This window comes from Arthrobacter mobilis, assembly GCF_012395835.1.
GTDB lineage: Bacteria > Actinomycetota > Actinomycetes > Actinomycetales > Micrococcaceae > Crystallibacter > Crystallibacter mobilis.
This window is the reverse complement of the sequence record NZ_JAAZSQ010000019.1, coordinates 1-56384: the sequence shown is the minus strand read 5'-3', so window position 1 is coordinate 56384 and position 56384 is coordinate 1. Positions and strand designations below refer to the sequence as shown.

The window sequence follows — 56384 nt, the reverse complement described above, 5'->3', positions numbered from 1 at the left end:
ACCAGGGCCGCGACCCGTTCCGAGGCCGCGGCCAGCACCGGCGCGCACAGCAGCCCGGGGGCGATGCTGAGCAGGCTCAGCGTCCAGGGATCCGACGAGAGTCCCAGCGGAATGGTCAGTACGCCCATCACGGCCAGCAGCACCAGCGGGGAAACGGAGCGGTGCAAGGCCCCGTAGAGCAGGCCGCCGACCAGCGACGCTCCGCACCAGAAGAGGAAGACCAGTCCCAGCTGCTCCACGTTGCCGCCCTGCCGCAGCGCGGCCACAATGCCGACGTCGGTTCCGGTCAGCAGCAGTCCGGCGCCGGCCGCGGCCGCGAGCACCGCGGCCACCCCGGCGGTCAGCCAGGCGAAGGAGGCGCGCAGCCGGCCCGCCGCAGGGGTGGCCGGGGCGATGGCCGGGGCGGCGCCGTCACCGGTATCGGCAGGTGTGCGGGTCGGCGGGTTGAGCCAGATCAGCAGCAGGCCCGCGGCAGCCGAGGACACCCCGATCAGGACCAGGCCGAGCGCCGTCGACAGCTGGGTGGCCAGCAGGACCCCGGCGGCGGGTCCGGCCATGAAGGTCAGTTCCGTGCCGATCGAATCCAGGGCGTACGCCGTGCGGAGCTGGGCCGGCGCCACCAGCACACCCAGGCACTGCCGCACTACGGAAAACACCGGCAGCGCCAGGATGCCGCCGGCCAGCGCGGCCACCAGCAGCCAGGAGTAGGGCAGGAAGGGGGCTGCTGACCAGATGGCCGCCTCGCCAACTACCGACGGCAGCAGCGCCCGGCGCAGTCCCGCACTGTCCACCCGGCGCCCGCGCCACGGCGCCCCGGTGGCGAAGCCCACCGTCATCACCGCCGCCACCGTCCCGGCGGCGGCATAGCCCAGCCCGAGCGTCTCCACGATGTGCAGCGTCAGCAGCACCCCGGCCGCTGCGTGCGGGAAGCGGGCTGCCACGGCCACCAGCAGCAGCCGGCGGACCGGGGCCTGGCGCAGCAGGGGCAGGTATACAGCGAAGTTCACGGTCCACCACTATCCGGGTTGGTCTTGGGTTAGCGGGTGAACCTCACTTCCAGTGAGTCCACGCGCTCGGCGAATTGCCGGTCGGCGCCCAGCCTGTGCTGGATCCCTGCGGCAATCGACTGCAGGTCCGCGGGCTGCAGGCCGTCCCCGGCCTGCAGCACCAGCGCCAGCTCCGGACCGGATCCGCCCCCGGCAACGATAGTACCCCCAGCGGTCCGGCTGGCCACGCCGCTGCCCGGCGCCAGCTGCGCCCGGAGCACCCGCGGCTCCTGCGCCACGGCGGCGGCCACGGCGCCGGTCAGGGACTCGTCTTGGTACGAGGGCAGCCATTCCTGCTGCTTGGCCAGGGCCCAGACGGCCGGCCGGCGGACCACGAAAGTCAGTTCCGCCCCGGGGTCCAGGACCAGCAGTTCGGCCTGCTCGGCCACCGCCGACAGCGCCGCCCGCGGCGCGTAGACGGCCACCGGCCGGGCCTGCGGGTGCCAGCTGGCCAGGGCCTGGGTCGTCGTAAACACCGGCATGGCCCGCCTGCCATCAGGCGCCTGCAAGGTGACCAGCGCCATATCGGCCTGCTTGTCCGCGGCTACACCGTGGGCCCCGGCCGCCTCCTCGCCCAGTTGGGCGACGACCGGGACGAAGACCCGCGCGGTGGCCAGGGCTGCCACCACTGCGGCCTCGGTCCCGGTGCCGTTGAGCAGCGCCGCGCGGGCGGCGGTGACGCCGGCATCGGCCGAACCGTCGTCGCGGTCGAAGTTGTGCAGCGGATTGCCCGGGCCGCTCAGGTCCCGGCCGGCCCAGGAGACTCCTGCCGAATCAGCGGCGCCGCCGGCGGCGGCCAGCGCCGCGGCAATGTGGCCAGGTAGTTCACGCTTCGCCATCGCGCCTGCGCTCCTAGCGCCGTCCCGCCACGTCGAGGGCCTGCGGCAGGGTGAACTTGCCGGCGTACAGTGCCTTGCCGACGATCGCGCCCTCGACCCCGTGCGGGACCAGGCTGCGCAGCGCGGCCAGGTCGTCCAGGCTGGAGATGCCGCCCGAGGCCACCACCGGCTTGGCGGTGCGGGCGGCCACGTCCTTGAGCAGCTGCAGGTTCGGGCCCTGCAGCGTGCCGTCCTTGGTCACGTCGGTGACAACGTAGCGCGCGCAGCCGGCGTCCTCCAGGCGGGCCAGCACCTCCCAGAGGTCGCCGCCTTCCTTGGTCCAGCCGCGGGCGGCCAGCGTGGTGCCGCGGACGTCGAGCCCGACGGCGATGGCGTCACCGTACTTGGCGATGGCGCGGGCGGTCCACTCGGGGTTTTCCAGCGCCGCCGTGCCCAGGTTCACGCGCGCCGCACCGAGCTCCAGGGCGCGGTCCAGCGAGGCGTCGTCGCGGATACCGCCCGAGAGCTCGACCTTGATCTTCAGTTCCTCGACCACGCGCTGGAGCAGGGCACTGTTCGAACCTCGGCCGAAGGCCGCGTCCAGGTCCACCAGGTGGACCCATTCGGCGCCGTCGTTCTGCCAGGCCAGGGCCGCCTCGAGCGGGTCGCCGTAGCTGGTCTCGCTGCCGGCCTCGCCCTGGACCAGGCGCACTGCCTGCCCGTCCGCAACATCCACTGCGGGCAGCAATTCCAGGATCCCGGCTGTATTCGTCGTCGCTGTATTCGTTGTCATGGTCATCCGCTTTCTCGGCGGGCCCGGTCAGGCCCGGATCAGGTTGTCAGGGGGTCGGGTAGCCGGTAGCCCGGCCGGTTACTTTGCCGGTTCCAGGGTCAGCAGCCAGGCGGCGAGCAGGGACATTGCCGCCAGCACCCAGAAAGCGGCCACCAGGGCCTTGGGCAGCCGCTGCCTGCGGAAGGAGATGGCCCCGCCGGCGAGCAGGCCCGCCAGCGCCATCAGGACAATGCTCCACACGCGCGGCTACCGCAGGGTTCCGAGCCAGTTGCGCAGCAGCTCGGCGCCGGCGTCGCCGGACTTCTCCGGGTGGAACTGGGTGGCACTGAGCGGGCCGTTTTCGACGGCGGCGACAAACGGCGCCCCGTGCTCGGACCACGTGACCATCGGTGGCTTCATGGCCGGCTGCGTCACGGGGAAGTCCCAGTGCTGCACGCCGTAGGAGTGGACGAAATAGAAGCGCTCGTCCCCGATGCCGGCAAACAGACTGGTGCCCTCCGGGGCCTGGACCGTGTTCCAGCCCATGTGCGGCACGACATCGGCCGGCAGCAGTTCCACGGTGCCCGGCCACTCGCCGATGCCTGCGGTACGCACGCCGTGTTCGACGCCCTGCTCGAACATCACCTGCAGCCCCACACAGATGCCCAGTACGGGCCGCCCGCCGGCCACCCGGCGGCCGATCCAGCGCACGGCGTCGACCGCCTTCAGCCCCTCCATGACGGTGGCGAAGGCGCCGACCCCGGGAACGACGAGCCCCTCGGCATTGAGCACGTCCTCGCTGGCGTGGCTGAGGGTGACCTCGGCCCCGACGTGTTCGAGCGCACGGACGGCCGAGCGTACGTTCCCGGAACCGTAGTCCAGGACCGTGACTTTGGGAGCCCGGCTCACAGCGCGCCCTTGGTGGAGGGAATGCCCTCGACGCGCGGGTCCGGTTCGATGGCCGCGCGCAGGGCGCGCGCGAAGGCCTTGAACTGGGCCTCGACGATGTGGTGCGGATCCCGGCCGCCGAGCACGCGCATGTGCAGGCAGATCTGCGCGTGCAAGGTGATGGCTTCGAACACGTGCCGGGTCAGGGAGCCGGTGAAGTGCCCGCCGATCAGGTGGTACTCCTGGCCGGCCGGCTCGCCGTCGTGGACGAGGTAGGGCCGGCCGGAAATGTCGACGACGGCGTGGGCGAGGGCCTCGTCCAGCGGCACCGTGGCCTCACCGAAACGGCGGATGCCCGCCTTGCTGCCCAGAGCGGACTTGAGCACCTCGCCGAAGGTGATGGCCACGTCCTCCACCGTGTGGTGGACGTCGATGTGGGTGTCCCCGCTGGCCTTGACCGTCAGGTCGATCAGCGAGTGCTTGGCCAGGGCGGTGAGCATGTGGTCGTAGAACGGGACGGTGGTGCTGATCTCGGAGCGCCCCGTGCCATCCAGGTTGAGCTCGACCAGTACCGACGATTCACTGGTCGTGCGCTCGAGGCGCGCGGTCCGTCCGATGGCTGTATCCACGGTCATTGAAGTCCCTTAACGAAAAAGATGTCCGAAAATCTGTCCGATAATGCGGCTGGCGAAAGCTGCTGGCCGGCCCTGGCGGCGCCGGCCCCTCCTACCAGTTTAGAAGACGAAAGGCTCAGACCAGTTCCCGGAGGCGCTCCAGGAAGGCTGTGGTCTCGGCCTCAGTGCCGGCCGTCACCCGCAGATGGCCCGGGATGCCAACGTCCCGGATGAGCACCCCGGCCTCCAGCAGCCCCTGCCAGACGGCGCGCGGGTCCTTGAGTCCGCCGAAGAAGACGAAGTTCGAATCCGACGGCGCCGGGGACAGCCCCAGCGCGGACAGTTCCTCCACGATCCGGTCCCGCTGGTCCTTGATGTCCTCCACGTTGGCCAGCAGGTCCCCGGCGTGCTCGAGGGCGGCCAGGGCGGTTGCCTGGGTGATGGCGGAGAGGTGGTACGGCAGCCGGACCAGCCGCAGTGCGTCGGTGACTTCCGGCGCGGCGGCCAGGTAGCCGACCCGCGCGCCGGCCAGGGCGAAGGCCTTGCTCATCGTGCGCGAGACGATCAGCCGCTCCCGTCCCGGCAGCAGGGACAGCGCACTCGGCGTCCCGGTATGGGCAAACTCCGCGTAGGCCTCGTCCACGATGACGACCGCATTGCTGGCGGCCCCGGCGTCATAGACGGCCTCGACCACGTCCAGGCCCAGGGCCGTGCCGGTGGGGTTGTTGGGCGAGCAGAGGAAGACGATATTGGCACTGCTGCGCTTCACCGCATCGGCAGCCGCCGCGGCGGTGAGCGTGAAGTCCGGCCCGCGCGTGCCGGCCACGTACTCCGTGCCGGTGCCGCTGGCCAGCAGCGGGTACATCGAATAGGTGGGCGGGAAGGACAGCGCCCGGCGCCCGGGGCCGCCGAAGGCCTGCAGGATCTGCTGGAGCACCTCGTTGGATCCGTTGGCCGCCCAGATGTTCGAGGCCTCGAGGCCGTGGCCCAGGTAGCGGGCGAGCGCCTCCCGCAGTTGGGTGAATTCCCGGTCCGGGTAGCGGTTGAGCCCGGCGGCCGCCTCGTCCACCGCCGCGACGATCGCGGCCCGCACTTTCTCCGGCAGGCCATGGGTGTTCTCGTTGACATTGAGAAGGATGGGGACGTGGAGCTGCGGCGCGCCGTAGGGCTGCAGCCCCCTCAGGTTGTCCCGCAGCGGCAGTCGGTTCAGGCGTTCAAGCTGGTCACTCACTGCGACAGTTTAAGCTCCCGCCGCCACCGGGCAGGAATCGGCCGGCCGGCGGCGGCCGATGTTACGGATCCGGCAGGATCAGCGGGAGGAGGGCACGAAGACCTGCTGGCCCGGCTGGACCACGGTGCCCTCGAGGTTGTTCAGCTCGGCGATTTCGGCAATCACTTCGTGCGGATGCCGCTCCGGGGCCACGAGGGTGGCGATGTCCCACAAGGTCTGTCCCGCGCCGACGGTAATCCGCACCGTTTCCGGCACGGGCAGTTCCGGTGCCGCGTTGGCCGGCGAGGTGAGCGCGCCGGCGGGCAGCAGCACGGCCGCGGCACCGAGCATCAGCGGAAGGCCGGCCAGGACGAGCCGCCCGCGGCGGGTGAGCCGGAGCGGGGCCGCAGGCGGCTTCGGCAGGGCAAGTGGTACGGACATCTGGCCACCTTTCGCGAGTCTTCGAACGTGCCGATACCAATCCGCGGCAAAGAGGGTACATCTTCGAAGATATGTTCTATCGGGAGCGCTTCTTTTCTAGCACTCACGGACGAACATTGTCGAGACTTAGTCGAACAAATGTTTGAAATCGGCCCGCGGCCCGTCTAGCGTTAATGACGGGAGCGGCCGCGCTGAATTGCTGCATCGGTAGTGCACCAGCCGCCCCTGACACTTTTGACGACACGGCTTTTATGACCAGAGGATCCGGGGCCCGGCGATGACTGAGAAGAGCACCAACAGCACAGGCGCGGCCCGCGGCCGCGGCACCAAGGGGGCCTCCGGCACGCGGACAGCCAAGACGACACCGAAAGGCCTGACCCCGCGGCAGAAAAAAATCCTGGAGACCATCCAGCGTTCGGTCAGCGACCATGGCTACCCCCCGTCCATGCGGGAGATCGGCGACACTGTCGGGCTGGCCAGCCTCTCCAGCGTCACCCACCAGCTTGCCCAGCTGGAGAAGCTGGGCTACATCCGCCGCGACCCGAAGCGGCCCCGGGCCATGGAGGTGCTCACCCACCTGACCTTGGAGCCCGGTCCCGTGGACATTCCGGGAGTAGAGGAGCCGGAACGGCTGCGCAGCGTCAGCGGCGTGGCCGTGGCCGAACTGGCCAGTTCCTCCGACACCGCGATGGTGCCGCTGGTCGGCCGGATTGCCGCCGGCGGACCGATCCTGGCCGACCAGGTGGTCGAGGACGTCATGGCCCTGCCGCGCCAGCTGGTCGGGCACGGTGAACTGTTCATGCTCAAGGTCTCCGGCGACTCAATGGTCGACGCGGCCATCTGCGACGGCGACTGGGTAGTGGTCCGCCAGCAGTCCAGCGCCGTCAACGGGGACATTGTCGCCGCGCTGCTGGACGACGAGGCAACCGTCAAGACCTTCCGCCAGCGCGACGGGCACACCTGGCTGCTGCCGCAGAACACGCAGTACGAGCCGATCCTCGGGGACCACGCCGTGATTATGGGCAAGGTGGTCTCGGTCCTGCGTTCGCTCTGAACCAAGAGAAGAGCCAGGGGTCCCCGGCCCAAGCCTGCGGGGGACGGGGCAGACTCTGGTCTCAGGCCGGCGCCGCTGCCGCCAGCCGCTGCAGGATGGACAGCGCGGTCGCCCGGTCGCGGGTGGACCAGAACGGCGGCAGCGTGCCGCGCAGGAACCCGCCGTAGCGCGCATTGGCCAGGCGCGAATCCAGCACCGCAACCATGCCCCGGTCCCCGGCGGCGCGGATCAGCCGCCCGGCCCCCTGGGCCAGCCGGACCGCCGCGTGCGTGGCCGAAACCGACATAAAGCCATTGCCGCCCGCCTGGGCCACGGCCCGTGTGCGGGCGGCCATCAGCGGATCGTCCGGCCGCGGGAACGGGATGCGGTCGATCACCACCAGCCGGCAGGCCTCGCCGGGGACGTCGACGCCCTGCCACAGCGTCATCGTGCCGAACAGGCAGGTGGCCTGGTCCGCGGCGAACCGTCCCACCAGTTCGGCCATCGAAGACTCCCCCTGGCACAGGATCTCCAGCGGCAGCCGGCGGCGCATTTCGGCCGCGGCCTCCTCCGCTGCCCGGCGCGAAGAAAAGAGCCCCAGGGCTCCCCCGCCGGAGGCCTTGAGCAACGCTTCGAGCTCGTCCAGCTGTTCGGCGCTGGTGCCCCGTTCCGGCTTGGGCAGGTGCGCGGCCACATAGAGCACGCCCTGCCGGGGATAGTCGAACGGGCTGCCGACGTCGGCGCTGCTCCATGCCGGCGCGCCCTCGCCCAGCAGGCCCAGCGAACCGGCCACGGCGTCGAAGGCGCCGCCGATGGCCAGGGTCGCGGAGGTCAGGATCACCGTGTGTCCGTCGAAGAGGCCTTCGCGCAGCCGTGACGCCACCGACAGCGGCGCCACGTTCAGGGTTGCCGGTGCCGCCTCGTCCGCCGGGGTGTAATCCCCCGGCGCGGCGAAGCTGTTGGTCCGCGTGGTCCAGACGACCTCGCGCGCGTCCGCCGCCGCGAGCAGCCGCTCGCACAGTTCCAGTACGGCCGCCAGCCGGGAGCGGGCGATCTGCCGCCCGCCGTCGGCCTGGCCGGCGCCCGCGTTCGCATCGGATTTGGAGTCGGACAGAGCCGTCCGGCTGGCCTCCCGCAGCTGGGCCAGGGCCAGCGTCAGTTCCTCGCCCGGCCCGGCCGGCAGCAGGCCGCTGGGCACGGCCTCGAGGGCGGCCTCAAGGTTCCTGGCGGCACTGTTCAGTGCCTCGACGCTGATCCCGGTATGCTTGCGTGCCGCCGAGGCAGCGGTCCGGGCCATGGCCGCCGAGAGCTGCCCGCTGACGGCACCGGTGACCCGGTCCTGCAGTTCGTGCGCCTCGTCGATCACCACGACGTCGTACTCCGGCAGGACCGCCAGCCCCTCGAAGGCATTGATGGCCAGCAGGGCATGGTTGGTGACGACCACGTCCGCCTCGGCGGCGTGCGCGCGGGCCTGCTCGCTGAAGCATTCCTGGGCCATCGGGCACTTCTGGGCGCCCAGGCAGTCCATCGACGTGACCGAGACCTGCCGCCAGGCGCGGTCGCTGACCCCGGGCACCAGTTCGTCCCGGTCCCCGGTGGAAGTTTCCTCCGCCCATTCGCGCAGCCTGAGCACCTCGCGGGCCAGCGCCGTCGTCCCGGCCGCTGCCGTGCGGCCACCGGCCGGCGCCGGATGCGGGACGGCATCCTCGCCCAGGCTGAACAATGCCTGCGGCTCGTCCTCGTCCGGAAAGCCGCCGTCCAGCTTGTGGAGGCACACGTAGTTGCTGCGGCCCTTGAGCAGGGCCACATCCACCGGCCGGGGCAGGCGGGGCCCGATCGCCTGCAGCAGCCGCGGCAGGTCCCGGTTCACAATCTGCGCCTGCAGCGCCAGGGTGGCCGTGGCAACGACGGCGGGCTTGCTGCTGTCAAGGGCGTGCTCGATCAGCGGGACCAGGTAGGCCAGGGACTTGCCCGTGCCGGTGCCGGCCTGCACCAGCAGGTGGCGCCCCTTGTCGATGGCCTCGGCAACGCGGCCGGCCATCTCGTGCTGCCCCTGGCGGTGCTGCCCACCCATGGCCGAGACGGCCGTGTCCAGCAGCTGCAGGGCCTGCCCGGCCTGCTGCCGATCCACGGGCTGCTCACCCATGGAAGGTGAAGGGTTCCAGCTCGGCGGCCAGTCCCTCGCGGACCATGACCGCCAGCCGGGTCCCGTTCTCCAGATGCTCCATGGTGAGGATTTCGGCATCCGGCTCGTGGAGCCTGCTCACCACGTCGCCGCGGTCGTACGGCACCAGCAGCTCCATCCTGACCCTGGGCCGCGGAATGCCGTCGCTGATGGCCTGCAGCAGCTGGTCGATGCCCTGCCCGGTCCGGGCCGAAACCACCACATGGTGCTTTTCGCGCAGCCGCAGCCGCTCGAGCGTGAACGGGTCGGCTACATCCGCCTTGTTCAGCACGATGATCTCCGGGATCCGGCGGGCGTCCACCTCGGCCAGCACCTTCCGGACAGCGGCGATCTGCCCCTCGGGATCCGGATGCGAGGCGTCGACCACGTGCAGGATCAGGTCCGCGTCCGCCGCTTCCTCCAGGGTGGAGCGGAATGCCTCGACCAGCTGCGTAGGCAGCGAACGGACGAACCCGACCGTGTCGGTGAGCGTATAGCCCAGTCCGTCCGCAGTGGTCGCATGCCGGACGGTGGGATCCAGGGTGGCAAAGAGCGCATTCTCGACCAGGACCCCGGCATTGGTCAGCCGGTTCAGCAGCGAGGATTTGCCCGCATTCGTGTAGCCGACGATCGCCACCGAGGGCACGGCATTGCGCTTGCGGTTGGCCCGCTTGGTCTCGCGGGCCGGCTGCATGGCCTTGATTTCGCGGCGCAGCTTGGCCATCCGGGCTCGGATCCGCCGGCGGTCCAGTTCGATCTTGGTCTCACCGGGACCGCGGGAGCCGATGCCGCCGCCGGCCGCGCCGACCCGGCCGCCCGCCTGCCGGGACATGGACTCGCCCCAGCCGCGCAGCCGCGGCAGCAGGTACTCGAGCTGGGCCAGTTCCACCTGGGCCTTGCCTTCGCGGCTCTTGGCGTGCTGGGCGAAGATGTCCAGGATCAGGGCGGTACGGTCGATGACCTTCACCTTGACAATGTCTTCCAGGCCGCGGCGCTGGGAGGGCGCCAGCTCGCTGTCCACGATCACGGTGTCCGCGCCGGTGGCCATGACGATGTCGCGCAGTTCCTGCGCCTTGCCGGAGCCCAGGAACGTGCCGGGGTCCGGCTTCAGCCGGCGCTGGACGACGCCGTCGAGCACCTCCGAGCCGGCCGTTTCGGCCAGTGCGGCCAGTTCGTGCAGCGAATTATCCGCGTCTTCGGCGGTTCCCTCGCTCCAGACGCCGGCCAGCACCACCCGTTCGAGCCGCAGCTGCCGGTACTCGACCTCGGTGACGTCCTCCAGTTCGGTGGACAGCCCGGCGACGCGCCGCAGCGCGCGCCGCTCCTCGAGGTCCTGCTGGTCGCCGTCGAACTCCGAATGCTCCGCATCCATATCCGACAGGGCCTGGGCCCGGCCGCTCAGGCCGGATCCTGTCTTGGTGCGTGCGGCCTGGTCCTTGGACAGGATCCGGTCAATGACCGCCTGGATCTCCTCCTGGCTCATTTCCGGATCCCCGGCCGGCTGTCCCTTGCTGTCAGTCGTCATGCTCTCCTTTGAAAAGTCTGTCCATCCATCGTAGTCCCCTGCGGCGCATCCGTCTGCTTTCCGGTGCCGGAGGGTCCAGTTACACTTTCATCCGGCCGCGCATTACTGTGGCGGATTATGGCCTCCGATCATTACTTCAGCGCCCGGCCCGGCAAGCCCGAGTCCCGCAGGCCGCTCACGGTCGTCCTGGACGGCGCAACCCGCCAGCTGAGCACCTCCGGCGGCATCTTCAGCCCCGACGGCATCGACAAGGGCACCGCCGTCCTGCTGGCCGAGGTGCCGCCGCCCCCGCCGGCCGGACAGTTCCTGGACATCGGCTGCGGCTGGGGCCCGCTGGCGCTGACCCTGGGCCTGAAGTCCCCCGGCGCCACGGTCACGGCCGTGGACGTCAACGAACGCGCCATCGCACTGACCAACGACAACGCCCGGGCCCTGGGCCTGCAGAACGTGCACGCCTGCCTGCCCGGGGAGGTGGACCCGCAGCTGCGCTTCGATCTGATCTGGTCCAATCCGCCGATCCGGATCGGCAAAAACGAACTGCACTCGCTGCTGCTGCTGTGGCTGCCCCGGCTGGCACCGGGCGGCACCGCCTGGCTGGTAGTGCAGAAGAACCTCGGCGCCGATTCGCTCCAGCGCTGGCTGGCGGCCGAACTGCCCGCCGGCTTCCAGGTGGCCAGGGACAGCACGTCCAAGGCCTTCCGCGTGCTGCGGGTCCGCCGCAGCCGGGAATAAGCGCCGCGCGAGCTAGACGAGGGTTCCGCGGGCGACCAAAACCGCCGGGCCGCTCAATTCGACATGCTCGGCCCCGTCCCGGGCCAGGAACCTGACGCGCACCACACCGCCGGGCACCGACACCTGCCAGTCATCCGGCGCACCGGCGCCGGCCCAGTAGCGGATCGCCGCGGCCGCGGCGCAGGCTCCGGTGCCGCACGACTGGGTTTCACCCACGCCGCGCTCATGCACGCGCATGGTGATGCTGCCTGCCCCGTCCGCCACCAGCGGCTCCGCCGGAACGACGAACTCCACGTTCGTGCCATGCTCGGGCAGCGGCTGGACCTCGGGAGCCTCGTACAGCCTGGTCGCTGCCAGTTCCTCCAGTTCGGCCAGCGCCACCACGGTATGGGGGTTGCCCATGCTGATGCTCAGCGCCGGGCGCGGCACCTCGAGTCCGTCGGCGTGCACCACCGAGTCCATGGATTTGGCGGCGGCATGGTCGGGAAAGATGAAGCTCCACGGACCCATGTCCACGGCATAGCCGTTGGCCGACCGGGTCACCACCTTGATGCCTGCCCGGGTGCCGATGGTCACTGAACCGCCGCCGGCCAGCTCCACCAAGCCCTGATCCAGGAGGAAGTGGACGAACACCCGCACGCCGTTGCCGCACATTTCGGACACCGAACCGTCCCCGTTGCGGTAGTCCATGAACCACTCGGCCGCCGGTTCGGTCTCCAGCAGGGCGCGGCCTTCGGGCAGGCGCTCCGAGCGGATGGCCCGGATCAGCCCGTCCGCGCCAATCCCCCGGTGCCGGTCGCACAGCGCCGCCACGGCGGCCGGGGTGATCTCGTGCGCCCCGTCGGGGTCGGCCACCAGGATGAAGTCGTTGCCGGTGCCGTGGCCCTTGGCGAAGGGCAGGCCGGCCAGCGCCGACAATGCGCCGGAGGCGCCGGCGGCGTCGGTGGAAATAGACAAACTCACCCCTCCAGCTTAGCGATGTGTTCGAGGACCTTCGGCACCAGCTGCGGATCCTGCCAGCCGAACCAGGCGATCCGCCCGTCCGCCCGGAACCAGGTCAGCTGCCGGCGGGCGAACTTGCGGGTGGCGGCAATGGTATCCGCGACTGCCTCGTCGATGCCCCACTCTCCGTCCAGCACCTTCAGGAACTGGGCATAGCCGAGGGCCCGCGACGCGGTCCTGCCGCCGCGCAACCCGCGGGCCTCCAGGGCCCGGACCTCCTCGAGCAGCCCGGCCCCGGCCATCCGGTGCACGCGGCGGGCCAGCCGCTCCTTCAGCTCCTCGCGGTCCACCTCCAGACCGATCTGCACCGCCGGCTGGAGGTAGCGGCGTTCGGGCATGAAGGAACTGAAGGCCCTTCCGGTCAGCTCGTGGACTTCCAGCGCCCGCACGATGCGCCGGGCATCGCCCAGCCGCTGGGCCGACACCGGATCCACCCGCCGAAGCCGTTCACGCAGCGCCGCCATGCCCTCGTCCGCGAGCTCGGCCTCGAGCCGCCGGCGCAGCCCCGGGTCAGTCCCCGGGAACTCGATCACATCCAGCGCCGCGCGCACGTACAGCCCCGATCCCCCGGCCAGGATGGCGCGCCGGCCGCGCGCGTGGATCGCGGCCACGGCGGCACGGGCCTGCTGCTGGAAATCCGAGACGCTGGCCTCCTCATGCACCTCCAGGATGTCCAGCAGGTGGTGCGGTACGCCCCGGCGCTCCTCGAGGGTCATCTTCGCGGTGCCGATGTCCATGCCGCGGTAGAACTGCAGGGCATCGGCGTTAATGACCTCGCCTTCCAGCCGTTCGGCCAGGGCGACGGCCAGGTCGGACTTGCCGGACCCGGTGGGCCCGACGACGGCGATCACCGGCGGGATGCTTCCTGCAGCCCCCGCGGGGGTGGAACCGGCCACAGCGCGGCCCGCCCTCAGCTGGAGCGGACCGGCAGCGAGGGCATGCCCAGTGACACGCCCCTGCCTTGGGCGGCCCCCGGCGAGGGAACGCCGCAGGACTCCGCCTGCGCGCGGTCCCAGGCGTCCCCGGCCCGGGAGCGGCGCACCGAGTAGTCGGCCGGACCAGCCGCATCGGCGATGAGATGGAACGGTGCGGCCTCGGTGACGGTCACGGTGACCAGGTCCCCCGGACGGGGCACCTCGGCGCCATCGGGAACGGAAAAATGCACCAGCCGCTGGTCCCGGGCCCGGCCGGACAGCCGGTGGGTCTCGCTGGCCTTGCGCCCCTGCGCGGCGGTGACCATCACCTCTACCTGGCGGCCGACCTGCCGGGCGTTCTCCTCGGCGGCAATGCGGTCCTGCAAGGCGATCAGGCGCTCGTAGCGCTCCTGCACCACCGCCTTGGGCAGCTGGTCCGGCAGTTCGGCGGCCGGCGTGCCCGGCCGCTTGGAGTACTGGAAGGTGAAGGCGCTGGCAAAGCGGGACTGCTCAACGACGTCGAGGGTGGCCTGGAAATCCTCCTCGGTCTCCCCCGGGAAGCCAACGATGATGTCGGTGGAAATGGCCGCGTGCGGGATGCGTTCGCGGACCTTCTCCAGGATGCCGAGGAATTTCCTGGACCGGTAGGACCGGCGCATGTCCTTGAGCACCTTGTCGGAGCCGGACTGCAGCGGCATGTGCAGCTGCGGCATGACGTTGGGCGTCTCGGCCATGGCGTCGATCACATCGTCGGTGAACGCCGCCGGGTGCGGACTGGTGAACCGCACGCGCTCGAGGCCCTGGATCTGCCCGCAGGCCCGCAGCAGCTTGGCGAAGGCCCCCCGGTCGCCGAATTCGACGCCGTAGGAGTTCACATTCTGTCCCAGCAGGGTGACCTCGATGGCGCCGTCGTCCACCAGCGCCTGGATCTCGGCCAGGATCTCCCCGGGCCGGCGGTCGCGTTCCTTGCCGCGCAGCGACGGAACGATGCAGAAGGTGCAGGTGTTGTTGCAGCCGACGGAGATCGATACCCAGCCCGAGTACACCGCGTCGCGCTTGGTGGGCAGGGTGGAGGGGAAGACCTCCAGCGACTCGAGGATTTCCAGCTGGGCCTCGTTGTTATGCCGGGCGCGCTCCAGCAGCGCCGGCAGCGAACCGACATTGTGGGTGCCGAACACCACGTCCACCCACGGTGCCTTCTGCAGGATCGTCTCGCGGTCCTTCTGCGCCAGGCAGCCGCCGACGGCGATCTGCATCCCCGGATTGCGTTCCTTCACCGGCGCCAGCTGCCCGAGGTTGCCGTACAGCTTGTTGTCCGCGTTCTCGCGGACCGCACAGGTATTGAAGACAACGACGTCGGCCTGCCCGGACTCATCCTTGACCAGCCCGGCGGCCTCAAGCAGGCCGGCCAGCCGTTCGGAATCATGGACGTTCATCTGGCAGCCGAAGGTACGCACCTGGTAGGTGCGCACACGGGCGTCGCTGGTGCTGGAACCGGGGGCGGGGATGGTCAAACTCACCTATTAAGGGTAATGCTCGCGCGTGCGCGGCTGATAATCCCGTCCCCGGGCACCAGTTCCTAGTACCAGTTGTTGGCGTAGTGGAACTGCAGGGCGGAGCAGGGCGAACCGTAGCGGCCGTCAATGTAGTCCAGGCCCCAGTCGATCTGGGTTTCGTAATTTGTCCGCCAGTCCGGTCCCGCCGTGGCCATTTTGTCGCCGGGCAGCGACTGCACGATCCCGTAGGCCCCGCTGCTGGGGTTGGTGGCGCTGGTCAGCCAGTCCGACTCCCGCTTCCACAGCCTGTCCAGGCAGGGCATCTGGGAGGCATCCCAGCCGTAGCTGCGCAGTTCCCGGGAGGCATAAGCCTTGGCCGCCGCCGGATTGTTGACGGGTTTGCCTGCTGCTGCGGCCTTCTGCTGGGCGGCCTTCTGCGCTGCCTCGGCCTGGGCAGCCTTCTCCTGCGCCGCCTTCCGCGCGGCCTCGGCTTCGGCCGCCTTCCGTGCGGCGTCAGCCTGGACCTGTCCGGCCCGCGCGTCCTGCTGCGCGGCCTGGGGCGCGCTGTCCTGCGTTGCCTTGGTCTGGGCTGGCCTGTCCTGCGCATCCTGCTGCGGGGCGGCTCCCGAAGCCGCCTCCGCGGCAGCTGCGGGCTGCTGGCCGGCCGGCTGTGCCGCTGCCTGGCCGGCGCCGTGTCCGCCTGCGCCGTGTCCGGCGGCGGCCTGCCCCGGCTCCTGCGGCTTCGCCGGTCCGTCCGCCCGGACCGCACCGTCCATGTCGGAGCCGCCGGCATCTGCGGCTGCAGCGCCCGGGATTGCGGACGACTGGGCCAGCGCCACGAGGCCGGTCAGCGCCGATGCCGGCGCTGCCTCGGCCGTGCCGGTTTCCTGGACGGGCAAGGCCGCCGTGGTCGCAGCCAGGGCGGCGAGGGCGGTCAGCCCCAGGGCGAGGCCGGTACGCAGCCGGCGGTGCTGTTCGAGGCGGCGCCGGGCGCGCTTCTGCTCGCGCCGTTCGTGCTCCGGTGTGGACAGGGAATCGGGTGCGGCGGGGGTCTTGGGGGCAGTCAGCTGGTCTCGTGCGGTCACGGAAGCAGGACCGTACGGACCGTTTCTGGGAAAAGTCTCAAAAAGATAAAGAAATCGGCCGTTTAAGTGACGAACATCTCAGTTTGATTACGGCGTGTCGGTTTCCCCCGCAGCGTGCCCGAGTTCTTCGCTCACGACCTTGAAGGCCAGTGCTGGCGGGTAGCCCTTGCGGGCCAGCATCGACGCGAGCCGCCGGACCGCCTTCTCCCGTTCGCCCCGGTCCGCCGGCACGCGGCCGGCGCCCAGCTTCCGGCGGACCAGCTCGCGCGCGGCAGCAACCTCATCCTCGTCGGAGAGCTGCTCCAGGGCCGCCTCGGACTCCTCCGGCCCGACGCCCTTCTCCGCCAGTTCGCGCCGCAGGGCACTCCGGGCGAGCGAACGTGTCCGCGCCCGGCTGCTGACCCACATCCTGGCGAACTCGGCGTCGTCGATCAGCTCGACTTCTTCGAAACGGTCCAGCACCGCGGCCGCCACTTCGCCGGGAACACCGCGCTCGGCCAGCTTCAGTTCCAGCTGCCGGCGGCTTTTCGGCGCCACCGTCAGCTGGCGCAGCACGATGGCGCGCGCCACCTCGTACGGATCTGCTTCCGGGGTCAGGTCCGCCGGTGTTCCCGGCGTTGGTCCGGCGGACCTGCCGCGTTCGGGCCGCACCGGCTAGATGCCGTCCACGGCCTTGAGTTTGGGCTCGCCGCCCTCGCCGGCCTCCGGCCGGACACCCACGCCCAGCTTCTCCTTAATCCGCCGCTCGAGCTCATCGGCGAGGTCCGGATTGTCCTTCAGGAAGTTGCGGGCGTTCTCCTTGCCCTGGCCCAGCTGGTCCCCGTCGTAGGTAAACCACGCACCGGACTTCTTCACCAGGCCGTGCTCCACGCCCATGTCGATCAGTCCGCCCTCGCGGGAGATACCCTGCCCGTAGAGGATGTCGAACTCGGCCTGCTTGAAGGGCGGGGCCATCTTGTTCTTGACGATCTTGGCACGGGTGCGGTTGCCCACCGGGTTCGTCCCCTCCTTGAGGGTCTCGATGCGCCGCACGTCGATGCGGACCGAGGCGTAGAACTTCAGCGCCTTGCCGCCGGTGGTGGTTTCCGGGCTGCCGAAGAAGACGCCGATCTTCTCACGCAGCTGGTTGATGAAGATCGCCGTGGTCTTGGTCTGGTTCAGCCGGCCGGTGATCTTCCGCAGCGCTTGGCTCATCAGGCGCGCCTGGAGGCCCACATGGCTATCGCCCATTTCGCCTTCGATTTCCGCCCGGGGCACCAGGGCGGCAACGGAGTCCACGACCACGATGTCCAGCGAGCCGGAGCCCACCAGCATGTCCATGATCTCCAGCGCCTGCTCGCCGGTGTCCGGCTGGGACACCAGCAGGGCGTCGGTGTCCACGCCCAGCTTCTTGGCGTAGTCCGGATCCAGCGCGTGTTCGGCGTCGATGAACGCAGCAATGCCGCCGTTGCGCTGGGCGTTGGCCACCGCATGCAGGGCGACGGTGGTCTTGCCGGAGGATTCCGGGCCATAGATCTCCACGACGCGGCCACGCGGCAGCCCGCCGATGCCCAGCGCCACATCCAGCGCGATGGAGCCGGTGGGGATGGTTTCGATCGGCGCGCGGCTGTCGTCACCCAGACGCATGACGGAGCCCTTGCCGAACTGCTTGTCGATCTGCGCGAGTGCGGCTTCGAGAGCCTTTTCGCGGTCTGCCGGTGCGGCCATTGTTCACCTCGGTTTCATAGTGGCCTTGCGGGCCTGACTTCTTTGCCCACCTGCGACGGTAGCCTGCGGTACTGACAAAATTGCGGCGCCGTGGCCAGATGTGGACAAACACGGCCGCCCCGGTGCAAATTCAGTTCCTGTGTAGGAGCATACTCCTATCCGAACAAATATTCGAACCCTTTGCGGGTTCCGCCGGGCGGGCGCGCCGGTGGCGCCTGGGGCCCGCTCAGCGCTTCGGCTTGATGTCCCGGCCAAGCCGCCGCTGCGGCGGAACGTCCTGCATCTCGCAGACGGCGAGCCAGACGGACTTCGGCGGAATTCCAGCCTCCAGCGCCTGGAGAGCCGTGCGTCCGCCGAGGCCCGTGAGCACCAGGTCGGCCGCCAGGACCCGCGAATAACCGGATCCGAATTCGTCATCCATCAGTCGCCAGAAGTCGCTCAGCCGCATCGGGATATCTTCTCACGCCGGCCCTGCCGATTCATCCGGGCTCGGCGCGGACGGGAATTACAATGGGGACCATGAGCGAGCAGCCTCCGCCGGCCAACCCCGATTTCGATGCAGCCATCGACTCCCTGGAACGGCAGCTCAGCGTTCTGTGGCGGCGCGCCCGTGCCAACTCGCACCGGGTGGCGCGGCAGGTCCATCCCGACATGGAGCCGGCGGCCTACGGGCTGCTGGCAGTGCTGCAGCGCGAAGAATCGATGCGGCTGACCGACCTGGCAGCGAATATCGGCGTCGGCAAGCCCTCGGTCAGCCGGCAGATCGCCATGCTCGAGCAACTGGGCCTGGTGCACAAGCAGGCCGATCCGGTGGACGGGCGCGCACAGTCGATTTCACTGACCGAAACCGGCCGGGACCGCCTGACGGCCGCACAGCTGGCGCGCAAGAGCGCCTTCCGCGAACGCCTGGGCGACTGGCCCGTCGAAGACCTGGATTCGCTCGCGGCCCTGCTGGACCGGCTCAACCAGGCCTATGCCAACGAGCCGCCGCTGCACTGACCCTGCGCAGCTGCACCGGCCCTGCGGAGGACCGCCTCCGGCGCGGACGGCCACCGGCACGAAACACGAAGCAGCATGGCCGGTCCCCGCGGTGCGGGAACCGGCCATGCAAAACAGTCGCCGGACAGAGCCGCCGCGGCGGCCTGGCGCAACGGTCAATAACGGGCCGAGGCGAGGCCCTGGCTGAAGTCGTCGGGCAGTTCGTCCGGTACCGGAGACACAAACTCGCGGGACAGCTCCTGCGGCACGGTGTCGGGAATGACCACGCCCTCGGCATCCGCCACGCGGTCGCTCACTTCGCGGAGCATCAGGGACAGCGGTACATCAAGTGCCGAGCAGATGGAGGACAGCAGTTCCGAGGACGCTTCCTTCTGCCCCCGCTCGACTTCGCTCAGGTAACCGAGGGAAACACGGGCGCTGTGTGAAACTTCGCGCAGGGTACGGCCCTGCCGCTGCCGGACATCGCGAAGGACGTCACCAATTTCGTGGCGTAGCACTACCATTTTGCGCTCCTTCTCCCGATGGGCTTCCTTGGGCAGGCCCGGATCACGCCAACGGACCACGCCGTTCACGGATACGGGCTGCTTAACCATGTGTATCGCCTTGCTCCCTTGTATCTCTCCTGCGGAGTCCATCGCCGGTGTCTGCCGTCGGATCGAAGCCGCCTGGTTTCTAAAGCTTAGCCAACAACGCTAGCAGTTGCCGACACCTTTGATAACTACCGGGCCGAATAATTTGTTCCCTTGTTATCTTCGGCTATTTGGTGCTGCGCGGCTGGTCCGCGACGGCGCGGCGCAGCTCGGCCAAGGCGGCGGCGCAGGCCTGCTGCCGGATCTCGGCGCGGTCGCCGTCGAACCGGAATTCGACGGCACGGCTGCCGCCTTCCGTCGCGATTCCCACAAAAACGGTACCCACCGCCTTGCCTCCGTGGGGCTCCGGGCCGGCGGCTCCGGTGGTGGCGACGCCGACGTCGGCGTTCAGGGCGCGGCGGGCCCCGGCCGCCATCTGGCGGGCGACGTCCGGGTCCACGGCGCCGTTGCGTTCGAGCAGGTCGGCATCGACGCCGAGCAGCGAGGACTTCACGTCATTCTGGTAGGAGACCACGCCACCCTGGAGTGTTCCGGAGGCTCCGGGGACCGTAGCCAGTGCGGAGGCCACCATGCCGGCCGTCAGCGATTCGGCCGTCGCCACCTTCAGTTCCTTGGCAATGGCCGCCAGCACCACTTCCTCGGCTGCTGCGTTCAACGTCATCGGCGGTTCCTTCCGGTCAGCGGCCTGCGGCACGCAGCCGCCAGGCCTTGGCAACATAGTCGGCACCGGTGACGACGGTGACCAGTACGGCAACCATCATCACGGCAAAGGCCACGGCAGCGTAGCCTGCGGCGGCGCCGGCAAGCCAGCTGCCCACCGGCATCAGGTACAGGAAGATCGCCAGCGTCTGCAGGACGGTCTTGAGCTTGCCCCCCCGGGAGGCCGGCATCACGCCATACCTGATTACCACGAAGCGCAGGAGCGTGATGCCCAACTCGCGCACCAGGATCACCACCGTCACCCACCACGGCAGTTCCCCGAGGGCGGAGAGCAGGACCAGCGCCGACCCGATGAGCAGCTTGTCGGCGATCGGATCGGCGATCTTGCCGAAGTTGGTGATCAGTCCGCGGCTGCGGGCAAGGTCCCCGTCCAGCTTGTCGGTGTAGATGGCGGCCGCGAAGACTCCTACCGCCAGCCAGCGGAACAGCCCGTGGTCCGCGCCGCCGGCCGCCATGAACCAGATAAAGAAGGGCACCATGACGATGCGCAGCGCGGTCAGGACGTTGGCGATATTCAACAGGGGTGCGGAACGGGGAACTGATTCACTCACCTCCCAAGGCTACCCGGCGAGGGCCCCGGGCCGCGGCGGTTTGCGGCCCGGGAGCCGTACCCGGTTAACGGCCGGTGAGGCTCCAGGCGTCCTCGGAACCGGAGTCGTCGTCGTCGCCGTCGTAATAGTCCACCGCCTGCGGCCGCGAGTCCAGGTCCTCGGCCACCAGGTCCGGCGGCCCGTCCAGCCCGTGGTTCACGTTGGCATTGCCGGCCAGGGCCTCGGTCACCGGGTCCGCGCCCCCAACGGGAGGTCCGTCGCCGCGGATGGCCGCCAGCGTGGCCGCCAGATCGTCCGGCTTGACCAGCACGTCGCGGGCCTTCGAGCCCTCGGACGGGCCCACCACCCCGCGGGATTCGAGCAGGTCCATGAGGCGGCCGGCCTTGGCGAAGCCCACCCGGAGCTTGCGCTGGAGCATGGAGGTGGAGCCGAACTGCGTGGTGACCACCAACTCGGTGGCCTGCAGCAGCAGGTCCAGATCGTCCCCGATGTCGTCATCGATCTGCTTCTTGGGCGCCTCGACGGCCACATCCTCGCGGTAGACGGCCTGCAGCTGCCCCTTGACGTGCTCGACCACCTGGTGGATCTCGGACTCGGAGACCCAGGCGCCCTGCACGCGCATCGGCTTGTTGGCGCCCATCGGCAGGAACAGCGCGTCGCCCTGGCCGATCAGCTTCTCCGCCCCGGGCTGGTCCAGCACCACGCGCGAGTCGGTGACCGAGGAGGTGGCGAAGGCCATGCGGGAGGGGACGTTGGCCTTGATCAGGCCGGTCACCACGTCGACGGAAGGCCGCTGGGTGGCCAGCACCAGGTGGATACCCGCGGCACGGGCCAGCTGGGTGATACGCACAATGGAGTCTTCGACGTCCCGCGGAGCCACCATCATCAGGTCCGCGAGCTCATCGACGATCACCAGCAGGTAGGGGTAGGGCTTGACCACCCGCTGGGAACCGGCCGGCGGGTGCACCTTGCCGTTGCGGACCGCCTTGTTGAAATCGTCGATGTGCTTGAAGCCGAAGTTCGCCAGGTCGTCGTAGCGGGTGTCCATCTCCCGGACCACCCACTGCAGCGCCTCGGCCGCCTTCTTCGGGTTCGTGATGATCGGGGTGATCAGGTGCGGCACTCCCTCGTAGGCGGTCAGCTCCACGCGCTTGGGGTCCACCATCACCATGCGCACCTCGTCCGGGGTGGCGCGCATCAGGATCGAGGTAATCATCGAGTTCACGAACGAGGACTTGCCCGCGCCGGTGGCGCCGGCGACCAGCATGTGCGGCATCTTGGCCAGGTTCGCCACGACGAAGCCGCCCTCGACGTCCTTGCCCACGCCCATCACCATCGGGTGGTCCGTCTTGCGGGCGTTGTTCGAGCGCAGCACGTCGCCCAGGGACACTGTCTCGCGGTCGGTATTCGGGATTTCGATGCCGATGGCGGACTTGCCCGGAATGGGGCTGAGGATGCGTACGTCCGAGCTGGCCACCGCATAGGAGATGTTCTTCGAGAGCGCGGTGACCCGCTCCACCTTGGTGCCGGGCGAGAGCTCGATCTCGTAGCGGGTGACCGTCGGTCCGCGCGAAAAGCCGGTGACCTGGGCGTCCACATTGAACTGCTGCATCGTTTCCGTCAGGGCGGCGACGACGATGTCGTTGGCCTCCGAGCGTTCCTTCGACGGCGGCCCGGCCGCCAGGAAGTCCGACGGCGGCAGGGTATACGTGACGTCGCCGGAAAGCTGCAGCTGCTCGGTCCGCTGCGGAATGGGGCTGGACGGCGGCTCCGGAACGCGGTGCTGGACGGGCACGACGGCGGTCTCCGGCCCGGCATCCGGGCCCGCGGCCGGCAGCACGGGCAGGGCCTCCGTGGCCCCGTCGGAGCCGTCCTGGGCCAGGCCCTGCTCGCGCTTGAGTTTCTCCATCGCCAGCTCGGCGCGGGTCGGGCGGCGCACCCCCGGCGGCACCTTCGGCGCCGCCGGCAGATCGGGTTCGGGGTCCTCGATGACCGGGGTTTCGAACGCTTCGTCCCCGAAAAAGCCCGGCTCCTCCTCGGCGGGGGCCGCGTCCTTGTCCTTGCCGAAGAGCCGCCGCTTCTTCTTCGGCTTGGTTTCCGGCTCGCCGCCGCCGTACAAGTAGCTCTGGTCGTGGGAGTCCGGGTCTGCGTGGTCCTGGTCCCTCAGGTCCTGGCCCATCAGGTGTTCGTAGAGCGCGCGCAGCCGCATCGGGATATGGCGGAACGGGGTGGCCGTGACGATCAGCACGCTGATGAAGGCCAGCAGCGAATAGGACAGGACCGGAACCAGCTCGCTGATGCCGGCCAGCGGGCCGGCAGCCAGGAAGCCGGCCATCCCCCCGGCTGCCCACAGCGCGTCCAGGCCGTCGGCCAGCGCGGGCTGGCCGCCGATCATATGGGCCAGCCCGGTGCCGGAGAGCATGCCCAGGCTCAGGCCGATCGCGATCCGGTTGTTGGCCGCGATCTGCTCGGGGGCGCGCATCAGCCGCACGGCGAACACGGCAAGGAAGACCGGCAGGACCAGGGCCATCCAGCCGAAGGTCCCGCCGAAGACGGCGTGCACGACCGACGCGAATCCGCCGGTCAGTCCCCACCACTCCACGGTGGCCACCATGGCCGCCACCAGCAGCAGGAACAGCCCGGTGCCGTCGCGGCGCAGTTCGTACTCCGGATGCACATCCGGGCCCAGCTTGCGCACCCCGGCAGCCGCCAGCCGCGCCACACCCATCCAGGCAGCATGGATCATCCGCAGCAGCAGGGAGGGGTGCTCCTGGCCGTGCAGTTCGATTGCCTTGGTGGCGGTGGACGAAGTCCTGCCGCGTCCCGAGGAAGCCCGCCCGGAGGAGGCCGGGGTCTTGCCGCGCGACTGGTTGCCGTTCCGGGCAGAAGAAGTACGAGTCGCCATACCCGCCACGTTACCGGCTGGAGCCGGTGATCTGCGGGATTTCGCCCCCGGTCCCGTCACCGCAGCCGCCCCTTCAGGCCAGGGAGAGCACGTACGCCAGGACGAATCCGGCGGCGGTGCTCAGGGCCACCGCCGGCCCGCCGTGCTCGTACGCCTCGGGCATCAGGGTGTCGGCCAGGGAGGCGATCACCGCGCCGGCTGCGAAGGCCAGCGGCAGCGAGATCGTCTCGGGTGCGCTGCCGGACAGCGGGCCGGCGCCGACCACCACGGCGACGACCAGCAGCACGGCACAGACGGCCCAGAGCCCGAAAATGACCGCCGGGGACTTGCCCTGGCTGCGCATCGAGGACGCCCCGACCAGCGCCTCGGGGAAATTGGACACGAAGATCGCGGCCAGCAGGGCCAGGCCGCCGGTCCCCTCCCCCAGCGAAACGCCCAGCGCGAGATTCTCCGGCACGCCGTCGAGCGTGACGGCCGCCAGCAGCGCCACGCCGGCGGCGCCGCGGGTGGAGGCCGCCGCGGCCGGACGTTCGGCGGCGGCAGCGTCGGTATCCAGCTTGGGGCTGCCCCGGTACTCGTCTGCCGGAGCCGGGTGGGACCCGGGCTGCGCCCAGCGGTCCAGCAGCGAGCTCAGCACCGTGAAGACCACGGCGCCGGCGAACAGGCCGGCGGCCGCCCGCCAGATGCCGCCGCTTTCGTGGGCGTCCTCGAAGAGTTCGAAGGCCAGGGCGGTGATCAGCGCCCCGGCGGCGAAGGAGAGCAGGATGGCCAGGACGCGCTTGGGCAGTTCGAAACGCACGCCGATGAGCGCCCCCAGCACCAGCGCGCTGGAGGCCACGGCACCGAAGAGCAGCGGCAGTGCCGCCCCGCCATCCACGCCGCCAGTATAGAAGCCGGCGGCAGGCCTTCCTAGCCCGGCAGCTCAGGCTTCGAGGACGACGGGGACAATCATGGGCCGGCGCCGGTGGCGCCGGTTGACCCAGGTGCCGATGACCCGGCGGACCACCTGCTGCAGCTGGTAGGTCGTGTGGTCCTTGTTGCCGACCACGGCCTCCTCCAGCGCGGCGATGATCTTGGGCTTGATGTCGTCGAACACCGCGTCCTCCTCGGCGAAGCCGCGGGCATGGATCTCCGGTCCGGAGAGGATCTGCCCGGTGCTGCGGTTGACCACCGTAATGACGGAGATGAAGCCTTCCTCGCCCAGGATGCGGCGGTCCTTCAGGTCCGCGTCGGTGATCCCGCCGATGCTGGAGCCGTCCACGTAGACGAAGCCGCATTCGAGCTGTCCGACGATCCGGGCCTTGCCGCCCTCGAGGTCGATGACGGTGCCGCCGTCGGCCAGCAGCACGTTCTCCTCCGGCACGCCGGTGGCCTCGGCCAGCTTGCCGTTGGCAATCAGGTGCCGGGTTTCGCCATGCACCGGCATGACGTTCTTCGGCCGGATGATGTTGTAGCAGTACAGCAGTTCACCCGCCGCCGCGTGCCCGGAGACATGCACCTTGGCATTGCCTTTGTGGATCACCTCCGCGCCGAGCTTCAGCAGGCCGTTGATCACCCGGAAGACGGCGTTCTCGTTGCCCGGGATGAGCGAGGAGGCCAGGATCACGGTGTCCCCGGCCCCGATCCGGATCCGGTGGTCCCCGTTGGCCATCCGGGACAGGGCGGCCATCGGCTCCCCCTGGGAACCGGTGGACATGAGCACGATCCGGTCGTCCGGGACATCCTCGATGTTCTTCAGGTCCACCAGGATGCCCTCGGGCACGTTCAGGTAGCCGAGCTTGGCGGCGATGGCCATGTTGCGCACCATGGACCGGCCCACGAAGGCCACGTGCCGGCCGTGCGCGGCCGCGGCGTCGAGCACCTGCTGCACCCGGTGCACGTGCGAGGAGAAGGAGGCCACGATGATGCGCTTCTGGACCTGGCCGAACAGCCGCTCCAGCACCGGGCCGATTTCCTTTTCGGCAGTGGTGAAGCCGGGCACGTCCGCATTGGTGGAGTCCGGCATGAACAGGTCCACGCCTTCCTCGCCCAGCCGGGCGAAGGCGCGCAGGTCCGTGATCCGCCCGTCCAGGGGCAGCTGGTCCATCTTGAAATCGCCGGTGTGCAGCACAGTGCCGGCTTCGGTGCGGATGAAGACCGCCAGCGCGTCCGGAATCGAGTGGTTGACCGCCACGAACTCGCACTCGAAGGGGCCGAACTGCTCGACCTGCCCCTCGGAGACCGTCAGGGTGTAGGGCTTGAGCCGGTGCTCGGCCAGCTTGGCCTCCACCAGCGCCAGGGTCAGCTGCGAGCCGATCAGCGGGATGTCCTCGCGGATGCGCAGCAGGTAGGGCACCGCGCCGATGTGGTCCTCGTGCCCGTGGGTCAGCACGACGCCGACGACGTCGTCAAGGCGGTCCTCGATGTAGGAGAAATCCGGCAGAATCAAATCCACGCCCGGCTGGTGCTCCTCCGGGAACAGGACCCCGCAGTCGACGATCAGCAGCTTGGAGTTGATCTCGAAGACGGCCATGTTCCGGCCGATCTCGCCCAGGCCCCCGAGCGGAACGATCCGCAGGGTGCCCTCCGTCAGGTCCGGCGGGGTGCGCAGCTGTGAAGTTGTGGATTCGCTCATGCTTCGGATCAGACCTCCAGGTTCCAGCCGGCCTCCGCAAGATCGGCGAGGACGGGTGCGAGCTCGGCGTCGGTCGGCTCGACCAGCGGCAGGCGGACCACCGAGTTGGGCAGGACACCCTGCCACTTAAGGATCTGCTTGGCCGCCACGGCACCTTGGATGTGGCTCATGACGGCGCGCTGGACCGGGTCCAGTTCGAAGTGCAGCCGGCGGGCGGTGGCGAGGTCGCCGGCCAGGCAGGCGTCCACCAGCGCGCGGTACTGCGCCGTCGCCACGTGGGCGGTGACGGAGACGACGCCGACGGCGCCGGCGGCCATCAGCGGCAGGGTCAGCCCGTCGTCGCCGGAGTAGACGTCCAGGTCGGTGTTGGCCAGCACGCGGGTCGTTTCCTGGTAGTCGGCCTTGGCGTCCTTCAAGGCCACGATGCGCGGATGCGCGGCGAGCCGGATCATGGTCTCGGTCTCGATCGGGATGCCGGCACGGCCGGGGATGTCGTAGACCATCACCGGAAGGTCGGTCGCGTCGGCGACGGCCTCGATGTGCGCCTGCACGCCGGCCTGGCTGGGCTTGTTGTAGTACGGCGTGGTGACCAGCAGGCCGTCCACGCCCAGCTCGGCGGCCTGGCGGGAGAGGTGGACCGAATGGCGGGTGTCGTTGGTGGTGGAACCGGCGATGACCTTCGCGCGCCCGCCCACGGCCTCGACCACCGCGCGGAACATGCCCAGGTTCTCCTCGTCCGTCAGCGTCGAGGTCTCCCCCGTGGTGCCGGTGACGACGAGGCCGTCGCAGCCGTCCTCGACCAGCTTGGTGGCCAGCTTGGCCGCCATGGAGTAGTCCACCTCGCCTTCGTCGGTGAACGGGGTGACCATGGCGGCCACCAGGGTGCCGAAGGTGTACTCGCGGATGTCAGACTCAGCCATACGGAAAACGTTACCGTGCCCGCCGCCGATTCAAGGAATGCACGGAGGGTGCGGGAAGGTGCGGGGCGGGGACGGCGGAAACCTGGCTGCGGGAACAGCTGTGAGAATATCTGCTTATGTCACCAGCACCGAACAGCCGGCGGATCCGGGGCATCGATGCCGCACGGGGCATCGCCCTGCTGGGCATGATGGCCACCCACATCTTCCCGCTCTACGAGGGCGGGGCCGCCCAGGGCACCGCCGCGGTGCCGACCTTCGCGGGGCTGGTGTTCTCCGGCCGCTCCTCGGCGCTGTTCGCCGTGCTGGCCGGTGTCGGCCTGGCCCTGCTGACCGGGGGCAGCCGCGGCCACTTTGGCCGCGGCCTGGCCGCCGACCGGGCAGGGATCGCCGTGCGGGCCGTGCTGATTGGCGCCGTCGGCCTGCTGCTGGGCAGTGTGAACGTCAGCATCGCCATCATCCTGGTCCATTACGCGGTGCTGTTCCTCTGCGCCCTGCCGTTCCTGGGCCTGCGGCTGCCGGCACTGGCCGGATGGACCGCAGGCTGGATGCTGCTCTCCCCCGTGGCGGCCTTCCTGCTGCGGCCCTGGGCGCTGGCGAACATCAGTCCCACGGGAGTGCTCGGGCATAATCCCTCCACCGCGGACCTGCTCCAGCCGTGGACGCTGCTGGCGGATGTTTTCCTGACCGGCTACTACCCGGTGCTGCAGTGGCTCTCCTACATCCTGGTGGGTCTGCTGATCGGGCGCCTGGACCTGCTGCGCACTGCCCACCAGCTGTGGCTGCTGGCCGCCGGCACGGTGGCGGCGGTCGGCGCCAAGGCACTGTCCTGGCTGCTGATGGAACGGATGGGCGGCTATGCCGCGGTGGCCGCGACCGGCCCGGCCCGGCGCGAGGACTTCGAGGTCATCTACCAGGTCAACATGAGCTGGGTGCGGCAGGAGGACTCCTGGTGGTGGCTCGGCTCGGCATCGCCGCACTCGGGCGGCAGCCTGGACCTGCTGCACACCAGCGGCACCGCCGCCGTCGTCCTGGCGGTGTGCCTGCTGGTCGGCTCGCGCTGGGCCGCGGCGCTGGCCCCGCTGGCCGGCCCCGGCGCCATGACCCTGAGCCTGTATTCGGCCCATGTGTGGTTCATGGGCGTGGTTACCACGCTGGGGCTGCCGCTGGCCCGGGTCGAACTCTACTGGAGCCAGGCGGTGCTGGCGGTGGCCGCCGGCATGCTCTTCCAGGCCGCCGGCTGGCGCGGACCGCTGGAGGCTGTCATCTCCACGGCCTCGCGCACCACGCGCACGCTGGTGGCCGGCCGCAGCCGGCTGCCGGGCTGAACCGGCGGGCGGCTGCTCCCCGCCGTCCAGCCGCTACCCGGCGCCGGCCGAGCGGTAAAGGTCGATGGCGCGGCGCATCGACTCGCGGGCCCGCTTGCGGTCCGCGGCGGCGTCATAGGCGCAGGAGAGCCGGAACCAGCTGCGCCAGTCCGCCGGCGCCGCCTCCGCCTCGGCCTTGTACTTGAGGAACTCGGCATCCGCGGCCTCGCGGACGATGCGCCCGCCAGGAGTGCGCGGCAGGTTGTCCACCGGCAGGCCGCCCTCGGCTTCCAGGATCCTGGCCAGCTTGGACATCCGGCTGCCGAACACAATTTCCCGGCACAGTGCCCAGGCCCCGACCGCCGGCAGCAGCACCAGGGCCACGCCCAGGCCCTTGGCCGCCGGGGACGGTTCCCCGAGCATCAGCCAGGCCCGCTGCAGGGTCACCACCAGGTAGCCGGCCAGCAGCGCGACAACCACCCCGACCCAGACCTTGCTGCCATGGCGGGCGTACCAGGAGACAGGCTCTGCCGGGCCGGACATCGACGGGCCGGGCATGGCGGGGTCAGGCATGGCGGGATCAGGCATTGAGCTCAAGGTAGCCGTCGAGTCCGTAGGTCAGGCCCGGGTGCGCGGCGACCGAGCGCAGGCCCAGCAGCACCCCGGGCATGAAGGAGGCCCGGTCATAGGAGTCGTGCCTGATCGTCAGCTGCTCGCCGGGACCACCCAGCAGCACTTCCTGGTGCGCCACCAGCCCGCGCAGGCGCACGCTGTGTACGCGCACGCCGCCGACGTCGGCGCCGCGGGCGCCGTCGAGGGCGTGCTCGGTGGCATCCGGGCCTGCCGGAACCCCCGCCGCGGCGCGGGCGGCGGAGACCAGCTGGGCGGTCCGCACCGCCGTCCCGGAGGGGGCGTCAACCTTGTCCGGATGGTGCAGCTCGATGATCTCGACCGATTCGAAGTAGCGCGCGGCCCGGGCCGCGAAGGCCGAGGCCAGCACCGAGCCCAGCGCGAAGTTGGGGGCGATCAGCACGCCGGTGTCCGGATGCCCGGCCAGCAGCGCGGCCAGCGCGGCACGGCGGTCCTCGTCCCAGCCGGTGGTGCCGACGACGGCGTGCAGCCCGTGCTCGACGGCGAACCGCACGTTCGCCTCGGTGCTGGCCGGCACGGTCAGGTCCACCAGGTGGGTCGCACCCGCCTCGAGCACGCGCTCCAGCGCCTCGCCGCGCCCGAGGGCGGCGACGAGCTCCATGTCCTCGGCGGCGGTGACGGCCTTGACGGCCTCGGCGCCCATCCGGCCGCGGGCGCCCAGTACGGCGACTTTCAATGGTGGGGTCATGACCTCTAGGGTATCCGGCTCAGGCACTGCCCACCCATTCGGTGCCGCCGTCGCTGAAGTGCTGCTCCTTCCAGACCGGCACCCCGTGCTTGACGGCCTCGACCAGGTCGCGGCAGGCCTCGAAGGCTTCGCCCCGGTGTGCCGCGGCGGCCGCCGCCACCAGCGCCGAATCCCCCACGGCGAGCTCGCCGGTCCGGTGCACCGCCCACAGCCGGGTGCCCGGATGCCGCGCGGCGACCTCCGCCGCCAGTTCCTCCATGCGCCGGCCCGCGCTGGGGTGCGCGCTGTAGCCCAGGTACGTGACCGCGCGGCCGCCGTCGTGGTCGCGCACGATGCCGCCGAAGGTGACCACCGCCCCGGTGGCTGGCGTTTCCACGGCCGCCCAGGCGGTGGCGGCATCGATCGGCTCGGCGCTGACGCCGGCGAAGACCACCGTGCCTGCCGCAGTGCCTGCCGTGTCCGCTCCGGTGCCTTCCTCAGTGGTCATGGCTTCCCTCCAGCTGGTCGCAGATGTGCTCGATGATCGGGTCCAGGACGGCGAGTGCGTCCCGGACCCCGCCCGGGGAGCCGGGCAGGTTGACGATGAAGGTGCGCCCGGTGGTGCCGGCATGTCCGCGCGAGAGCGCCGCATGCGGGGTGCTGGCCAGGCCGGCGGCACGGATCGCCTCCATCACCCCGGGCAGTTCGCGGTCGAGCAGCGGCCTGGTCATCTCCGGCGTCAGGTCGTCAGGGCTCAGGCCGGTGCCGCCGCTGGTGACGATCACCCGCGGGGACAGCAGCAGCAGCGCGCGCAGGGCCGCGCCGACGGGCTCGCCGTCGGGCACGACCAGCGGCTGCGCGGTTTCGAAGCCGTGTCCGGCGAGCCAGCCGCTGATCACCGGGGCGGTGAGGTCCTCATAGACTCCTGTGGCCGCGCGTGTGGAGGCAATCAGCACGCTGGCCGTGCGCGGGCCGGTCACAGCTGCCAGTCCCCGCTCTTGCCCCCGGTCTTGCCCAGAACCTTGATGTCGCTGATCACCGCATGTTTGTCCACGGCCTTGATCATGTCGTACAGGCTCAGTGCCGCCACCGAGGCGGCGGTCAGGGCCTCCATTTCGACGCCGGTGACCGACCGGGTCTTCACCGTCGCCTCGATCCGCACGCTGGCTTCGTCCGGGTGGAAGTCCACGGTGACCTTGCTCAGCGGCAGCGGGTGGCACAGCGGGATCAGCTGCGGGGTCGCCTTGGCGGCCATGATGCCCGCCACCCGGGACACCGCCAGCGCGTCGCCCTTGGGCAGGTTGCCGGCAACCAACAGGGCCACGACCTCGGGGCGGGTGCCAAGCACCGCCTGGGCGGTGGCCTCGCGGGTGGTCTCCGCTTTCCCGCTGACATCCACCATGTGCGCGGTGCCGTCCGCCCGCACGTGGGTCAGGTGGGCGGTTTCGTTGCTGCTGTCCTGTTCGCTCATAGAAGCCATATTTCCACGTTCCCGCCCGCCTCGAGGCGGGTGACCTCCGGCGGCAGCTGCAGCAGGGCGTTGGAGTGGGCCAGCGCGTGCACCAGATGCGATGCCGGACCGCCCACCGGGACGGCCCCGGCGCCGTCGTACCGGCCCCGGCGCACCTGGTGGATCCCCGGCGGCGACTCGAGCGCCGTTCCCGGCGGGACCTGCAGCGGCACCTGCAGCACGGTCCGCGGCGACGGCACGGACAGGACCGCGGAGAGCGCCGGACGCAGGAACATCTCGAACGAGACCAGGGAACTGACCGGATTGCCGGGGAACCCCAGGAAGGCGGTCCCGTGGACCTGGCCCAGGGCCTGCGGTCCGCCCGGCTGCATGGCCACGGAGACAAACTCCACCCCGTGGCCGGCCAAGGCCAGCTTCACCACTTCGAACGCTCCCTTGCTGATGCCGCCGGAGGTGAGCACCAGGTCCGGTGCCACGCGCTCCAGGTCCCCGGCCAGGGCCTGGGCGAACAGGTCCGGTGCGTCCGCCAGGATCCGGCTGCTGGCCACCTCGCAGCCGGCGTCGGCCAGCGCGGCGGAGAGCATGGTGGTGTTCGCATCGTAGATCTGGCCCGGGCCGAGGCCGCAGCCGGGGGGCACCACTTCGTCGCCGGTGCTCAGCAGCAGTACCCGCAGCCGCGGCCGGACCGGCACTTCGGCGACGCCCAGGGCGGCGAGCAGGCCCAGCTGCCCGGCCTTGAGCACCGTGCCGGCGGGCAGGGCAGGAGCCCCGGCGGGGATGTCGCTGCCGGCGGGGCGGACGAACTGTCCGGGGCGCACATTGGCCGGCAGTTCCACCGTGTGCCCGGGTGCGAACGGCGCGAACGTGTCCGGTACCGCCTGCTCGATGGGTACGACCGCATCCGCCCCCTCCGGGAGCATGGCCCCGGTCATCACCGGCACGGCGCAGCCGACCGGCAGCTCTCCAGCGGCCCGGCCGGCGGGCACCGGCGGTGCGACGTCGAAGGCGACAGTCGGCCCGGGTGCGCCGGCCGTGGCGGCACTGCTGACCGCGTAGCCATCCATCTGGGAGTTGGCGAAGGGAGGCAGGCTCACCGGGGCGGCGATGTCCCGGGCCAGCACCCGGTGCAGGGCAGCGGCCAGCGGCACCGGTTCACCGGGGGTGTCGGCCAGCCGGCGCTGCCAGGCGCCGCGCACCAGTTCCAGCACGTGCTGCCGGTGTTCGGCCAGCGCTCTGCGCACTCTGTGACTCCTGCCTGTTTGGTGCCGGTTTCGTGCCGCGTTTGCCGGCTGGTGCCGGTCCGGGCTCCGCAGCCATCCTAGGCGAGACCGCCGGGACCGGGGGCAATACCCCGGGGGAGCAATATTTGACTGCCTGACGTACCCTCGGTACATGAGCGTTAACCTGGGCCTGCCAAGGGTCGCCGCCGGCCTGCCGCAGCGGCCGGTGTCCGCCGGGTCCGGCCTGATGGACCGTTTCGGCCGCACCGCCACAGACCTGCGGATCTCGCTGACGGACAAATGCAACCTGCGCTGCACCTACTGTATGCCCGCCGAGGGCCTGGACTGGCTGGCCAAGGACCAGGTGCTCTCGGACGAGGAGATCGTCCGGCTGGTCCGCATCGGCGTCGACCGGCTGGGCATCCGTGAGCTGCGCCTCACCGGCGGCGAGCCGCTGGTGCGGGCGGGCCTGACCGGGATCATCGCCGCCATCCGCCGCAACCATCCCGGACTGCCGGTTTCCCTGACGACCAACGGCCTGGGCCTGGACAAGAAGGCGCAGGCGCTCAAGGACGCCGGGTTGAGCCGGATCAACGTCTCGATGGATTCGCTGCACCCGGAGACCTTCGCCCGGCTGACCCGCCGGCCGTTCCTGGACCGTGTCCTGCGCGGCATCGAGGAGGCGGACCGGGTGGGGCTGGGACTGGTCAAGATCAACGCCGTGCTGATGCGCGGCATCAACGACCATGAGGCCCCCGCCCTGCTGGACTGGGCGGTCCGCCGCGGCTTCGAGCTGCGCTTCATCGAGCAGATGCCGCTGGACGCGGACCATGGCTGGACCCGCGAAAACATGGTCACCGCCGCCGAGATCCGTGCCCTGCTCGAAGCCGGCGGCTTCGACCTGGCACCGGACCCGCGCCGGCGCGACGGCGCTCCCGCCGAACGCTGGCAGGTGCGCCGGAGCGGCGGCGGCAGCGTCGTCGGGACCGTGGGCATTATCGCCTCAGTGACCGAGCCGTTCTGCGCCGATTGCCGGCGCACCCGCATCACGGCCGAAGGCCGGGTGCGCTCCTGCCTCTTCTCGCACGAGGAAACGGATCTGCGCGGCCTGCTGCGCGGCGGAGCCACGGACGAGCAGGTTGCCGGGCGCTGGCGGGAGGCGATGTGGGCCAAGCCCAAGGCCCACGGGATGGACCACACCGGTCTGGGGGACGCGGACTACGTCCAGCCGGAGCGGACGATGAGCGCGATTGGCGGTTAGCAGATGATCATCAGGTATTTCGGGGCGGCCAAGGCGGCCGCCGGCGTGGAGGAGCAGACCCTGCCGCTGCCCGCTGGCGGCACCCTGGCGGACCTGCTGGACCTGCTGGCACGCGAACATCCGGCCCCTGCTGCCGCCGGCGCCCCGGCGCTGCCTACAGTGCTGGCCCGCAGCAGCTTCCTGCGCAACGAAACGGCGCTCAAGGACCACGCCGCGGTGCTGGACGACCAGGACGTCATCGACATCCTGCCACCCTTCGCCGGCGGCTGACCGGGGCCGGCTGCTACGTTGGTTCTCCCGTCATGGACCGGGTGTGCCGGTGCGAGGAGCCGACAATGTCCCCGGCCTTCCAGTCCTCCCACCCCGGCTGGCCCTTCATGAAGTCCTCCACCTCGTCCATTGTGGCGGTCAGCCGGGGGTCGTTCCTGAGGTAGTGCCGGGTTTCGCGGACAATCAGCCCCGAGAGGAGCAGCAGGCCCACCAGGTTCGGCAGCGCCATCAGCCCGTTCATGACTTCGGAGAAGTTCCATACCACCGCCAGCGGCACGGTGCAGCCCACATAGACCACCAGGGCGAAGACCACCCGGAACGGCATCACGGCCCGGCGGCCGAAGAGCCGCTCGATGTTGCGCTCGCCGTAGTAGGCCCAGCCCAGGATGGTGGAGAAGGCGAAGAGGACCAGCCCCACGGTCACAATCCAGTGGCCCCAGTCCCCGGGCAGCCCATGGGTGAAGGCCTCCCCCGTCATCGTGGCCGCGGCATCTCCGCCGAGCTGCCACGCACCTGTGGTGATGATCACGAGGCCGGTGCAGGTAACGACGATGATGGTGTCGATGAAGGTCTGCGTCATGGACACCAGCCCCTGGCGCACCGGATGGGTGGTCTGGGCGGCCGCGGCGGCAATGGCGGCGGAGCCCATGCCGGATTCGTTGGAGAAGATGCCGCGGGCCACGCCCATCTGGATGACCAGCATGATCGCCGACCCGGTGAACCCGCCGACGGCGGCGGTTCCGGTGAATGCGTCGGTGAAAATCAGTCCGAAGGCCGCCGGGATCCCCTGGATGTTCACCAGCAGGATGTACAGCGCGCCCAGGACATAGAACAGGATCATTACCGGGACCAGGCCGGCCGTCACCCGGCCGATGGACTTGATGCCTCCAACGAGCACCGCCAGAGTCAGGATGGTCAGCACCAGCCCGGTCACCCAGGTGGGGATGTTCCAGCTGCCCTCCACGTTCGACGCGATCGAGTTCCCCTGGGTCATGTTGCCGATCCCGAACGAGGCGATGAAGGCGCAGACGGCAAACACCAGGGCCAGGACCTTGCCGAAGCCGTTGCGGATGCCGCGCTCAAGATAATACTGCGGACCGCCGGATTTCTCGCCGGCATCGTCGGTGGCGCGGAACCGCACACCCAGGAAGGCCTCGCTGTATTTGGACGCCATGCCCAGCAGGCCGGTAATCCACATCCAGAACAGCGCGCCCGGGCCGCCGATGCCGATCGCCGTGGCCACGCCCACGATGTTGCCGGTGCCCACGGTGGCAGCCAGCGCGGTGGTCAGGGCCTGGAACTGGGAAATGTCGCCTTTGGCGCCGGCGTCCCTGCGTGTAAGCAGTCCCAGCCGCAGTGCGGCCGCCAGCTTCAGGAACTGCAGGCCGCCCAGCCGGATGGTCAGGTACAGGCCGGTGCCCAGCAGCAGGGGGATGAGCAGGAAGGGCCCCCAGACAACAGAACTGACGGCCGAGAGGAATGCAGCTACATCGTCCACGTCGCGCCTCCGCAGCAGTAGGTCCCGGTGGCACGCGCCACCGCTGGCTCCCTGCAGTCTAGTAGGCGGTGCGCTCCTGTACAGCCCCTGCGGCCGGCTGCTACATGCCGAAGTCTTCCGGGCCGTCGAAGGGTCCGACCACGGTGATGGTCCGCGGGGCCCCGGCCAGTTCCCGGGCCAGTTCCTGCACCTGCTCCGCCGTGACGGCCCGGATGCGGGCCAGGGATTCGTCGGCGTCGAGGAATTCGCCCGAGACCAGTTCGGCCCGGCCCAGCCGGGACATGCGCGACCCGCTGTCCTCCAGCGAGAGCACGATCCCGCCGGAAAGCTGGCCCACGGCCTTGCGCAGTTCTTCGGCGCTGATCCCGTCAGCGGCCAGCCTGTCCAGTTCCGCGCCGAGCAGCTCGACCACCTGGCGGGTCTTCGACGGCGAGCAGCCGGCGTACATCCCGAAGTAGCCGGCATCGGCGTAGGAGCCGGAGAAGGAATAGGTGGAGTAGACCAGGCCGCGCTTCTCGCGGACCTCCTGGAACAGGCGCGAGGACATGCCGCCGCCGAGCACGGCGTTGAGCACGCTCATCACGAAGCGCCGCTCGTCGGTGGCCACGATGCCCTGGCAGCCGACCACGATGTTGGCCTGCTCCACCGGGCGGCGGTGGACATGGATCCCCGGCAGCGAGGCGATCCGTGCCCTGCCGGTGGCGCGCCGGGGCACCGGGGCCCTGCCCTCCTCCAGATGCCAGCCGGCATGGCGCAGCGCCTCGAGCACCTGCGCGCAGACCTGCTCGTGGTCGAGGCCGCCGGCCGCGGTGACCACCAGTTCCTCCGGCCGGTAGTAGCGCCGGTAATGGTCCCAGACGGCCTCCCGGGGCACGGCCTGGATGGCCTCGGGGGTACCGCCGATCGGCCGGCCGAGCGGATGTCCGGCCAGCACGGCGGCGACGAACATTTCATGGCAGACATCGGAAGGATCGTCATTGTCCATGGCGATCTCTTCGAGGATGACGGCGCGCTCCTGTTCGAGTTCCTGCGGATCCAGCACCGCGGAGGTGACCATGTCGGCGATGACGTCGATGGCCATCGGCAGGTCCGAGTCCAGCACGCGCGCGTAGTAGCAGGTGCTTTCCTTCGCGGTGGCCGCATTGGATTCCCCGCCGACCTCGTCGAAGGCCGAGGCGATCTGCAGGGCGGTGCGCCGCCGCGTGCCCTTGAACAGCAGGTGCTCCAGGAAGTGCGTCGAGCCGTGCTGGCCCTCGGCCTCGTCCCGGGAGCCGACGGCGACCCAGAAGCCGATCGTCGCCGACCGCTGGCCGGGCATTGCCTCGGTGAGCACGCGCACTCCCCCGGGCAGCACCGAGCGGCGCACGATGGCGCCGCCCGGCTCGCCGTGAATCAGGGTGGGGTCGGCGCCGCCGATCCCGCCGGCGTCGGCATTATGGGAGCTGCCGGACAGCGGCAGGACGACGGCTGCCATGGTTACTCGGCTGCTGCCGTGGCTTCCGCTGCTGCTTCCGCCTCTTCGCCCTCGCCGGGTTCGCCGGCCACGACCGGGGACAGGGACAGCTTACCGCGGTCGTCGATCTTGGTGATCTCGACCTGGACCTTCTGGCCCACCGAGACCACGTCCTCGACGTTGTCCACGCGCTTGCCGCCGGCCAGCTTGCGCAGCTCGGAGATGTGCAGCAGGCCGTCCTTGCCCGGGGTCAGGGAGACGAAGGCGCCGAAGGTCGTGGTCTTGACCACGGTACCCAGGTAGCGCTCGCCCACCTCGGGCACCTGCGGGTTGGCAATGGCGTTGACCGCGGCGCGGGCGGCCTCGGCGGAGGCGCCGTCGGTAGCCCCGATCAGCACGGTGCCGTCGTCCTCGATGGAGATGTCGGCGCCGGTGTCCTCCTGGATCTGGTTGATCATCTTGCCCTTGGGGCCGATGACCTCGCCGATCTTGTCCACCGGGATCTTCACGGAGATGATCCGCGGAGCGTACTCGGAGAGCTCGTCCGGACGGTCGATGGCCGCGTTGATCACACCGAGGATGTGCAGGCGTGCCTCGCGGGCCTGCTTCAGGGCGGCCGCCAGCACGGCGGCAGGGATGCCGTCGAGCTTGGTGTCCAGCTGGATCGCGGTGACGAATTCGGCGGTGCCGGCCACCTTGAAGTCCATGTCGCCGTAGGCATCCTCGGCGCCCAGGATGTCGGTCAGGGCCGCGTAGCGGGTCTCGCCGTCGACCTGGTCCGAGACCAGGCCCATGGCGATGCCTGCCACCGGTGCCTTCAGCGGCACGCCCGCGTTGAGCATCGACAGCGTGGAGGCGCAGACCGAGCCCATCGAGGTGGAGCCGTTGGAGCCGAGGGCCTCGGAGACCTGGCGGATGGCGTAGGGGAACTCTTCCCGGCTGGGCAGCACCGGCACCAGGGCGCGCTCGGCCAGCGCTCCGTGGCCGATTTCGCGGCGCTTCGGGGACCCGACGCGGCCGGTCTCACCGGTGGAGAAGGGCGGGAAGTTGTAGTGGTGCATGTAGCGCTTGTGCGTCACCGGGGAGAGCGAGTCGATCTGCTGCTCCATCTTGAGCATGTTCAGCGTCGTCACGCCCATGATCTGGGTCTCGCCGCGCTCGAAGATGGCCGAACCGTGCACGCGCGGGAGCACCTCGACCTCGGCGGTCAGCTTGCGGATGTCCGTCAGTCCGCGGCCGTCGATGCGGACCTGCTCCTTGAGGATCCGCTGGCGCACGACCTTCTTGCTCAGGGCCTGGAAGGCAGCGGAGACTTCCCGCTCCCGGCCGGCGAAGGCGGCCTCGTCGGTGCCGGCCAGGCGCTCGAGCACCTCGGCCTTGAACTCGTCGGCGGCATCGTTGCGGGCCTGCTTGTCGGCGATCGAGAAGATCTCGGCCAGCCGGCCGGCAGCGTCCGCCTCCACGGCGGCGAAGACGTCGTCCTCGTAGTCGCGGAAGACCGGGAACTCCACGGTGGGCTTGGCGGCGCGGGCGGCCAGGTCCGACTGTGCCTCGCACAGCGCCCGGATGAACGGCTTGGCGGCCTCCAGGCCCTCGGCCACGACCTCTTCGGTCGGCGCGGGGGCGCCCTGTTCCTTGATCAGGGTCCACGCGTTGTCGGTGGCCTCGGCCTCGACCATCATGATCGCGACATCGTCTTCGGCCTCGCCGGAAACAACACGTCCGGCGACGACCATGCTGAAGACGGCGCTCTCCAGCTCGGAGTGCTTCGGGAAGGCCACCCACTGGGCGCCATTGCCGTCGTCGACCAGGGCGACGCGGACGCCGCCGATCGGGCCGGAGAACGGCAGGCCGGACAGCTGGGTGGACATCGAGGAGGCATTGATCGCCACGACGTCGTAGAGCACGTCGGGGTTGATCGACAGCACGGTGACGACGATCTGAACCTCGTTGCGCAGGCCCTTGACGAACGCCGGGCGCAGCGGGCGGTCCATCAGGCGGCAGGCCAGGATCGCCTCGGTGGAGGGCCTGCCTTCGCGGCGGAAGAACGAGCCCGGGATGCGGCCGGCGGCGTACATGCGCTCTTCGACATCCACGGTCAGCGGGAAGAAGTCGAAGCCTTCGCGCGGGGACTTGCCGGCGGTTGTGGCGGAGAGCAGGGCGGTGTCTTCGTCGATGTAGACCATCGCGGAACCAGCTGCCTGCTGGGCCAGCCGGCCGGTTTCGAACCGGACCACCCGGCGGCCAAAGCGGCCGTTGTCGATAACGGCCTCGGAGAACTGAATTTCGGGACCCTCCAAGAGAGCCACCTCCATTTCCTGAATCATCAGGAGGCGCCTGCACCGGCCCAGGCGCGGCCGGAGCGTGTGCGTGGCCGGCAGTACCTGTACAACACCCGGTCTTCGATCGAGGCGCACGGGCGATTGCTTCCCGTGGGCCACTACCGAGGACCGCGAATGCCGTGGTGCGGACACTCCTGTTTTCGGTTATTGAATTGTGCCGGTTCTACGAACCGGTTATTTGATTGTGCCGCAGGACGCGGGGCGGCGCCCAGTACCAGGCTCCGCCCCGCTTCCGGCTAGCGGCGCAGGCCGAGACGCTCGATGAGCGAACGGTAGCGGTTGATGTCGGTGTCGTGCAGGTAGCTGAGCATACGACGACGGCGGCCGACCAGGGCCATCAGGCCGCGGCGGGTGTGGTGGTCGTGCTTGTGCATCTTCAGGTGCTCCGTCAGGTCCGAGATGCGGCGGGACAGAACTGCGATCTGCACCTCGGGAGAACCCGTGTCGCCCTCGTGGGTGGCGTAAGCCTTGATGATTTCCTGCTTGACAGCGGCGTCCAGTGCCACAGTAACTCCTAGAAATTGTGCCGTGAGGCCCGAACAACACTTCGCTGCCGGGTACTCCGCGCCTGCGGCCGGCAGGAATCAGCCGGACGGTACCGGGAAACTGCGGGCAGGCACAAAGAAATTCAGCCGCCACGGACCGCAGCCAAATTTGGACACAAGTCTACCGTGCGGTACTCAGTCTGTCGAAAGCAGTGCCCGGGTCCGGGCGACGTCCAGGGCCATTTGGGCGGTCAGCGCGTCCAGCCCGGAGTAGGCGACCATGCCGCGCAGCCGGGCGACGAATTCGACCACCACGGTCTGCCCGTACAGATCGAAGTCCTCCACGGCTTCGGCGGGGCGGTCGATCACGTGCGCCTCCACCCGGCGGCTGGCGCCTTCGAAGGTGGGGTTCGAGCCCACCGAAATGGCGGCCGGCCAACGCTGGCCCGAGGCGTCGATCAGCCAGCCGGCGTAGACGCCGTCGGCCGGCACCAGCCCGGAGGAGTCCGGGGACAGGTTCGCCGTGGGAAAGCCCAGGTCCCGGCCGCGCGCGTCGCCGTGCACCACTTCCCCGCGCACGCGGTGCAGCCGGCCCAGCACCTGGGCGGCGGTGGCCACGTCGCCGGCCATCAGGGCCTCGCGCACCCAGGTCGAGGAGCAGCGCCGGCCCCCGTGCAGGGTGTCCGGGGCATCGGGCTGGTCCGAGCCGTATTCCTCGATGACGTACACGGCGAAGCCAAAGTGCTCCCCCAGTTCCTGCATGGTGCCCAGGTCCCCGGTGTTGTCCTTGCCGAAGCGCACGTCGTGGCCGATCACCACGGCGCAGACGCCGAGCGCCTCCACCAGCACGGTGCGGACGAACTCTTCCGGGGTGTTGCTGGCCAGTTCCAGCGTGTAGTGCATCATCAGCAGGGCGTCGATCCCGGTCTCGGACAGGGCTTCCACGCGGTCCTGCAGGCCCATGATCTGCGGCGGGGCGGTCTCCGGGCGGTGGACCTGTGCCGGATGCGGGTCGAAGGAAATGGCCACCGCCTTGGCATCGTGCCGGGCAGCGGTCTCCACCAGCGTCTCCAGCACCCGCTGGTGGCCGCGGTGCACGCCGTCGAAGTTGCCCAGCGTCACCACTGACGGACCGTAGCCGGAAGGCACTTCGGCCAGGTCATTCCAGTAGTGCACAGCACGCTCCTTGCGTCTTGTCCGATAGGTCCGGTGAGTCAGGTCTTCCCGCCTGCCGCTATCCATTATGGCCGATCAGCAACTGCTGGTCGGACACCGGGGTCAGCCCCGGCGTCCGGCCGCGGTGCCGGGACGGTGGCGGTAGAGCCACCAGAGCCCGACCACGGGCAGGACCAGCGGCACGTACCCGTAGCCCTTGCCGAAGCCCGACCAGACGGTGTCGTGCGGCAGCGCGGCCGCATCCAGCAGGCTGAACAGGCCCACGGCCAGCACCCCGGCCAGCTCCACCCCCACGGCCGCCACGGAGAGCCAGTAGGCGCGCGGGCCGGAGCGGGCCAGGGCGATGGTGGCGACGACGTAGACCGCGGCGGCCAGGGCCGAGAGCAGGTACGCCAGCGGCGCCTCGGAGAACTTGGTGGCAATCTGGTAGCCGGCGCGCGCCGACGCCGAGAGCGCGAAGACCCCGTACACCGCCACCAGCAGCCGCCCCGGACCGCTGGCTTTGGACCGGTACGGTGCCGGCCCGCCGGTAGCCGCCGGGACGCCGCGGGCTGTCCGCGGCCGTGATGCTTTCATCGTTTTCTTCATCCTGCGTTCTTAGTCCTGTCGATCTGCTCAGGCCGCCGGCACCGCGTCCCAGATCTGCTCCATCCGCACCAGCATGACGATGATCGTCAGGCCGGCTGCGCCCAGGACCAGGTTGCTCCACCGGCTGCGTTCCAGGATCGCCCACCAGAAGGCCGCCACCGGCACCAGCAGGGCCGTCACCCAGTAGCCCCAGAACTCCCACGCCTCGCCGGCAACGGCCTCGCCGCCCGCCTGGCGGACGATGGCCGCCGTGCCGTAGACCAGCAGGAACAGCTCCACCGCCGCCACCGAGAGGATGGTGATGTCGTTGGGCGGCTGCCGGATCACGGCAGCGGCGACGCAGACCAGGGCCGACACCAGCGCGACGACGGCCCCGGCAATGAAGAAGCCGTCGACGATCACCGCTGGGCTTCCTGCCCCGGGGCGAAGACCAGCAGCGGCCGGGCCTCGCTGCCGCGGTTCTGCAGCAGCGCCACCAGGCGCCCGTCGGGGGCGAAGGCCGCCGCCGGCGGCGCCCCCGCGGCGGCCGGCTCCCCCGCGCCGATCCGCCGGCCATGGGACAGGTCCAGGGCCTCGGCCGCATCGAGTTCGCGGACCGGGAACAGTACCCGTGCGGCATCGTCCAGGTCCAGGACCCTCAGGTCTGAAGCCAGTTCCTCCAGCGTGGCGGCCGCCTCGATGCCGAAGGGGCCCACGCGGGTGCGGCGCAGCGCCGTCAGGTGCCCGCCCACGCCCAGGGCCGAGCCCAAGTCCCGGGCCAGGGCCCGCACGTAGGTGCCGGAGGAGCATTCCACCGTCACGTCCACGTCCAGCAGCCTGCCGCCGCGGACCCGGTGGATGTCGTGGATGTCGAACCGGTGCACGGTCACCGGACGGGCCTGCAGCTGCACCGTTTCCCCGGACCGGACCCGGGCGTAGGAGCGTTCGCCGTTGATCTTGATGGCCGAGACACTGCTGGGCACCTGGCTGATCTCGCCCGTCAGCGCCGCGGCAGCCTGCCGGATGGCCTCCCCGGTCACCGCGGCGGCGATCGTTTCGGTCAGCACCGCGCCCTCGGCGTCGTCGGTGACGGTGGACTGGCCGAGCCTGATCGTGGCCGTGTAGGTCTTGGCGGCGCCGACAATGTAGGTCAGCAGCCGGGTGGCCCGGTTGATCCCGACCACCAGCACTCCGGTGGCCATCGGGTCCAGGGTGCCGGCATGGCCGACCTTCCGGGTCCCTGCCAGCCGCCGCAGGCGGCCGACCACATCGTGGCTGGTCCATCCCTGCGGCTTGTCCACTATCACCAGTCCCGACCGGGCCTGGACGGCCACCTGTCCTGCCGGCTGTCCCGATGCTTGCCCCGAATCCACGCCTTTCAGTATATGGCGTCGAACCCGGGGCTCCGGACGCGCGGGGGCGTCAGCGGCGCTGATCCGCGTCCCCGCCGTCCCCGGGGTCCCCGGCGTGCTCCCCGCCCTCGCCGGGCAGGCTGTCGTCGTCGTCGGCCTCCTCATAGTCCTCGCCGGACTCGGCGTTCTTGTACGGGTCGGCCTCGCCGGCGAAGGCGGCGCCCTGTGCCAGGGCCGCCACCTCGGCATCCCGCGCCCGGGCCTTGCGCAGCAGCTCCTCGATCTGGCCGGCATTGACCGGGACCTCGTCCGGAACGAACTCCAGGGTCGGGGTCAGGCGGGCGGTGATGTTGCGGCCGACCTCGCTGCGCAGCACGCCCTTGGCCTTCTCCAGGGCGGCGCGGGCGCCCTGCTGGGCCTCGTCGTCGCCGTAGACGGTGTAGTAGACGGTGGCGTGCTGCAGGTCGTTGGTCACCCGCGCGTCGGTGATCGTAATGCTGTCCACCCGCGGGTCCTTGACCCGCTTGCCCAGTGCCTGGGCAACCACTACCTTGATGCGCTGTGCCAGCCGTGCGGCGCGTGCCGGATCTGCCATGGCCCCTCCTTGTGGTTCCTTGCTTGCAAAAATTACCAGTCCCGGTTCCGTTCAGCGGCTGCCCCGCCCCTCGCATACCCGGGGCGGGAACCCCTGCCGCTTCACGTCGGGAACGACGGCGGCGGACGGCTGCCGTATGCAAGCCGTCCGCCGCCATCAATTACCGAGTGGGGCGGGAATACCCCACTCAGACGCGCGGCTTCTCGCGCATCTCGTAGGTTTCGATGATGTCGCCTTCCTTGAGGTCGTTGAACGATCCAAGGCCGATACCGCACTCGAATCCTTCGCGGACCTCGGTCGCGTCGTCCTTGAACCGCTTGAGCGACTCCACGGTGAGGTTCTCACCGATGATGTTGCCGTCGCGGGTAACGCGCGCCTTGGAGTTACGGCGGATGGTGCCCGAGCGCACGATGGAACCGGCGATGTTTCCGAACTTGGAAGACCGGAAGATTTCGCGGACCTCGGCGGTGCCGAGCTGCGCCTCTTCGTACTCCGGCTTCAGCATGCCTTTCAGCGCCAGTTCGATGTCGTCGATGGCGGCGTAGATGACCGAGTAGAAGCGCATGTCAACGCCTTCACGGTCGGCCAGTTCGGCCACCCTCTCGGCAGGCTTGACGTTGAAGCCGATGATGATGGCGTTGTCCACCGTCGCCAGGTTGACGTCGTTCTGCGTAATGGCGCCGACACCGCGGTGGATAACGCGCAGCTGCACGTCCTCGCCCACATCGATCTTGAGCAGCGAGTCCTCGAGCGCTTCGACCGCACCGGACACGTCGCCCTTGAGGATGAGGTTGAGGGTGTCAACCTTGCCCTCGGCCACGGCCTTGTCGAAGTCCTCCAGGCTGATCCGCTTCCGGCGCTTGGCCAGGGCGGCGTTGCGGTCGGCGGCTTCACGCTTCTCGGCGATCTGGCGTGCGGTGCGCTCGTCGTCGGTGACCAGGAAGGTGTCGCCGGCCCGCGGCACAGTGGACAGGCCCAGGACCTGCACCGGACGCGACGGATCCGCCGCCTCCACCGGTTCGCCGTTCTCGTCGAACATGGCCCGGACACGGCCGTGGGCAATGCCGGCGACAATGGTATCCCCGACATGCAGCGTTCCGGACTGCACCAGCACGGTGGCAACCGCACCGCGGCCCTTGTCCAGGTTCGCTTCGATCGCGATACCACGGGCGTCCTTGTTCGGGTTGGCCCGCAGGTCCAGGGCTGCATCGGCGGTCAGCAGCACCGCCGAGAGCAGTTCGTCGATGTTCAGGTGCTGGCGTGCGGAGACGTCCACGAACATCGTGTCGCCGCCGTACTCTTCCGGAACCAGGCCGTACTCGGTCAGCTGGCCGCGGATCTTGTCCGGGTTGGCGCCTTCCTTGTCGATCTTGTTCACGGCCACCACGATCGGCACGCCGGCGGCCTGGGCGTGGTTGAGCGCCTCGACCGTCTGCGGCATGACGCCGTCGTCCGCGGCCACCACCAGGATGGCGATGTCCGTGACCTTGGCACCACGGGCACGCATGGCGGTGAACGCCTCGTGGCCCGGGGTGTCGATGAAGGTGATCTTGCGCTGCATCCCCTCGTGCTCGAAGGCGATCTGGTAGGCACCGATGTGCTGGGTGATGCCGCCGTGCTCGCCTTCGACGACGTTGGAGTTGCGGATCGCGTCCAGCAGCCGGGTCTTGCCGTGGTCCACGTGGCCCATGACGGTGACGACGGCGGGGCGCTTCTCCAGGACCTCGTCGCCTTCGGCCTCGAGTTCGGCCTCCAGGTCGATGTCGAAGGAATCCAGCAGCTCGCGCTCCTCGTCCTCGGGGGAGACGACCTGGATCTTGTAGCCCAGCTCCTCGCCGAGGAGCTGGAACGTTTCCTCGTCCAGGGACTGCGTGGCGGTAGCCATCTCGCCCAGGTGGAACAGCACGGTCACCAGTGCAGCCGGGTTGGCCTCGATCTTATCCGCGAAGTCGGTAATGGAGGAACCGCGGCGCAGCCGGACAACAGTGTTGCCGTCACCGCGCGGGACGGTCACGCCGCCCAGCGACGGTGCGCTCATCTGCTCCAGTTCCTGGCGCTTGGCGCGCTTGGACTTGCGCTGCTTGCCGCGGCCGGCGCCTCCCTTGCCGAAGGCGCCCTGGGTACCGCCGCGGCCGCGGCCGCCCTTGCCGAAGCCGCCGCCGGCGGGTGCACCGCCACCGGCGCCGGGCGCGCCGCCCGGACGGCCTGCGCCGCCGGGACGGCCGGGAGCACCGGGACGGCCGGCGGGAGCCGGACGCTCGATGCGGTTGGGCATCATGCCCGGGTTCGGGCGCGGACCGCCGGGACGGGGACCGCCCTGGCCCGCCGCCGGACGCGGAGCACCCGGACGGGGTGCACCCGGACGCGGAGCACCCGGACGGGGACCGCCCTGGCCGGCCGCCGGACGGGGACCGCCCTGGCCCGGGGTTCCGGGACGCGGACCGCCGTCACGGGATCCACCCGGACGCGGCATGCCCTGGGAGGAAGCGAAGGGGTTGTTGCCCGGACGCGGGGCGCGCTCGGTGTCGCGGCCCCCGCGCGGCATGCCCTGGGACGTCGCGAAGGGGTTGTTGCCCGGACGCGGACCGCCCGGACGGGGCGCGGGAGCGCCGGGACGCGGAGCGCCGGCACCGGGCTTGGCCGGCGCCGCACCGCGCGCAGCGGCGGGAGCCGGAGCAGACGGTGCCGGAGCAGACGGTGCCGCAGCAGCCGGCCTGGCCGGAGCCGCAGCAGCAGGCTTGGCCGGTGCCGCAGGAGCGGGCGCTGCCGGAGCCGGGGCGGCCGGCCTGGCCGGAGCAGCCGGAGCCGGTGCCGCGGCGGCCGGAGCTGCCGGAGCAGCGGGGGCCGGCAACGGCCTGGCAGCCGGGGCTTCCGCAGGGGCGCCGGGGGCGGGGGCCGCAGGTGCCGGCTTCGGCGCAGCCTGCGGGGCCCGGGCGGGAGCCGGGGCAGCCTTGCTGCCGCCGGCCGGGAACGCGTCGCGAAGCTTCTTCACGACGGGCGCCTCGATGGTGGATGAGGCGGAACGGACGAACTCGCCCAGCTCCTGCAGTTTGGCAACTGCGTCTTTAGAGGTGATACCGAGCTCCTTGGCGAGCTCGTGTACGCGGACCTTGGCCACATTTCTCCTGTCTCGGTCCGCACCGAGGCAGGCCTGCCGGGTACGAACCGTCTAATTCTTGCTGTGGCCAGGCACGGCGTGCATGCACGCCACAGTCCGGCCATGGGCAGCGCACAACAAAGGTGTCATTGCTGCGCGCTCATCGCTTGGCACTCATCGGGTTTCCATCGGTTTCTGACCCGCTTTCAGGTTGGGGGTTGGATGCGCGTGGAAGTAGCTCTCCACGGCGCTGCTGTCGACACGGGCCCGGAAGGCCCTGCCGAACGCCCGCCGTTTCACGGCCAAGGCCATGCAGTCCGGATCGGGATGCAGCCACGCACCCCGGCCGGGCAGACGGCGGCCTTCGTCCACGACGACGGCGCTGGCGCCGTCCGCCGCTGTGACTGCCAGCCGCAGCAAATCGGCCTGAGCATCCCGGCGCCGGCAGCCGATGCAGGTTCGCTGCGGAACTACCGCAGCCCGGACCGGCTTTTGCGCGTCGGGAAATCTGGCCATGGATATTCTACCGCCTTCACCGCCCGGGCCACGAACCGGGCCCGGACAGGCTCCCGGACTCAACCGCGGGCGGCCGCGGCGTCGGAGACAATATCGATGCGCCAGCCGGTCAGTTTGGCGGCCAGGCGGGCGTTCTGCCCCTCCTTGCCGATCGCCAGCGACAGCTGATAATCCGGTACCACCACGCGGGCGGACCGGGCATCGGCGTCGGTGATCGTGACGGACGTGACCCTCGAAGGCGAGAGCGCGTTGGCGATGAAGGTTGCCGGATCGTCGCTGTAATCGACGATGTCGATCTTCTCGTCGTTCAGTTCCGTCATCACGGCGCGCACGCGCGAGCCCATTTCGCCGATGCAGGCACCCTTGGCGTTGAGGCCGGGCGCCTTGGCCCGCACCGCGATCTTGGTGCGGTGCCCGGCCTCGCGGGCCAGCGCCACGATCTCCACCGAGTTGTCCGCGATCTCGGGCACTTCCAGTTCGAAGAGCTTGCGGACCAGCCCCGGATGGGAGCGGGACAGCGTGATGGAAGGCCCCTTCATCCCGCGGTGCACGTCCACCACGTAGGCACGCAGCCGGGTGCCGTGCCGGTAGTTCTCCCCCGGCACCTGCTCCGGCGGCGGCAGCACGGCCTCCACGGTGCCCAGATCCACCTGGACCATGTTGGGATTGTGCCCCTGCTGGATCAGGCCGGAGACCAGTTCGCCTTCCTTGCCGCGGAAGGCACCGAGCACGTTGTCGTCCTCGGCGTCGCGCAGGCGCTGCAGGATGATCTGGCGCGCCGTGGACGCGGCGATCCGGCCGAAGCCGTTGGGCGTGTCGTCGAACTCGCCGACCACCGTGCCGTCCTCGTCGATTTCGGACGCCCAGATGGTCACGTGCCCGCTCTTGCGGTCCAGTTCGGCCCGGGCCTGCTGGATCGACCCGGGGGTCTTGTGGTAGGCCACCAGCAGCGCCTGCTCGATGGTGGGGATGAGCAGGTCCAACGGGATTTCGCGTTCGCGTTCCAGCAACCGCAGCGCGCTCATGTCGATATCCATGTCAGGCCTCCTCGTTCTCAAGATCCACTGTGCCGCCAGGTTCGCCGGCTGCGGCCAGCTCGTCATCCAGATGGCTGAATTCTATTTCCACTTTGCCCGACCGGATATTTCCGAAGGGGATCCGCACCGGCTCCCCCGGCTTCGGCTTCATGCCCTTCCGGGCCGGAAGGTCCGGACGGACCGTCACCGCGTCGTCGTCCACGGCCAGCACCCGGCCCGTGACGTCCTCGCCCTGCCGGACCCGCACCTTGACCATCCGTCCGAGGTTGCGGCGCCAGTGCCGCGGGGCAGTCAGCGGCCGGCCGACCCCCGGCGAGGAGACCTCGAGCTCGTACGGCCGGCCGCTGTCCTCCGGATCGTCGTCGAGGGCCTTGGACAGGGTCCGCGAGACCTCGGAGATCATGTCCAGGCTCACGCCCCCGGTCTGGTCCTCGGGCAGGTCCACGATCACGTGCACGGTCCGCTGCGAACCGGCGACGCGGACCTCGACGCCTTCCAGGTACAGGTTGCTGGCGGCCACGGTGGGCCCCAGGTATTCTTCGAGCCGGGCGGCTTCCGCCTGGGTATCGGTACCGGATGGCCTTCCGGATTTGAACATGCCGGAATGACCGGGCCGATCCGCCATTGCTGCCTCCCCGATGGGTATGTGGTGTAGCTACTAGATTAGCCACAATTGGCGCGGCCGTTGACACGGGCCCTGCCGCCTGCCCCTGCCCGGAGCGGGTCTGCCGGCCCGCAGATGCGCCCGGGCCCGGGCGCGTGAGATCATCGACTGTTGTGAATTCCAGAGCCAAGCCGCCGGTCCCGGCGGACCCGGTGCCGCAGGCAGCGTCCCGCACCGGCCGCCGCATCGGGCACCGTATCGGCCGGTTCCTGCTCCTGCTGCTCGCCGGCGTCCTGGTCCTCACCCTGGGCACCGTCGTCACCGGTCCGGCCCCCGGCACGGCGCCGGTGGACACCACCGAGCAGGCCCGGAGCCAGGCCCGTGCAGAGCTGCTGGACCTGGCCGCCGGCTTCGAAGCCCTCGCCGCGGGCCGCAGCGGGCAGGTGCTCATGGACACCTCGGTGCTGCTCTCCCGCCAGGCGCAGCTGTTCGCGCTGGAAACGCAGCAGCCCGGCACGGCACCGGCGGCGCCCTCCGGGCAGCCGGCGCGCCCGCCGGGCGGGTTGGGCGAATCCGTCAGCCGGCTCGCGGCCGCCTCCCGCTGGATGCTCGGCACCGCCCAGGAGGTGGAGCCGGGCCTGGCCCGGCTGCTGGCGTCCGCCGGTGCCGCCGGCTACGCGCAGGCCCGGCTGCTGCAGCGGGAAACCGGTACCCCCGAGGACCTGCCGCGCCCCTGGCAGCCGGCCCCGGCAAGCTGGGCCGCCTCCTGTTCCGGCCCCGGCGGTACCCGCGGCGCGGCGGAACCCTCCGGCGGCAGGCCGACGACGGCGGACGCCCTGGCCGCCGTCGTCGTCAGCGAACGGAAGCTGGCCTACGCCTACGAAGCCGCGCTGCCGCGGCTGGCCGGCGCGGCCGGCCAGGCCGCCCGCAAGCGCTACCTGCAGCACCGGGAACTGATCGAACGCTGGGAGGGCATTGCCGCCGGCCTGTGCGTCAAGGTGCCGCCCGCAGAAGCTGCCTGGCAGCTGCCCGCCGGCTTGTCCGCCACGCCGGGCCCGGTCCTGGCGGACGCGGAGGCCGCGGCAGCCGCCGCCTTCGCGGACCTGGTCGCCTTCAGCGGCGGGGCGGTCCGCGCGCAGGCCAGCGCCGGCCTGCTGGGTGCCACCCTGCGCATCGCCGACACCGCCGGAGCCGTGCCCGCGGCGCCGGGAATCCAGGTCCGGGGGCAGGCCCTGCCCTAGGCAGGCCTACCCGGAGTTCTCCTGCAGTACGTCCCAGCCGAGCTTGACGATCAGCACCGCCACCACCAGCAGGAAGACCACCCGGACGAACCTGCTGCCCCGGGTCAACGCCGTCCTGGCTCCCACGTAGCCGCCGGCCATATTGGCCATCCCCAGGAGCAGGCCCAGGCCCCACAGCAGGGAACCGTGCGGCAGGAAATACAGCAGCGCACCTAGGTTGGTGGCCATGTTGACGATCTTGGCCTTGGCGCTGGCGGCCAGGAAGCTGTAGCCAAGCAGCGCCACCATCCCGATGACCAGGAACGACCCGGTGCCCGGGCCGATCAGCCCGTCGTAGAACCCGATCACCAGTCCGATGCCGCCGGCGGTGCCGAAGTGCCGGGCCCCGGAGTGGCGCAGCTGCGTGAGGGTGCCGGCCGTGGGATGCAGCGCGGTGAACACGGCGACGATGGCCAGCGCGGCGATGATGACCGGCTTGAACACCGCGGCCGGCAGCGACGTGGCCAGGATGGCTCCGCAGAAGCTGCCGGCCAGGGCGATGCCGGCCATCGGCAGGGCTGTCCGCAGATCCGGCTTGGCCCGGCGGAAGTAGGTGATGGAGCTGGTGGTGGTGCCGAAGATCGAGCCCAGCTTGTTCGTCGCCAGCGCCTGGACCGGGCTGATGCCGGGGACCAGCAGCAATGCGGGCAGCTGGATCAGCCCGCCCCCGCCGACCACCGCGTCCACCCAGCCTGCGCAGAAACCCGCCACGACCACGAGGGTGGCCGTGGCGGGTGTAAGTCCCTCGAGTCCTAAGACTTCCAGGCCGGGAATCACTTCCCGGCCAGGGCAGCCACGTGCGCCACGGCCTCCCCCAGCGCCACGTTCTGCGCCTGGCCGGTGGCGCGGTCCTTGACCTCGACGACGCCGTCGGCCAGGCCGCGGCCGACCACCAGGATGGTGGGCACGCCGAGCAGTTCGGCATCGGAGAACTTCACGCCCGGGGAAACCTTCGGGCGGTCGTCGTAGATCACCTCGAGGCCGGCCGCCTCCAGCTCCTCGGAGAGGACGGCAGCGGCCTCGAAGACCTCGGAGCCCTTGCCGGTTGCCACCACGTGCACATCGGCCGGCGCCACACTGCGCGGCCAGGTCAGGCCCTTGTCGTCGTGGTAGGTCTCGGCCAGCGCCGCCACGGCCCGGGTCACCCCGACGCCGTAGGAACCCATCGTCACGGTGGTCAGCTTGCCGTTGGCATCGAGCACCTGCAGGCCCAGGGCCTCGGCGTACTTGCGGCCCAGCTGGAAGATATGCCCCATCTCGATGCCCCGGGCCGCCTCCAGCGGGCCGGAGCCGTCGGGGGCCTCGTCCCCGGCCCGGACCTCGGTGGCCTCGATGACCCCGTCCCAGCCGAAGTCGCGGCCGGCAACGAGCCCGAAGACGTGCTTGCCGTCCACGTTGGCGCCGGTGATCCAGCTGGTGCCGGACACCACGCGGGGGTCCACCAGGTACAGCAGCCCGGTCTTGCCGGTGCTGCCCAGCACCGCGGCATCCACCGACTCGCCCGGACCGATGTAGCCCTTGACCAGGCCGGGGTGCTTGCGCAGGTCCTCCTCGCCCGCCGGCTGCACGACGATCTCGCCAGCGACCGGCAGGAAGGAACCGATGTTGGCCTCGACCCGCTTCAGGTCCACGTCGCGGTCCCCGGGCACGCCGATGACCACCAGCTGGCGCACGCCGGTGGGCAGGTCCACGGCCAGCACCACGTTCTTGAGCGTGTCCGCGGCGGTCCACGGCCGGTCCGCGCGCGGGGCCAGCTGGTTGGACGCCTGAACCAGGGTTTCGATGGTGGGGGTGTCCGGGGTGTCCTTGACCTCGGCGGCGGGGGCGCCGGTGTAGTCGATCTCCGGCGGCACGACGGTGGCCACGGCCTCGACGTTGGCCGCGTAGCCGCCGGCCGAGCGCACGAAGGTATCCTCGCCGACCTCGGTCGGGTGCAGGAATTCCTCGCTCCTGGACCCGCCCATCGCCCCGGCGGTGGCCTTGACCGGGACCACCTCCAGGCCCAGCCGCTCGAAGATCTTCAGGTACGCGGCCCGGTGGGCCGCATAGCTGGCGTCCAGGCCGGCGTCGTCGATATCGAAGGAATAGGAATCCTTCATGATGAACTCGCGCCCGCGCAGCAGGCCGGCCCGCGGGCGGGCCTCGTCCCGGTACTTGGTCTGGATCTGGTACAGGCACACCGGCAGGTCCTTGTACGAGGAGTACAGGTCCTTCACCAGCAGGGTGAACATTTCCTCGTGCGTGGGCGCCAGCAGGTAGTCCGCGTCCTTGCGGTCCTTGAGCCGGAAGATGCCTTCGCCGTACTCGGTCCAGCGGTTGGTGGCCTCGTAGGGTTCCTTGGGCAGCAGCGCCGGGAAGTGCACCTCCTGGGCACCGATGGCCGCCATCTCCTCGCGGATGATCTGCTCCACCTTCCCGAGCACCCGCAGGCCCAGCGGCAGCCAGGAATAGATGCCCGGCGCGGCGCGGCGGATGTAGCCGGCGCGGACGAGCAGCTTGTGGCTGGCCACCTCGGCGTCGACGGGATCTTCGCGCAGGGTGCGCAGGAACAGGGTGGAGAGTCGGAGGATCACGCTGGGAATCCGTTTCGTCGCTCGGTGGGAAGGAATCAGTATCCAATCCTACGGTTCGCGCCCGGCTAGAAGAGAATCGTCGCGAAGGTTCCGACCTGTTCGAAGCCCACGCGGCGGTAGGCGGCCAGGGCCCGGTGGTTGTAGTCGTTGACGTACAGGCTCGCCACCGGCGCGTAGCGCCGGGAGAGTTCGACGACGGCGGCCATGCAGGCCGCGGCCCGGCCCTGGCCGCGGTAGGCCGGGTTCATCCAGACGCCCTGGATCTGCACGGCATCGGCGGAGACGTTGCCCAGTTCGGCCTTGAAGACCACCTCGCCCGCCGCGTTCCGGCACAGCACCGAGTGCCCTCGTTCGATCAGCGACTTCACCCGCTGCCGGTAGTGCGCCCCGCCGCCGGCCAGCGGCGAATAGCCGACCTCCTCCTCGAACATCGCCACGCAGGCCGGGATCAGCGCCTCCAGGTCCTCGGCCGTGGAGAAGCGCAGGTCCGGATCCGGAGCCACGGCGGGGGTGCCGCGCAGCTCCATCAGCGGCTGGTCCGGGCGGATGTCGAAGGGCCGGGCGCTGCTGTGCTGCAGGGTGGACCAGATCCCGAGCACGCCTTCGGCCGGACCGAAGATCGAGGAAACATGCCGGTTGGCCGCGGCCAGGAAGCCGCCCATCTGCGCGCCGCGCCCGGCGTCCAGGCCCACCGGCACCACGTTGACGCCGGCCCAGCAGGCGCCCGCCAGCGCGCCGCCGTCGTCGAAATAGCCCAGGATCCGGGCCCCGGACGGGGTAGGTCCGGCCGTCCCGGCACTCTCCAGGTGGGCGGCCATGAACACGTTCGCCACCGGATCCGGGCGGACCAGGGACCACAGGGCGGCGGTGTCCGCATCGGTGAGCGGGCGGATGTGCTCCCCCGTCCCGGCCCCGGCGGCGCTGCTGGCGGGGGCACCGGGGGCGGGACCGCGCTGGCTAGCCGACGTTAACCACGGGGCTACCCTTGACAGCATTTTCGCCATCGGCGTTCCCCATTTCCTCAGCAATCCTCATTGCTTCTTCAATGAGTGTCTCAACAATCTGGTCCTCCGGGACAGTCTTGATGACCTGGCCCTTCACAAAGATCTGGCCCTTGCCGTTGCCGGAGGCCACGCCCAGGTCCGCCTCGCGGGCCTCGCCCGGGCCGTTGACCACGCAGCCCATGACGGCCACGCGCAGCGGCACCGTCATGCCTTCCAGCCCCTTGGTGACCTGCTCGGCCAGCGTGTAGACGTCCACCTGGGCGCGGCCGCAGGACGGGCAGGAGACGATCTCGAGCTTGCGCGGGCGCAGGTTCAGCGACTGCAGGATCTGGTTGCCCACCTTGATCTCCTCCACGGGCGGGGCCGAGAGCGAGACGCGGATGGTGTCCCCGATGCCCTTCGAGAGCAGCGCGCCGAAGGCGGTGGCGGACTTGATGGTGCCCTGGAAGGCCGGGCCGGCCTCGGTCACGCCCAGGTGCAGCGGCCAGTCCCCGCGCTCGGCCAGCAGCTCGTAGGCCCTGACCATGACCACCGGGTCGTTGTGCTTGACGGAGATCTTGAAGTCGTGGAAGCCATGTTCCTCGAACAAAGAGGCCTCCCAGACCGCCGATTCCACCAGCGCCTCGGGCGTGGCCTTGCCGTACTTGCGCAGCAGCCGCGGATCCAGCGACCCGGCATTCACGCCGATCCGGATGGACACACCGGCGTCCCTGGCGGCCTGGGCGATCTCCTTGACCTGGTCGTCGAACTTGCGGATGTTGCCCGGATTGACGCGGACCCCGGCGCAGCCGGCGTCGATGGCCGCGAAGACGTACTTCGGCTGGAAGTGGATGTCCGCGATCACCGGGATCTTGGACTTCCTGGCAATAATCGGCAGCGCCTCGGCGTCGTCGGCGCTGGGGCAGGCCACGCGCACGATGTCGCAGCCGGCGGCGGTCAGCTCGGCGATCTGCTGCAGCGTGGCATTGATGTCTGTGGTGGGGGTGGTGGTCATGGACTGGACGCTCACCGGCGATTCCGAGCCGACGCCCACGGACCCGACCTTGATCTGCCGCGTCTTCCGGCGCGGGGCGAGCACGGGCGGCGGCGGGGCCGGCATTCCAAGATTGACCGAAGTCACGTAGTCCTCCATGAGCCTTGCAGGCTGTTCGTCCTCAATTGACCATCCTCAACGGACCGTCAGCTTTTATTATCCCCTGCTGCCTGCGGCTGGACGTAGTCCGCGAAAGCCCCGGTGACCGGCACCCACTCGGTGACCTTCAGCCCGGAAACGAGCTGGTTCACATTGAAGGGGTCCTGCTTGAGCTCCTCCAGCAGCGCGGCCTCGGACTCGGCGGTGAACAGCAGCAGGGCGCCCTCGCCGTCGGCGAACGGTCCGGAGGCCAGCAGCCGGCCGGACTCGACGAAGGCCTTCAGCCAGGCGCGGTGGGCGGGCCGGTGCTCGTCCCGGCCTGCCTCGGATCCGGGGGCGTAAACGTACTCCACAGCAAAAACACTCATGGCCCCCACCATACCAACCGGACCGCGGCGCCCCGGCCGCTGCTCACTGCCCGCTGTTCACTGGTAGGAGACGAACCAGGGCGCCGGGTCCACGTCCCGGTAGGTCTGCCGCGGGGTGAAGGTGGGCTTGTCCTCGTCGTAGAAGTTCTTCCAGCCCATCCACACCCCCCTGGGCGCCACCTGCAGCAGGCTGTTCCAGGTTTCCATCTTCTGCCCGGCCGTCCCGTGGCCGTCCGCATGCACCACCACCGCCAGTTCCTCGTGCGAGGTGTCCACGCGGTGCTCGTTGCGGACCATGTCCTGGCGGAACTGGTGGATGATCAGCACCTTCTGCGGCAGGTTGTGTTCCCGGGTCAGCCGGGCCAGCCATCCGGAAACCTTGTTGATCTCGGCCGCATCCACCGAGCCGATCTGTTCCATGTGGCGCTGGCCTGCTGCCAGCCGCCACTCCGGATCCAGGGCCAGGCCCACGTGCGGCAGGGCCAGCAGCTCCGCATAGTGCTTGGCCTGCGTGGGGAAGTCGGTGCGTCCGGGCTGCAGGTCCAGCACCACGTACACACCCGCCTCGCCGGCGGCCTCGACCCAGGGCCGCAGTTCCTCCGGATCGCTCAGGCTCGAGTACCTGCCATCGGCCCCCGGCGAGGCGGAGGCCACCGAGGCGATGATCTCGAAGGCCGGGATCACCGGCTCGCGGCTGTACTGCTGGTAGCTGGCGGCGAGTTTTTTCACCCTCCCGATGGCGGCGTCGATCCCCTGCTCCCCCAAGGCCCCCAGCGCCGGGCCCGACGGATGCCCGTACAGGGCCACCATCCGCCGGGCAGGAAAGGCCAGCAGGCCGCCGCCAGGCAGTTCGGGCACGGTCAGCGCGGCCTGCACGCGCTCGCCGAATTCGGCCGGGCTGCCGAACGAGGCACCGATGCCCAGCACGCTGTTCTCCGGGGCCTGGCGCAGGAAGGCAACGGTCTCCGGATCCTGCCGGGGATCCGCTGCCGGGTCCGTGTGCATGCGTGCCCCCGAGGCCGCCACCACTGCCCTGGTCGCCGGCAGGCTGCGGGCCTCGTGCCCCAGCAGCACCGACCAGGCCGGCGCCGCCGCGGCCGCGACCGGGGCCCGGACCGGATCCTGGGCCCCGAGCATCCGGATCCCGTCCAGCAGCGGTTCCCAGCCGCCCTCGGGCCGGCCGTGGACCTTGACCTCGCGGACCTGCAGCCGGCGCAGTTCGGCGGCCAGGCCGCCGCCGGAGAGCAGCAGCGGCACGCCCAGGGACACCGCCTCCTCCGCCCCGGCGGCGATGGCGGCGGCATCGTCCGCGGCGGCGGCCACGGCCAGCGGGCTGGTCTCGAACAGGGCGGCGCTGGCGGCCAGCGCCGCCTCGGCATCGCTGCCGGTGAGCAGCTGCGGTGCGGCCGGTGCAGTGCGCAGGTACACCTGGTCCGGATTGCGCTGCGGCTTACCTGCCGGGCCTGCAGCACCGGTCTCGCCCGCCGGGGCGGACCCGGTGCAGCCGGACAACAGCAGCGACGCGGCGAGGCCTGCTGCCGCCAGCAGCCGCCGCAGGCGCAGTCGTCCGGATCCTGCTGTGCTCGTCATTGCGCCCCTTTCGCCGGTCCTGCTGCCAGCCTAAGCCGACGAGGGCCCCGCCGCGAGCGGGCGAGCGGTGGGAGGCGGCTTAGGCGCTAGCTGTACTGACCACGGACATTGGTGATACCCGGCGT

Annotated in this window: 56 protein-coding genes (1 of these 56 running past the window's edge); 7 read left to right on the top strand and 49 right to left on the bottom strand. The window is 70.2% G+C overall.

Annotation, left to right across the window (positions count from 1 at the left end; genetic code table 11):
- The 8 genes from HGG74_RS16545 to HGG74_RS16510 form a co-directional block, all read right to left on the bottom strand.
- Positions 1 to 1007, bottom strand: partial view of an MFS transporter gene (locus HGG74_RS16545; RefSeq protein WP_168488128.1) — the 5' portion only. The gene continues 271 nt to the left of window position 1, outside the view; 1007 of the gene's 1278 nt are visible here — the first part of the coding sequence; the start codon lies at positions 1005 to 1007; its stop codon lies off the left edge, out of view.
- A gap of 29 nt (positions 1008 to 1036) precedes the next feature.
- The gene (locus HGG74_RS16540) at positions 1037 to 1885 is read right to left on the bottom strand and encodes an SseB family protein (protein WP_168488126.1); all 849 of its coding nucleotides are present in this window, start codon (positions 1883 to 1885) and stop codon (positions 1037 to 1039) included.
- A 13-nt stretch (positions 1886 to 1898) separates the two neighbouring features.
- Positions 1899 to 2657, bottom strand: a complete 759-nt coding sequence (gene priA / locus HGG74_RS16535) for a bifunctional 1-(5-phosphoribosyl)-5-((5-phosphoribosylamino)methylideneamino)imidazole-4-carboxamide isomerase/phosphoribosylanthranilate isomerase PriA (RefSeq protein WP_168488124.1) — start codon at positions 2655 to 2657, stop codon at positions 1899 to 1901.
- Between the two features lie 78 nt (positions 2658 to 2735).
- Positions 2736 to 2897, bottom strand: coding sequence for a CG2302 family histidine operon protein (locus HGG74_RS16530; RefSeq protein WP_168488122.1), 162 nt, complete (start codon positions 2895 to 2897; stop codon positions 2736 to 2738).
- A 6-nt stretch (positions 2898 to 2903) separates the two neighbouring features.
- Positions 2904 to 3545 carry an imidazole glycerol phosphate synthase subunit HisH gene (hisH, locus tag HGG74_RS16525; RefSeq protein ID WP_168488120.1) on the bottom strand — a complete coding sequence of 214 codons (642 nt, stop codon included), beginning with the start codon at positions 3543 to 3545 and terminating at the stop codon, positions 2904 to 2906.
- Positions 3542 to 4159, bottom strand: coding sequence for an imidazoleglycerol-phosphate dehydratase HisB (gene hisB, locus HGG74_RS16520; protein WP_168488118.1), 618 nt, complete (start codon positions 4157 to 4159; stop codon positions 3542 to 3544). The genes hisH and hisB overlap by 4 nt, the downstream gene beginning before the upstream one ends.
- A gap of 115 nt (positions 4160 to 4274) precedes the next feature.
- A complete protein-coding gene (locus HGG74_RS16515) occupies positions 4275 to 5369 on the bottom strand; it encodes a histidinol-phosphate transaminase (RefSeq protein WP_168488116.1) in 1095 nt (364 codons plus the stop codon).
- Positions 5370 to 5447: 78 nt separating this feature from the next.
- Entirely contained in the window at positions 5448 to 5789 is a 342-nt protein-coding gene (locus HGG74_RS16510) for a LysM peptidoglycan-binding domain-containing protein (RefSeq protein WP_168488114.1), read from the bottom strand.
- A gap of 277 nt (positions 5790 to 6066) precedes the next feature.
- Here HGG74_RS16510 and lexA point away from each other — a divergent pair, with 277 nt between their 5' ends.
- Positions 6067 to 6843, top strand: coding sequence for a transcriptional repressor LexA (lexA, locus tag HGG74_RS16505; protein WP_168488113.1), 777 nt, complete (start codon positions 6067 to 6069; stop codon positions 6841 to 6843).
- A 61-nt stretch (positions 6844 to 6904) separates the two neighbouring features.
- Here lexA and HGG74_RS16500 read toward each other — a convergent pair whose 3' ends face one another.
- Positions 6905 to 8968: an ATP-dependent DNA helicase gene (locus HGG74_RS16500; protein ID WP_168488111.1), complete on the bottom strand. Its 2064-nt coding sequence runs from the start codon at positions 8966 to 8968 to the stop codon at positions 6905 to 6907.
- The gene (gene hflX / locus HGG74_RS16495; protein ID WP_168488109.1) at positions 8961 to 10511 is read right to left on the bottom strand and encodes a GTPase HflX; all 1551 of its coding nucleotides are present in this window, start codon (positions 10509 to 10511) and stop codon (positions 8961 to 8963) included. Before hflX ends, HGG74_RS16500 begins: the two co-directional genes overlap by 8 nt.
- Positions 10512 to 10628: 117 nt before the next feature.
- On the opposite strand from hflX, the gene HGG74_RS16490 reads away from it, so the two are divergent.
- Positions 10629 to 11243, top strand: coding sequence for a class I SAM-dependent methyltransferase (locus HGG74_RS16490; RefSeq protein ID WP_168488107.1), 615 nt, complete (start codon positions 10629 to 10631; stop codon positions 11241 to 11243).
- 12 nt (positions 11244 to 11255) lie between these two features.
- Here HGG74_RS16490 and dapF read toward each other — a convergent pair whose 3' ends face one another.
- The 7 genes from dapF to HGG74_RS16455 all read right to left on the bottom strand — a co-directional run bounded on the left by dapF (position 11256) and on the right by HGG74_RS16455 (position 17895).
- Positions 11256 to 12200 carry a diaminopimelate epimerase gene (dapF, locus tag HGG74_RS16485; protein ID WP_168488183.1) on the bottom strand — a complete coding sequence of 315 codons (945 nt, stop codon included), beginning with the start codon at positions 12198 to 12200 and terminating at the stop codon, positions 11256 to 11258.
- A gap of 2 nt (positions 12201 to 12202) precedes the next feature.
- The gene (gene miaA, locus HGG74_RS16480; RefSeq protein ID WP_168488105.1) at positions 12203 to 13141 is read right to left on the bottom strand and encodes a tRNA (adenosine(37)-N6)-dimethylallyltransferase MiaA; all 939 of its coding nucleotides are present in this window, start codon (positions 13139 to 13141) and stop codon (positions 12203 to 12205) included.
- 14 nt (positions 13142 to 13155) lie between these two features.
- Positions 13156 to 14679: a tRNA (N6-isopentenyl adenosine(37)-C2)-methylthiotransferase MiaB gene (gene miaB / locus HGG74_RS16475; protein ID WP_168488103.1), complete on the bottom strand. Its 1524-nt coding sequence runs from the start codon at positions 14677 to 14679 to the stop codon at positions 13156 to 13158.
- A 59-nt stretch (positions 14680 to 14738) separates the two neighbouring features.
- Entirely contained in the window at positions 14739 to 15740 is a 1002-nt protein-coding gene (locus HGG74_RS16470; RefSeq protein ID WP_168488101.1) for an aggregation-promoting factor C-terminal-like domain-containing protein, read from the bottom strand.
- Positions 15741 to 15827: 87 nt separating this feature from the next.
- Positions 15828 to 16310, bottom strand: a complete 483-nt coding sequence (locus tag HGG74_RS16465) for a regulatory protein RecX (RefSeq protein WP_168488181.1) — start codon at positions 16308 to 16310, stop codon at positions 15828 to 15830.
- Positions 16311 to 16394: 84 nt separating this feature from the next.
- Complete coding sequence (gene recA, locus HGG74_RS16460; protein ID WP_168488099.1) at positions 16395 to 17447, bottom strand: recombinase RecA; 1053 nt, start codon at positions 17445 to 17447, stop codon at positions 16395 to 16397.
- 226 nt (positions 17448 to 17673) lie between these two features.
- Positions 17674 to 17895 (bottom strand): DUF3046 domain-containing protein, encoded by a 222-nt coding sequence (locus HGG74_RS16455; RefSeq protein WP_168488097.1) that lies wholly within the window; start codon positions 17893 to 17895, stop codon positions 17674 to 17676.
- 71 nt (positions 17896 to 17966) lie between these two features.
- On the opposite strand from HGG74_RS16455, the gene HGG74_RS16450 reads away from it, so the two are divergent.
- Positions 17967 to 18446, top strand: a complete 480-nt coding sequence (locus tag HGG74_RS16450; RefSeq protein ID WP_168488095.1) for a MarR family winged helix-turn-helix transcriptional regulator — start codon at positions 17967 to 17969, stop codon at positions 18444 to 18446.
- A gap of 155 nt (positions 18447 to 18601) precedes the next feature.
- Here the strand turns inward: HGG74_RS16450 and HGG74_RS16445 are convergent, their stop codons facing one another.
- The 7 genes from HGG74_RS16445 to dapA form a co-directional block, all read right to left on the bottom strand.
- A complete protein-coding gene (locus HGG74_RS16445) occupies positions 18602 to 19039 on the bottom strand; it encodes a helix-turn-helix domain-containing protein (protein WP_168488093.1) in 438 nt (145 codons plus the stop codon).
- Between the two features lie 163 nt (positions 19040 to 19202).
- Positions 19203 to 19697 carry a CinA family protein gene (locus HGG74_RS16440; protein ID WP_168488091.1) on the bottom strand — a complete coding sequence of 165 codons (495 nt, stop codon included), beginning with the start codon at positions 19695 to 19697 and terminating at the stop codon, positions 19203 to 19205.
- Between the two features lie 16 nt (positions 19698 to 19713).
- On the bottom strand, positions 19714 to 20307 hold the full coding sequence (gene pgsA, locus HGG74_RS16435) for a CDP-diacylglycerol--glycerol-3-phosphate 3-phosphatidyltransferase (RefSeq protein WP_168488089.1): 594 nt from the start codon (positions 20305 to 20307) through the stop codon (positions 19714 to 19716).
- Between the two features lie 64 nt (positions 20308 to 20371).
- Entirely contained in the window at positions 20372 to 23212 is a 2841-nt protein-coding gene (locus HGG74_RS16430; RefSeq protein WP_168488087.1) for an FtsK/SpoIIIE family DNA translocase, read from the bottom strand.
- Between the two features lie 73 nt (positions 23213 to 23285).
- Entirely contained in the window at positions 23286 to 24089 is an 804-nt protein-coding gene (locus HGG74_RS16425) for a ZIP family metal transporter (RefSeq protein WP_312856879.1), read from the bottom strand.
- A gap of 45 nt (positions 24090 to 24134) precedes the next feature.
- On the bottom strand, positions 24135 to 25826 hold the full coding sequence (locus HGG74_RS16420; protein ID WP_168488086.1) for a ribonuclease J: 1692 nt from the start codon (positions 25824 to 25826) through the stop codon (positions 24135 to 24137).
- A gap of 8 nt (positions 25827 to 25834) precedes the next feature.
- Positions 25835 to 26746 (bottom strand): 4-hydroxy-tetrahydrodipicolinate synthase, encoded by a 912-nt coding sequence (dapA, locus tag HGG74_RS16415; RefSeq protein WP_168488085.1) that lies wholly within the window; start codon positions 26744 to 26746, stop codon positions 25835 to 25837.
- A 116-nt stretch (positions 26747 to 26862) separates the two neighbouring features.
- On the opposite strand from dapA, the gene HGG74_RS16410 reads away from it, so the two are divergent.
- Positions 26863 to 28071: a heparan-alpha-glucosaminide N-acetyltransferase domain-containing protein gene (locus HGG74_RS16410; RefSeq protein WP_168488083.1), complete on the top strand. Its 1209-nt coding sequence runs from the start codon at positions 26863 to 26865 to the stop codon at positions 28069 to 28071.
- A gap of 33 nt (positions 28072 to 28104) precedes the next feature.
- On the opposite strand, the gene HGG74_RS16405 is transcribed toward HGG74_RS16410, so the two are convergent.
- From HGG74_RS16405 to HGG74_RS16380, 6 genes are read right to left on the bottom strand one after another with little or no spacing between them, the layout of a single operon-like run.
- Positions 28105 to 28593 (bottom strand): hypothetical protein, encoded by a 489-nt coding sequence (locus HGG74_RS16405; protein ID WP_168488177.1) that lies wholly within the window; start codon positions 28591 to 28593, stop codon positions 28105 to 28107.
- Positions 28594 to 28630: 37 nt separating this feature from the next.
- On the bottom strand, positions 28631 to 29389 hold the full coding sequence (gene dapB, locus HGG74_RS16400) for a 4-hydroxy-tetrahydrodipicolinate reductase (protein ID WP_168488082.1): 759 nt from the start codon (positions 29387 to 29389) through the stop codon (positions 28631 to 28633).
- 19 nt (positions 29390 to 29408) lie between these two features.
- Complete coding sequence (locus tag HGG74_RS16395; RefSeq protein WP_168488081.1) at positions 29409 to 29876, bottom strand: molybdenum cofactor biosynthesis protein MoaE; 468 nt, start codon at positions 29874 to 29876, stop codon at positions 29409 to 29411.
- Positions 29866 to 30357 carry a MogA/MoaB family molybdenum cofactor biosynthesis protein gene (locus HGG74_RS16390; RefSeq protein ID WP_168488175.1) on the bottom strand — a complete coding sequence of 164 codons (492 nt, stop codon included), beginning with the start codon at positions 30355 to 30357 and terminating at the stop codon, positions 29866 to 29868. Before HGG74_RS16390 ends, HGG74_RS16395 begins: the two co-directional genes overlap by 11 nt.
- Positions 30345 to 30839, bottom strand: a complete 495-nt coding sequence (gene moaC, locus HGG74_RS16385) for a cyclic pyranopterin monophosphate synthase MoaC (RefSeq protein WP_168488080.1) — start codon at positions 30837 to 30839, stop codon at positions 30345 to 30347. The genes HGG74_RS16390 and moaC overlap by 13 nt, the downstream gene beginning before the upstream one ends.
- Entirely contained in the window at positions 30836 to 32080 is a 1245-nt protein-coding gene (locus tag HGG74_RS16380) for a molybdopterin molybdotransferase MoeA (RefSeq protein WP_312856877.1), read from the bottom strand. Before HGG74_RS16380 ends, moaC begins: the two co-directional genes overlap by 4 nt.
- A gap of 151 nt (positions 32081 to 32231) precedes the next feature.
- Between HGG74_RS16380 and moaA the strand changes: the two genes are divergently transcribed.
- On the top strand, positions 32232 to 33320 hold the full coding sequence (gene moaA, locus HGG74_RS16375; RefSeq protein ID WP_168488078.1) for a GTP 3',8-cyclase MoaA: 1089 nt from the start codon (positions 32232 to 32234) through the stop codon (positions 33318 to 33320).
- A gap of 3 nt (positions 33321 to 33323) precedes the next feature.
- Positions 33324 to 33590, top strand: coding sequence for a MoaD/ThiS family protein (locus HGG74_RS16370; protein ID WP_168488076.1), 267 nt, complete (start codon positions 33324 to 33326; stop codon positions 33588 to 33590).
- 13 nt (positions 33591 to 33603) lie between these two features.
- On the opposite strand, the gene HGG74_RS16365 is transcribed toward HGG74_RS16370, so the two are convergent.
- The 13 genes from HGG74_RS16365 to rimP all read right to left on the bottom strand — a co-directional run bounded on the left by HGG74_RS16365 (position 33604) and on the right by rimP (position 48306).
- Entirely contained in the window at positions 33604 to 35088 is a 1485-nt protein-coding gene (locus tag HGG74_RS16365) for an alanine/glycine:cation symporter family protein (RefSeq protein WP_168488074.1), read from the bottom strand.
- 100 nt (positions 35089 to 35188) lie between these two features.
- Entirely contained in the window at positions 35189 to 36562 is a 1374-nt protein-coding gene (locus HGG74_RS16360; RefSeq protein WP_168488072.1) for a M16 family metallopeptidase, read from the bottom strand.
- 2 nt (positions 36563 to 36564) lie between these two features.
- Positions 36565 to 38841 (bottom strand): polyribonucleotide nucleotidyltransferase, encoded by a 2277-nt coding sequence (locus tag HGG74_RS16355; protein WP_246262963.1) that lies wholly within the window; start codon positions 38839 to 38841, stop codon positions 36565 to 36567.
- Between the two features lie 278 nt (positions 38842 to 39119).
- On the bottom strand, positions 39120 to 39389 hold the full coding sequence (rpsO, locus tag HGG74_RS16350) for a 30S ribosomal protein S15 (RefSeq protein ID WP_168488070.1): 270 nt from the start codon (positions 39387 to 39389) through the stop codon (positions 39120 to 39122).
- 174 nt (positions 39390 to 39563) lie between these two features.
- Complete coding sequence (locus HGG74_RS16345) at positions 39564 to 40544, bottom strand: bifunctional riboflavin kinase/FAD synthetase (RefSeq protein ID WP_312856876.1); 981 nt, start codon at positions 40542 to 40544, stop codon at positions 39564 to 39566.
- A gap of 102 nt (positions 40545 to 40646) precedes the next feature.
- Positions 40647 to 41120, bottom strand: a complete 474-nt coding sequence (locus HGG74_RS16340; RefSeq protein ID WP_168488066.1) for a hypothetical protein — start codon at positions 41118 to 41120, stop codon at positions 40647 to 40649.
- A gap of 39 nt (positions 41121 to 41159) precedes the next feature.
- Entirely contained in the window at positions 41160 to 41534 is a 375-nt protein-coding gene (locus HGG74_RS16335) for a hypothetical protein (protein WP_168488064.1), read from the bottom strand.
- Positions 41531 to 42484 carry a tRNA pseudouridine(55) synthase TruB gene (gene truB / locus HGG74_RS16330; protein WP_312856875.1) on the bottom strand — a complete coding sequence of 318 codons (954 nt, stop codon included), beginning with the start codon at positions 42482 to 42484 and terminating at the stop codon, positions 41531 to 41533. The genes HGG74_RS16335 and truB overlap by 4 nt, the downstream gene beginning before the upstream one ends.
- 49 nt (positions 42485 to 42533) lie before the next feature.
- On the bottom strand, positions 42534 to 43058 hold the full coding sequence (gene rbfA, locus HGG74_RS16325) for a 30S ribosome-binding factor RbfA (RefSeq protein ID WP_168488061.1): 525 nt from the start codon (positions 43056 to 43058) through the stop codon (positions 42534 to 42536).
- A gap of 187 nt (positions 43059 to 43245) precedes the next feature.
- Complete coding sequence (gene infB / locus HGG74_RS16320; RefSeq protein WP_168488060.1) at positions 43246 to 46176, bottom strand: translation initiation factor IF-2; 2931 nt, start codon at positions 46174 to 46176, stop codon at positions 43246 to 43248.
- 153 nt (positions 46177 to 46329) lie between these two features.
- Positions 46330 to 46671 carry a YlxR family protein gene (locus tag HGG74_RS16315; RefSeq protein ID WP_168488058.1) on the bottom strand — a complete coding sequence of 114 codons (342 nt, stop codon included), beginning with the start codon at positions 46669 to 46671 and terminating at the stop codon, positions 46330 to 46332.
- A gap of 59 nt (positions 46672 to 46730) precedes the next feature.
- The gene (nusA, locus tag HGG74_RS16310) at positions 46731 to 47708 is read right to left on the bottom strand and encodes a transcription termination factor NusA (RefSeq protein ID WP_168488057.1); all 978 of its coding nucleotides are present in this window, start codon (positions 47706 to 47708) and stop codon (positions 46731 to 46733) included.
- Between the two features lies 1 nt (position 47709).
- Entirely contained in the window at positions 47710 to 48306 is a 597-nt protein-coding gene (gene rimP, locus HGG74_RS16305; RefSeq protein ID WP_312856874.1) for a ribosome maturation factor RimP, read from the bottom strand.
- Between the two features lie 179 nt (positions 48307 to 48485).
- On the opposite strand from rimP, the gene HGG74_RS22165 reads away from it, so the two are divergent.
- Positions 48486 to 49553 carry a DUF4439 domain-containing protein gene (locus HGG74_RS22165; RefSeq protein WP_168488053.1) on the top strand — a complete coding sequence of 356 codons (1068 nt, stop codon included), beginning with the start codon at positions 48486 to 48488 and terminating at the stop codon, positions 49551 to 49553.
- Between the two features lie 6 nt (positions 49554 to 49559).
- Here the strand turns inward: HGG74_RS22165 and HGG74_RS16295 are convergent, their stop codons facing one another.
- The 6 genes from HGG74_RS16295 to HGG74_RS16270 all read right to left on the bottom strand — a co-directional run bounded on the left by HGG74_RS16295 (position 49560) and on the right by HGG74_RS16270 (position 56259).
- On the bottom strand, positions 49560 to 50303 hold the full coding sequence (locus HGG74_RS16295; RefSeq protein ID WP_376766148.1) for a sulfite exporter TauE/SafE family protein: 744 nt from the start codon (positions 50301 to 50303) through the stop codon (positions 49560 to 49562).
- Between the two features lie 62 nt (positions 50304 to 50365).
- Positions 50366 to 52165: a proline--tRNA ligase gene (locus tag HGG74_RS16290; RefSeq protein WP_168488049.1), complete on the bottom strand. Its 1800-nt coding sequence runs from the start codon at positions 52163 to 52165 to the stop codon at positions 50366 to 50368.
- A gap of 65 nt (positions 52166 to 52230) precedes the next feature.
- A complete protein-coding gene (locus HGG74_RS16285; protein WP_312856872.1) occupies positions 52231 to 53169 on the bottom strand; it encodes a GNAT family N-acetyltransferase in 939 nt (312 codons plus the stop codon).
- The gene (gene ispG / locus HGG74_RS16280; RefSeq protein ID WP_168488047.1) at positions 53123 to 54289 is read right to left on the bottom strand and encodes a flavodoxin-dependent (E)-4-hydroxy-3-methylbut-2-enyl-diphosphate synthase; all 1167 of its coding nucleotides are present in this window, start codon (positions 54287 to 54289) and stop codon (positions 53123 to 53125) included. The genes HGG74_RS16285 and ispG overlap by 47 nt, the downstream gene beginning before the upstream one ends.
- Positions 54290 to 54348: 59 nt before the next feature.
- Complete coding sequence (locus HGG74_RS16275; RefSeq protein WP_168488045.1) at positions 54349 to 54669, bottom strand: YciI family protein; 321 nt, start codon at positions 54667 to 54669, stop codon at positions 54349 to 54351.
- A gap of 57 nt (positions 54670 to 54726) precedes the next feature.
- Positions 54727 to 56259, bottom strand: a complete 1533-nt coding sequence (locus HGG74_RS16270) for a hypothetical protein (RefSeq protein WP_168488043.1) — start codon at positions 56257 to 56259, stop codon at positions 54727 to 54729.
- Positions 56260 to 56384 lie beyond the last annotated feature (125 nt).

Excerpts from the sequence above, each read along its gene's own strand:
- HGG74_RS16540 (WP_168488126.1), bottom strand. The coding sequence starts at position 1,885 with ATGGCGAAGCGTGAACTACCTGGCCACATTGCCGCGGCGCTGGCCGCC.
- priA (WP_168488124.1), bottom strand. The coding sequence starts at position 2,657 with ATGACAACGAATACAGCGACGACGAATACAGCCGGGATCCTGGAATTG.
- hisB (WP_168488118.1), bottom strand. The coding sequence starts at position 4,159 with ATGACCGTGGATACAGCCATCGGACGGACCGCGCGCCTCGAGCGCACG.
- HGG74_RS16510 (WP_168488114.1), bottom strand. The coding sequence starts at position 5,789 with ATGTCCGTACCACTTGCCCTGCCGAAGCCGCCTGCGGCCCCGCTCCGG.
- lexA (WP_168488113.1), top strand. The coding sequence starts at position 6,067 with ATGACTGAGAAGAGCACCAACAGCACAGGCGCGGCCCGCGGCCGCGGC.
- HGG74_RS16500 (WP_168488111.1), bottom strand. The coding sequence starts at position 8,968 with ATGGGTGAGCAGCCCGTGGATCGGCAGCAGGCCGGGCAGGCCCTGCAG.
- hflX (WP_168488109.1), bottom strand. The coding sequence starts at position 10,511 with ATGACGACTGACAGCAAGGGACAGCCGGCCGGGGATCCGGAAATGAGC.
- HGG74_RS16490 (WP_168488107.1), top strand. The coding sequence starts at position 10,629 with ATGGCCTCCGATCATTACTTCAGCGCCCGGCCCGGCAAGCCCGAGTCC.
- recA (WP_168488099.1), bottom strand. The coding sequence starts at position 17,447 with ATGGCCGCACCGGCAGACCGCGAAAAGGCTCTCGAAGCCGCACTCGCG.
- HGG74_RS16455 (WP_168488097.1), bottom strand. The coding sequence starts at position 17,895 with ATGCGGCTGAGCGACTTCTGGCGACTGATGGATGACGAATTCGGATCC.
- HGG74_RS16450 (WP_168488095.1), top strand. The coding sequence starts at position 17,967 with ATGAGCGAGCAGCCTCCGCCGGCCAACCCCGATTTCGATGCAGCCATC.
- HGG74_RS16445 (WP_168488093.1), bottom strand. The coding sequence starts at position 19,039 with ATGGTTAAGCAGCCCGTATCCGTGAACGGCGTGGTCCGTTGGCGTGAT.
- HGG74_RS16440 (WP_168488091.1), bottom strand. The coding sequence starts at position 19,697 with ATGACGTTGAACGCAGCAGCCGAGGAAGTGGTGCTGGCGGCCATTGCC.
- HGG74_RS16430 (WP_168488087.1), bottom strand. The coding sequence starts at position 23,212 with ATGGCGACTCGTACTTCTTCTGCCCGGAACGGCAACCAGTCGCGCGGC.
- HGG74_RS16420 (WP_168488086.1), bottom strand. The coding sequence starts at position 25,826 with ATGAGCGAATCCACAACTTCACAGCTGCGCACCCCGCCGGACCTGACG.
- dapA (WP_168488085.1), bottom strand. The coding sequence starts at position 26,746 with ATGGCTGAGTCTGACATCCGCGAGTACACCTTCGGCACCCTGGTGGCC.
- HGG74_RS16410 (WP_168488083.1), top strand. The coding sequence starts at position 26,863 with ATGTCACCAGCACCGAACAGCCGGCGGATCCGGGGCATCGATGCCGCA.
- HGG74_RS16405 (WP_168488177.1), bottom strand. The coding sequence starts at position 28,593 with ATGTCCGGCCCGGCAGAGCCTGTCTCCTGGTACGCCCGCCATGGCAGC.
- dapB (WP_168488082.1), bottom strand. The coding sequence starts at position 29,389 with ATGACCCCACCATTGAAAGTCGCCGTACTGGGCGCCCGCGGCCGGATG.
- HGG74_RS16395 (WP_168488081.1), bottom strand. The coding sequence starts at position 29,876 with ATGACCACTGAGGAAGGCACCGGAGCGGACACGGCAGGCACTGCGGCA.
- moaC (WP_168488080.1), bottom strand. The coding sequence starts at position 30,839 with ATGAGCGAACAGGACAGCAGCAACGAAACCGCCCACCTGACCCACGTG.
- moaA (WP_168488078.1), top strand. The coding sequence starts at position 32,232 with ATGAGCGTTAACCTGGGCCTGCCAAGGGTCGCCGCCGGCCTGCCGCAG.
- HGG74_RS16370 (WP_168488076.1), top strand. The coding sequence starts at position 33,324 with ATGATCATCAGGTATTTCGGGGCGGCCAAGGCGGCCGCCGGCGTGGAG.
- HGG74_RS16360 (WP_168488072.1), bottom strand. The coding sequence starts at position 36,562 with ATGGCAGCCGTCGTCCTGCCGCTGTCCGGCAGCTCCCATAATGCCGAC.
- HGG74_RS16340 (WP_168488066.1), bottom strand. The coding sequence starts at position 41,120 with ATGAAAGCATCACGGCCGCGGACAGCCCGCGGCGTCCCGGCGGCTACC.
- rbfA (WP_168488061.1), bottom strand. The coding sequence starts at position 43,058 with ATGGCAGATCCGGCACGCGCCGCACGGCTGGCACAGCGCATCAAGGTA.
- HGG74_RS16315 (WP_168488058.1), bottom strand. The coding sequence starts at position 46,671 with ATGGCCAGATTTCCCGACGCGCAAAAGCCGGTCCGGGCTGCGGTAGTT.
- nusA (WP_168488057.1), bottom strand. The coding sequence starts at position 47,708 with ATGGATATCGACATGAGCGCGCTGCGGTTGCTGGAACGCGAACGCGAA.
- rimP (WP_312856874.1), bottom strand. The coding sequence starts at position 48,306 with ATGTTCAAATCCGGAAGGCCATCCGGTACCGATACCCAGGCGGAAGCC.
- HGG74_RS16285 (WP_312856872.1), bottom strand. The coding sequence starts at position 53,169 with ATGGCGAAAATGCTGTCAAGGGTAGCCCCGTGGTTAACGTCGGCTAGC.
- HGG74_RS16275 (WP_168488045.1), bottom strand. The coding sequence starts at position 54,669 with ATGAGTGTTTTTGCTGTGGAGTACGTTTACGCCCCCGGATCCGAGGCA.
- HGG74_RS16270 (WP_168488043.1), bottom strand. The coding sequence starts at position 56,259 with ATGACGAGCACAGCAGGATCCGGACGACTGCGCCTGCGGCGGCTGCTG.